General features: G+C 72.5%; 35 protein-coding genes and 4 tRNA genes (1 of these 39 running past the window's edge). 24 read left to right on the top strand and 15 right to left on the bottom strand.

Going from position 1 to position 57671, the window contains the following annotated elements; all coding sequences use genetic code 11:
* Nucleotides 1–30: 30 nt before the first annotated feature.
* Nucleotides 31–8835: a type I polyketide synthase gene (locus ACFYWM_RS36630; RefSeq protein WP_389923748.1), complete on the top strand. Its 8805-nt coding sequence runs from the start codon at nt 31–33 to the stop codon at nt 8833–8835.
* A 343-nt stretch (nt 8836–9178) separates the two neighbouring features.
* Nucleotides 9179–9898 carry a 4'-phosphopantetheinyl transferase gene (locus tag ACFYWM_RS36635; protein WP_389923751.1) on the top strand — a complete coding sequence of 240 codons (720 nt, stop codon included), beginning with the start codon at nt 9179–9181 and terminating at the stop codon, nt 9896–9898.
* A 285-nt stretch (nt 9899–10183) separates the two neighbouring features.
* Here ACFYWM_RS36635 and ACFYWM_RS36640 read toward each other — a convergent pair whose 3' ends face one another.
* Entirely contained in the window at nt 10184–11245 is a 1062-nt protein-coding gene (locus ACFYWM_RS36640; RefSeq protein WP_389923753.1) for a carboxymuconolactone decarboxylase family protein, read from the bottom strand.
* A gap of 585 nt (nt 11246–11830) precedes the next feature.
* Between ACFYWM_RS36640 and ACFYWM_RS36645 the strand changes: the two genes are divergently transcribed.
* Together ACFYWM_RS36645 and ACFYWM_RS36650 are read left to right on the top strand one after the other, a co-directional pair.
* Entirely contained in the window at nt 11831–12964 is a 1134-nt protein-coding gene (locus ACFYWM_RS36645; RefSeq protein WP_389923756.1) for a sensor histidine kinase, read from the top strand.
* A gap of 54 nt (nt 12965–13018) precedes the next feature.
* Nucleotides 13019–13723, top strand: a complete 705-nt coding sequence (locus tag ACFYWM_RS36650) for a response regulator (RefSeq protein WP_389923759.1) — start codon at nt 13019–13021, stop codon at nt 13721–13723.
* A 138-nt stretch (nt 13724–13861) separates the two neighbouring features.
* Here ACFYWM_RS36650 and ACFYWM_RS36655 read toward each other — a convergent pair whose 3' ends face one another.
* Both ACFYWM_RS36655 and ACFYWM_RS36660 read right to left on the bottom strand, forming a co-directional pair.
* The gene (locus tag ACFYWM_RS36655) at nt 13862–14776 is read right to left on the bottom strand and encodes an NAD(P)H-binding protein (protein WP_389923762.1); all 915 of its coding nucleotides are present in this window, start codon (nt 14774–14776) and stop codon (nt 13862–13864) included.
* A gap of 759 nt (nt 14777–15535) precedes the next feature.
* Nucleotides 15536–16084: a hypothetical protein gene (locus ACFYWM_RS36660; RefSeq protein ID WP_389923765.1), complete on the bottom strand. Its 549-nt coding sequence runs from the start codon at nt 16082–16084 to the stop codon at nt 15536–15538.
* Nucleotides 16085–16367: 283 nt separating this feature from the next.
* Between ACFYWM_RS36660 and ACFYWM_RS36665 the strand changes: the two genes are divergently transcribed.
* Genes ACFYWM_RS36665 through ACFYWM_RS36675 form a run of 3 tightly spaced genes read left to right on the top strand, consistent with a single transcriptional unit; the run spans nt 16368 to nt 20060 of the window.
* Nucleotides 16368–16889, top strand: coding sequence for a hypothetical protein (locus ACFYWM_RS36665; RefSeq protein WP_389923768.1), 522 nt, complete (start codon nt 16368–16370; stop codon nt 16887–16889).
* A 1-nt stretch (nt 16890) separates the two neighbouring features.
* On the top strand, nt 16891–17373 hold the full coding sequence (locus ACFYWM_RS36670; RefSeq protein WP_389923771.1) for a hypothetical protein: 483 nt from the start codon (nt 16891–16893) through the stop codon (nt 17371–17373).
* Nucleotides 17370–20060 (top strand): M48 family metalloprotease, encoded by a 2691-nt coding sequence (locus ACFYWM_RS36675; protein ID WP_389923774.1) that lies wholly within the window; start codon nt 17370–17372, stop codon nt 20058–20060. Before ACFYWM_RS36670 ends, ACFYWM_RS36675 begins: the two co-directional genes overlap by 4 nt.
* 185 nt (nt 20061–20245) lie before the next feature.
* Here ACFYWM_RS36675 and ACFYWM_RS36680 read toward each other — a convergent pair.
* The 3 genes from ACFYWM_RS36680 to ACFYWM_RS36690 all read right to left on the bottom strand — a co-directional run bounded on the left by ACFYWM_RS36680 (nt 20246) and on the right by ACFYWM_RS36690 (nt 20504).
* Nucleotides 20246–20320 (bottom strand) — tRNA-Val (locus tag ACFYWM_RS36680).
* Between the two features lie 14 nt (nt 20321–20334).
* A tRNA-Cys gene (locus ACFYWM_RS36685) sits at nt 20335–20405 on the bottom strand.
* Nucleotides 20406–20432: 27 nt separating this feature from the next.
* Nucleotides 20433–20504: transfer RNA gene (locus ACFYWM_RS36690), tRNA-Gly, on the bottom strand.
* A gap of 152 nt (nt 20505–20656) precedes the next feature.
* Between ACFYWM_RS36690 and hutH the strand changes: the two genes are divergently transcribed.
* Nucleotides 20657–22204: a histidine ammonia-lyase gene (gene hutH / locus ACFYWM_RS36695; RefSeq protein WP_389923777.1), complete on the top strand. Its 1548-nt coding sequence runs from the start codon at nt 20657–20659 to the stop codon at nt 22202–22204.
* On the opposite strand, the gene ACFYWM_RS36700 is transcribed toward hutH, so the two are convergent.
* Nucleotides 22199–23629, bottom strand: a complete 1431-nt coding sequence (locus ACFYWM_RS36700; RefSeq protein ID WP_389923779.1) for an NAD(P)-binding domain-containing protein — start codon at nt 23627–23629, stop codon at nt 22199–22201. The genes hutH and ACFYWM_RS36700 overlap by 6 nt on opposite strands.
* A 58-nt stretch (nt 23630–23687) precedes the next feature.
* Here ACFYWM_RS36700 and ACFYWM_RS36705 point away from each other — a divergent pair, with 58 nt between their 5' ends.
* The 3 genes from ACFYWM_RS36705 to ACFYWM_RS36715 are packed head-to-tail and all read left to right on the top strand — an operon-like array spanning nt 23688 to nt 26444.
* Complete coding sequence (locus ACFYWM_RS36705; RefSeq protein WP_389923782.1) at nt 23688–24593, top strand: LysR family transcriptional regulator; 906 nt, start codon at nt 23688–23690, stop codon at nt 24591–24593.
* 4 nt (nt 24594–24597) lie between these two features.
* Nucleotides 24598–25617, top strand: a complete 1020-nt coding sequence (locus tag ACFYWM_RS36710) for a chorismate-binding protein (RefSeq protein ID WP_389923785.1) — start codon at nt 24598–24600, stop codon at nt 25615–25617.
* A complete protein-coding gene (locus tag ACFYWM_RS36715) occupies nt 25614–26444 on the top strand; it encodes an aminotransferase class IV (RefSeq protein WP_389923788.1) in 831 nt (276 codons plus the stop codon). The genes ACFYWM_RS36710 and ACFYWM_RS36715 overlap by 4 nt, the downstream gene beginning before the upstream one ends.
* Before the next feature lie 67 nt (nt 26445–26511).
* Here the strand turns inward: ACFYWM_RS36715 and ACFYWM_RS36720 are convergent, their stop codons facing one another.
* Nucleotides 26512–27918 (bottom strand): LVIVD repeat-containing protein, encoded by a 1407-nt coding sequence (locus ACFYWM_RS36720; RefSeq protein ID WP_389923791.1) that lies wholly within the window; start codon nt 27916–27918, stop codon nt 26512–26514.
* 70 nt (nt 27919–27988) lie between these two features.
* On the opposite strand from ACFYWM_RS36720, the gene ACFYWM_RS36725 reads away from it, so the two are divergent.
* The gene (locus tag ACFYWM_RS36725; protein WP_389923794.1) at nt 27989–28621 is read left to right on the top strand and encodes a DUF305 domain-containing protein; all 633 of its coding nucleotides are present in this window, start codon (nt 27989–27991) and stop codon (nt 28619–28621) included.
* Nucleotides 28622–28757: 136 nt separating this feature from the next.
* Here the strand turns inward: ACFYWM_RS36725 and ACFYWM_RS36730 are convergent, their stop codons facing one another.
* Entirely contained in the window at nt 28758–29174 is a 417-nt protein-coding gene (locus ACFYWM_RS36730) for an SsgA family sporulation/cell division regulator (protein WP_184547867.1), read from the bottom strand.
* A 470-nt stretch (nt 29175–29644) separates the two neighbouring features.
* Here ACFYWM_RS36730 and ACFYWM_RS36735 point away from each other — a divergent pair.
* The 6 genes from ACFYWM_RS36735 (at nt 29645) to ACFYWM_RS36760 (ending at nt 41899) form a co-directional block, all read left to right on the top strand.
* Nucleotides 29645–29716 (top strand) — tRNA-Val (locus ACFYWM_RS36735).
* A gap of 460 nt (nt 29717–30176) precedes the next feature.
* Nucleotides 30177–33053, top strand: a complete 2877-nt coding sequence (locus tag ACFYWM_RS36740; RefSeq protein WP_389923797.1) for an AAA family ATPase — start codon at nt 30177–30179, stop codon at nt 33051–33053.
* Between the two features lie 1094 nt (nt 33054–34147).
* Complete coding sequence (locus ACFYWM_RS36745) at nt 34148–37750, top strand: discoidin domain-containing protein (protein WP_389923800.1); 3603 nt, start codon at nt 34148–34150, stop codon at nt 37748–37750.
* 330 nt (nt 37751–38080) lie between these two features.
* Nucleotides 38081–40006 (top strand): DNA helicase RecQ, encoded by a 1926-nt coding sequence (recQ, locus tag ACFYWM_RS36750; RefSeq protein ID WP_389923803.1) that lies wholly within the window; start codon nt 38081–38083, stop codon nt 40004–40006.
* 164 nt (nt 40007–40170) lie between these two features.
* A complete protein-coding gene (locus ACFYWM_RS36755; RefSeq protein ID WP_389923806.1) occupies nt 40171–40833 on the top strand; it encodes a potassium channel family protein in 663 nt (220 codons plus the stop codon).
* A 169-nt stretch (nt 40834–41002) separates the two neighbouring features.
* Nucleotides 41003–41899 (top strand): LLM class F420-dependent oxidoreductase, encoded by an 897-nt coding sequence (locus ACFYWM_RS36760; RefSeq protein WP_389923809.1) that lies wholly within the window; start codon nt 41003–41005, stop codon nt 41897–41899.
* Nucleotides 41900–41976: 77 nt separating this feature from the next.
* Here the strand turns inward: ACFYWM_RS36760 and ACFYWM_RS36765 are convergent, their stop codons facing one another.
* A complete protein-coding gene (locus ACFYWM_RS36765; protein WP_389923812.1) occupies nt 41977–42594 on the bottom strand; it encodes a hypothetical protein in 618 nt (205 codons plus the stop codon).
* Nucleotides 42595–42871: 277 nt separating this feature from the next.
* Complete coding sequence (gene dapD / locus ACFYWM_RS36770; protein WP_389923815.1) at nt 42872–43849, bottom strand: 2,3,4,5-tetrahydropyridine-2,6-dicarboxylate N-succinyltransferase; 978 nt, start codon at nt 43847–43849, stop codon at nt 42872–42874.
* 93 nt (nt 43850–43942) lie between these two features.
* On the opposite strand from dapD, the gene ACFYWM_RS36775 reads away from it, so the two are divergent.
* Entirely contained in the window at nt 43943–44548 is a 606-nt protein-coding gene (locus ACFYWM_RS36775; RefSeq protein ID WP_389923818.1) for a glycoside hydrolase family 25 protein, read from the top strand.
* Between the two features lie 68 nt (nt 44549–44616).
* On the top strand, nt 44617–46584 hold the full coding sequence (gene thrS, locus ACFYWM_RS36780) for a threonine--tRNA ligase (RefSeq protein ID WP_389923821.1): 1968 nt from the start codon (nt 44617–44619) through the stop codon (nt 46582–46584).
* Between the two features lie 295 nt (nt 46585–46879).
* On the opposite strand, the gene ACFYWM_RS36785 is transcribed toward thrS, so the two are convergent.
* Nucleotides 46880–47602: an Asp23/Gls24 family envelope stress response protein gene (locus tag ACFYWM_RS36785; protein WP_389923824.1), complete on the bottom strand. Its 723-nt coding sequence runs from the start codon at nt 47600–47602 to the stop codon at nt 46880–46882.
* 366 nt (nt 47603–47968) lie between these two features.
* Here ACFYWM_RS36785 and ACFYWM_RS36790 point away from each other — a divergent pair, with 366 nt between their 5' ends.
* Nucleotides 47969–48520: an HIT family protein gene (locus ACFYWM_RS36790; RefSeq protein WP_389923827.1), complete on the top strand. Its 552-nt coding sequence runs from the start codon at nt 47969–47971 to the stop codon at nt 48518–48520.
* On the opposite strand, the gene ACFYWM_RS36795 is transcribed toward ACFYWM_RS36790, so the two are convergent.
* From ACFYWM_RS36795 to ACFYWM_RS36805, 3 genes are all read right to left on the bottom strand, one after another.
* Nucleotides 48463–50691 (bottom strand): hypothetical protein, encoded by a 2229-nt coding sequence (locus ACFYWM_RS36795; protein ID WP_389923830.1) that lies wholly within the window; start codon nt 50689–50691, stop codon nt 48463–48465. The two genes, ACFYWM_RS36790 and ACFYWM_RS36795, sit on opposite strands and share 58 nt — an antisense overlap.
* Before the next feature lie 97 nt (nt 50692–50788).
* Entirely contained in the window at nt 50789–52384 is a 1596-nt protein-coding gene (locus ACFYWM_RS36800) for a glycoside hydrolase family 10 protein (RefSeq protein WP_389923833.1), read from the bottom strand.
* A gap of 158 nt (nt 52385–52542) precedes the next feature.
* Nucleotides 52543–54675 carry an elongation factor G-like protein EF-G2 gene (locus ACFYWM_RS36805; RefSeq protein ID WP_389923836.1) on the bottom strand — a complete coding sequence of 711 codons (2133 nt, stop codon included), beginning with the start codon at nt 54673–54675 and terminating at the stop codon, nt 52543–52545.
* 286 nt (nt 54676–54961) lie between these two features.
* Here ACFYWM_RS36805 and pgsA point away from each other — a divergent pair, with 286 nt between their 5' ends.
* The 3 genes in view from pgsA to ACFYWM_RS36820 are tightly spaced (at most 12 nt apart) and all read left to right on the top strand, a layout consistent with a single transcriptional unit that may run on beyond the window.
* The gene (pgsA, locus tag ACFYWM_RS36810; protein WP_389923838.1) at nt 54962–55579 is read left to right on the top strand and encodes a phosphatidylinositol phosphate synthase; all 618 of its coding nucleotides are present in this window, start codon (nt 54962–54964) and stop codon (nt 55577–55579) included.
* A 12-nt stretch (nt 55580–55591) separates the two neighbouring features.
* Nucleotides 55592–56524 carry a phosphatidylinositol mannoside acyltransferase gene (locus ACFYWM_RS36815; protein ID WP_389923841.1) on the top strand — a complete coding sequence of 311 codons (933 nt, stop codon included), beginning with the start codon at nt 55592–55594 and terminating at the stop codon, nt 56522–56524.
* Nucleotides 56521–57671 carry the 5' portion of a glycosyltransferase family 4 protein gene (locus ACFYWM_RS36820; RefSeq protein ID WP_389923844.1) on the top strand. 28 nt of this gene lie beyond the right edge of the window, so 1151 of the gene's 1179 nt are visible here — the first part of the coding sequence; the start codon lies at nt 56521–56523; its stop codon lies off the right edge, out of view. Before ACFYWM_RS36815 ends, ACFYWM_RS36820 begins: the two co-directional genes overlap by 4 nt.

A 57671-nucleotide genomic window follows, 5' to 3' on the forward strand; every position in this document is an offset into this window, starting at 1 on the left:
CTGGCCGCCCTGCACGTGCGCGGAGTACCGGTGGACTGGCGAGCGGCGTTCCCCGGCGCCCGCCGGGTGGAGCTGCCCACCTACGCCTTCCAGCGTCGGCGTTTCTGGCCGGGGCCTTCGCGCGCCCGCGTCGGCGATGTGACCGACGCCGGGCTCGGAGCGCCGGATCACCCCTTGCTGGGAGCCGCCGTCGAGCTGGCGGGTGGTGGCGAGGTGCTCTTCACCGGCCGGTTGTCGGTGCGCTCCCATCCGTGGCTGGCCGATCACGTGGTGTCGGGCCGGGTGGTGGTACCGGCGACGGCGTTCCTGGAACTGGCGATCCGGGCCGGTGACGAGGTCGGCTGCGCGCGCGTGGACGAGCTGACCCTGGCCGCGCCGCTGACGCTGCCCGAACAGGGCGGTGTCCAGGTGCAGGTACGGCTGGGCGAGCCCGACGAGAGGGGACACCGGCCGCTGGGCGTGTACGCGCGGCCGGAAGGCGAGGAGGAACGCACCTGGACACGGCACGCGAACGGGCTCCTGGCGGTCGACGAGCCCCTTACCGGCTCCGATGACACACCGCCGTTCGACACGACGGTGTGGCCACCGGCCGGTGCGGCGCCGGTCTCGCTGGACGGCTTCTACGAGGAGCGGGCGGCGGACGGCTTCGACTACGGACCGGCGTTCCGCGGCCTGACCGCGGCCTGGCGAGGCGACTCGGAGATGTACGCCGAAATCAGTCTGCCCGAGCAGGAAGCGGCCGAGGCGGAGGCGTTCGGTGTGCACCCGGCGCTGCTGGACGCGGTGCTGCACCTGTGCCTGCTCCTCGACCGGAGCGAGGACGCCCGGCGTAAGGTGCCCTTCGCGTGGGAGGGCGTGTCCCTGCACGCGGCGGGGGCGTCGGCGGTCCGGGTGCGGTTGTCGTGGGCCGGGCCCGACACGATGTCGATCGCGATCGCCGGCGTGGACGGGCCGGTGGCCTCGATCAGGTCGCTGACCCTGCGCCTCCTTTCTGACGGTCAGGCCGCCGGTCCGCGAGCGATCGGAAGGGATTCCCTGTTCCGGCTGGACTGGGTCCCGCTGGCATCCCCGGCATCCTCGGTCTCCTCGGTGTCTCCGAGCGCTCTGGCGATGGTCGGCCCGGACGAGTGGGGGCTCGCCGAGGCCCTCGCCGCCACGATGGGCGGTCCCATCAGGACCGGTACCGACCTGCGGTCGCTGGGAGAGGCGTACGACGGCGACGCTCCCGTACCGGGCACGGTGCTGGTCCCGGTGACCGGGCTCTCCGGTCACAAGATCCCGATGACCGGGTACGCGGGTGACGAGGTCCCACCGGCCGGGGAGCCGAGCGACGAGGTCTCGCTGTCAGGGCGCTTCGGCGGCCAGGTCCCGGCGGTCGCCCTCAGCCTGGCGTCGTCCGTACTGGACCTGGTGCGCTCCTGGCTCGCGGACGAGCGGTTCGCCGGTTCGCGGCTGGTTTTCCTCACCCGGGGCGCGGCGGACGGCGGCGACGTGGCGGCGGCGACGGTGTGGGGGCTGGTGCGTGCCGCCGAGGCGGAGCATCCCGGCCGGTTCGCGCTGATCGACCTCGACCTCCACGAAAGCGACGACCTCCACGGAACCAAGAAGCCCCGCGAGAACAAGAACCCCCACGAAAACGAGGGCTCTAAAGAAAGCGACACCCTCCGCGAAGGCGACGGCCGTGCCCTGAGAGAGGTGCCCGCGACGTCGATCGCCGCCCTGCCGTCGGCCCTGGCCGCGGCCGAGCCGCAGCTGGTGATCCGGGACGGCGCCGTGCTGGCCGGTCGGCTGGCCCGCGTCTTCCCGCCCGCCGTACCGGGGGACCTGGCCTGGGATCCCGAGGGTACGGTGCTGATCACCGGCGGAACCGGCGGCCTGGGCGGCATGCTGGCCCGCCACCTGGTGACCGAGCACGGTATCCGGCACCTGACGCTGGCGAGCCGTCGCGGCGACCGGGCGGAGGGCGTCGACGAGCTGGTGGCGGAGCTCACCGGACTCGGCGCCCGGACGTCCGTCGTGGCGTGCGACCTGGCGGACCGTGACGCCGTCGCCGGCCTGCTGGCCGGGATGGCGGCCGAGCACCCGCTGACCGCGGTGGTGCACGCGGCGGGCGTACTGGACGACGGTACGGTCGCCACGCTGACGTCGCAAAGCCTGGAGAAGGTGTTCCGCCCCAAGGTGGACGCTGCCTGGCATCTCCACGAGCTGACCCGGGACCAGAACCTGGCCGGATTCGTCCTGTTCTCCTCGGTGGCGGGGACGTTCGGGACGGCCGGGCAGGCCAACTACGCGGCGGCGAACGCCTTCCTGGACGCGCTCGCCGGGCACCGCCGGGACGAGGGGCTCCCGGCGGTATCGCTGGCCTGGGGCCCGTGGGACCAGGCGAGCGGCATGACCGGTGCCCTGAGCGAGGCCGGGATGGGCAGGATCGCCAGGCGCGGGATGCTCCCGCTGTCCCCGGATCACGGCCTGGCGCTGTTCGACGTAACGGTCACGGGCGACGCGACGGTCACGAGCGACGTGGCGGTCACGGGCCGCACGCCGATCACGGGCGATCCGACGGCCACGGGCAACACGACGATCATGGGCCGCACATCGGTCACGGGCCACACGACGATCACCGGCCACAACCCGGCCCTGCTGCCCGCACGCCTGGACCTGGCGGCGTTCCGTACCGGCAAGGACGTCCCCTTCCTGCTCCGAGGGCTGATCCGGCCGTCGGCCCGCCGCCAGGCCACGACCGCGGCGGCGACCACGCTCGTCGATCGCCTCGCGCCGCTCGGGGCGGGCGAGCGGATGGCCGTCCTGCTGGAACTGGTCAGGAACCAGGTGGCGCTGGCGCTGGGCCATGCGGACGGCGACGCGATCGAGCCGCTGAGCAGCTTCCAGAGCATGGGCTTCGACTCGCTGACGGCCGTCGAGGTGCGCAACCGGCTGGCCGCGGACACCGGGCTGCGACTGCCCGCGACGATGGTGTTCGACTACCCGAACGTCACGGCGCTGACGGAGTTCCTCCTGGCCGAGCTGCCGGGCGAACTCGGCGCCCCGGGAGGCGGCCCGGGAGGCGGCCCGGCAGGCGGCCCGGCCGGTGGGCGGGCGGTCGCGCGACCGGTCACGCCGGTCGGCGACGATCCCGTGGTGATCGTGTCGATGGCGTGCCGGTACCCGGGAGGGGTGACCTCCCCCGAGGAGCTGTGGCGGCTGGTCACGGAGGGCGGGGACGCGATCTCGGCGTTCCCGACCTCTCGCGGCTGGGACCTGGAGTCGCTGTACGACCCCGACCGCGAGCGCCGGGGGACCAGCTACGTCCGCGAGGGCGGCTTCCTGCACGACGCGGGGCGGTTCGACCCCGGCTTCTTCGGCATCTCGCCCCGTGAGGCGCTGGCGATGGACCCCCAGCAGCGGCTCCTTCTTGAGGTGTCCTGGGAGGCGGTCGAGCGGGCCGGGATCGACCCGCTCTCGCTGCGCGGCAGCCACACGGGAGTGTTCGCCGGGGTGATGTACCACGACTACGCGACGAGCGCCGACTTCCCCCCGGACGTGGTGAGCTTCATGGGCACCGGCACGGCGGGCAGCGTGCTGTCCGGGCGGCTGTCCTACGTCCTCGGCCTGGAGGGGCCGGCGATGACGGTGGACACCGCGTGCTCCTCCTCGCTGGTGGCGTTGCACCTCGCGGCGCAGGCGCTGCGCGGCGGTGAGTGCTCGCTGGCGTTGGTCGGCGGGGTGACCGTGATGGCGACCCCGGGGGCGTTCATCGACTTCAGCGCCCAGGGCGGGCTGGCCGCCGACGGCCGGTGCAAATCCTTCTCCGAGGCCGCCGACGGGGTCGGCTGGTCCGAGGGCGTCGGGACGCTGGTGCTGGAACGCCTGTCCGACGCGCGCCGCAACGGCCACCAGGTGCTGGCCGTCGTACGCGGGTCCGCGGTGAACCAGGACGGTGCCTCCAACGGGCTCACCGCGCCGAACGGCCCCTCACAGCAGCGGGTGATCCGCCAGGCCCTGGCCGGGGCGGGGCTGTCGGCGTCGGACATCGACGCGGTGGAGGGCCACGGGACCGGGACGAGCCTGGGCGACCCGATCGAGGCGCAGGCCCTGCTGGCGACGTACGGCCAGGATCGCCCGCAGGACCGGCCGCTGCTGCTCGGGTCGATCAAGTCGAACATCGGGCACACCCAGGCGGCGGCGGGCGTCGCCGGTGTGATCAAGATGGTCATGGCGATGCGGCACGGAGTGCTGCCGGGCACGCTGCACGTGGACGCGCCCTCGTCGCACGTGGACTGGGAGCAGGGCGCGGTGGAACTGCTGACCGCGCACCGCCCCTGGCCGGGGCTCGGATGGCCGAGGCGGGCCGGGGTGTCGTCGTTCGGCATCAGCGGTACCAACGCGCACGTGATCCTGGAGCAGGCACCACCGGCCGCGGCCGCGCCGGCCGGGTCGCGGGACAGCTCGCCGGAAGGAAGGACCGGCCCGGAACCAGGCGCCGCCCCGGTCCCGGTCCCGATCCTCGTGTCGGGAAAGACGGGGGACGCGCTGCGGGCGCAGGCGGCACGCCTGCTGTCGCGGGTCCAGGACGATCCGGACGTCTCCCTCGCGGACGTCGGCTTCTCACTGGCGACGGGCCGTTCGGCGTTCGAGCACCGGGCGGTGGTCCTGGCGGGCGACCGTGACGGGGCGCTGGCGGGCCTGGCGGCGGTGGCGGACGGGCGTCCGGGGCCGGGAGTGGTCCGGGGACGTGGCGCGCGGCCGGGCAGGCTCGCGCTGCTGTTCACCGGGCAGGGTGCCCAGCGGGCCGGGATGGGGAAGGGGCTGTACGAGCGGTTCCCGGTCTTCGCCGACGCCTTCGACGCCGTGCTGGCCCACCTGGATCCCGAGCTGGACCGCCCGCTGCGCGAGGTGACGTTCGGCGACACCGGCCTGCTGGACCGGACCGGATACACCCAGCCGGCGCTGTTCGCGCTGGAGGTGGCGCTGTTCCGGCTGGTGGAGTCCTGGGGCGTCAGGCCGGACTTCCTGGCGGGGCACTCGATCGGAGAGATCACGGCCGCGCACGTGGCGGGCGTGCTGTCGCTCCAGGACGCGTGCCGGCTGGTGGCGGCGCGCGCCCGGCTGATGCAGGCGCTGCCGGAGGGCGGCGCGATGGTCGCCGTACAGGCCCCCGAGCGGGAGGTGCTGCCGCTCCTCGCCGGGTGCGAGGACGAGGTGTCCGTCGCCGCGGTGAACGGCCCCGCCTCGGTGGTGATCGCCGGTGCGGAGGAGGCGGTCGTCCGGATCTCCGCCCGGCTGGAGGCGGAAGGGCGCAGGACGAAGCGGCTGAGGGTGAGCCACGCGTTCCACTCGCCGCTGATGGAACCGATGCTGGCGGAGTTCCGGAAGGTGGCCGAGGGCCTGGAGTTCGCGGCACCGCGGATCCCGGTGGTCTCGACCGTGACCGGCGAGCCCGCGTCGGCCGAGGAACTGTGCTCGCCGGACTACTGGGTGGAGCAGGTACGGCGCGGTGTCAGGTTCGCCGACGGCGTGGGGACGCTGCGCCGGTGCGGGGTCACCGCGTACCTCGAACTGGGCCCCGACGGGGTGCTGACCGCGATGGCCGGGGAGACCCTCTCGGAAGAGGGCACGGTGCTGGTCCCGGCGCTGCGCGGCGACCGCGACGAGCCGGACACGGTCATGACCGCGGTGGCGACGTTGCACGCGCACGGTGTCGCGGCGGACTGGACGGCCGTGTTCGCGACCGCGTTCGGCGGCGCCCGCCGGGTGGACCTGCCGACGTACGCCTTCCGGCACCAGTGGTTCTGGCCGAGCGGGCGGCGGGCCGGGGACGTCCGGGACCTCGGGCTCGCGGCGGCGGCGCATCCGCTGCTGGGGGCCACGGTACGGCTGGCCGGGTCGGACGGGGTGGTGCTCACCGGCCGCCTCTCGCCGAGGTCGCACCCCTGGCTCGCCGACCACGCCGTCGGCGGGATGGTGGTCTTCCCCGGCTCGGGACTGCTGGAACTCGCCATCCGGGCCGGAGACCAGGTCGGCTGCGACCGGGTGGAGGAGCTCACCATGGCCGTCCCGCTCGCGTTCGGCGAGCAGGACGCGATGGACGTGCAGGTGTCGGCGGGCGCGCCCGACGCGTCGGGGCATCGCGAGTTCGGCGTCCACGCGCGGCCGGCCGGAGCCGCCGACGACGAACCCTGGACCCAGCACGCGGCCGGGGTGCTCCGCGGCGGGGGCCGCGAGGCCGCGGACCGGGCCGAGGACTTCGACACCGAGGTGTGGCCGCCCGCGGGAGTCTCCGCCGTCGAGCTGGACGGCCTCTACGACCGGTTCGCCGAGGGCGGGTTCGTGTACGGTCCCCTCTTCCGGGGGCTGCGCGCGGCCTGGCGGCGGGGCGACGAGGTGTTCGCGGAGGTCGTCCTGCCGGAGGGGGCCGGTGACGCCGGCGCGTACGGCGTGCACCCGGCGCTGCTGGACGCCGCCGCGCACGCGGTGCCGTTCCTGGAGTCGGCCGAACCCGAGGCGGGACGCCTGCCGTTCGCGTGGGGCGGGGTGCACCTGCACGCCGTTGGTGCGACGACGCTGCGCGTGCGCGTGACCAGGACCGGCGAGGACACGGTGTCGGTGACCGCGGTGGACGCGGCGGGGGCGCCCGTGCTCACCGCCGAGTCGCTGGTGTCGCGCCCGGCGGCGCCCGGCGGCCCGGTCGTCGGCTCGGTCCTCGGCCCGGTCGTCGGCGGGCGCCGGGCGGCGGGGGACGGGCTGTTCCAGCTGGAGTGGACGCCCCTGCCCGAGGCGCCGCCCGCCGCCGAGGAACCGGACGTGGTGATGCTGGACGCGACACCGCCGACCGGGGATCTCACCCTCCCGGACGCGACACCTCGGGCCGGGGATCTCGCTCTCCCGGACGCGACACCTCGGGCCGGGGATCTCGCTCTCCCGGACGTGACGCCACCGGCCGAGGGCCTTCCCCTCCCGGTGACGGTGCCGGCCGGGAATCTCACCACCCTGGACGCGCTGCGGGACGGCGGGTCACGGGACGGCGCGCCGCGTGCCGCGGCCGCAGGCCCGTTCCTCGCCGACGACTCCCTGGACGTCATCGCCGCGACGCGCGCGTCCACCGCCCGCGTTCTGGACCTCCTGCAGCGCTGGCTCGCGGAGGAACGGTTCGGCGACACCACCCTCGTCGTGATGACGTGTGGCGCGGTCATGGCTCAGGACGGCGACCGGGTGACCGACCTGCCGGGCGCCGCCGTGTGGGGGCTGGTCCGTGCCGCGCAGGCGGAGAACCCCGGCCGGTTCGTGCTCGTCGATCTCGACGAGCCGCTCGATCCTTCCGGGGCGCTGCTGTCGGCCGTTCTGGCCAGCGGCGAGCCGCAGGTGGCGGTGCGCGACGGGGCACTGAGAGCGGCACGCCTGGCACCGGCGCCCGCACCGACACCGACACCGACCCCCGCACCGACCCCCGCACCGACGGCGACACCGGTACCGACACCGGTACCGGTGACAGGCGAGGACGGCGTACGGCGCTGGGACCCCGAGGGCACGGTGCTGATCACCGGCGGCACGGGCGGCCTCGGTGCCGAGGTGGCGCGGCACCTGGTGGGCGAGCACGGGGTGCGGCGGCTGTTGCTGGCCGGCCGCCGGGGGTTGGAGGCGCCCGGCGCCCCCGAGCTGCGGGCCGAGCTGACCGCCCGCGGTGCCGAGGTCACCGTCGCCGCGTGCGACGTGTCCGACCGGGACGCGCTCGCGGACCTGCTGGCCACCGTACCCGCCGGGCATCCGCTGACCGCGGTCGTCCACGCGGCGGGGGTGCTGGACGACGCGACGATTCCCTCCCTGAGCCCTGAGCGGCTGGACACCGTGCTGTGGCCCAAGGCGGGGGCCGCCTGGCACCTGCACGAGCTCACCCGGGGCGCGGATCTCGCCGCGTTCGTGCTCTTCTCGTCGGTGGCCGGTGTGGCGGGCGGCGCGGGACAGGGCAACTACGCCGCGGCCAACGCCTTCCTCGACGGCCTGGCCCACCACCGGCGGGCCGCCGGGCTGGCCGCGATGTCGCTGGCCTGGGGGCCCTGGGCGCAGGACGGCGTGACGACCGGTGGCATGACCGGCGGGCTCGCCGACACCGACCGGCGGCGGATGGCGCGCGTGGGCATCCGCCCGCTGTCGGTGGAGCAGGGGCTGGGGCTGTTCGACGCGGCGGGCGCCGTCGACAGCCCGGTGCTGGTGCCGGTCAGGTTCGACCTGCCGGCCCTGCGGGAGCGCGAGGAGGTCCCGCCGCTGCTGAGGGGGCTGGCGCCCGGCAGGCGCCGGACGGCCGCGAGCGGGCGCGAGGAGCCGGACACCCTGCTGCGCCGCCTGACCGCTCTCGGCGCCGACGAGCGCGCCGACACACTCCTGGATCTCGTACGCGGCCAGGTGGCGGCCGTGCTCGGGCACGCCCGGACCGACTCCGTCGAACCGGACCGGGCCTTCAGGGAGCTGGGCTTCGACTCGCTCACCGCCGTCGAGCTGCGCAACCGGCTGGCCGACGCCACCGGGCTGCGCCTGCCGGTCAGCCTGGTGTTCGACCATCCCACACCGCTCGCCCTGGCCGGCCACCTGCTCGACCGGCTCGGCCTGGCCGGGCGGACGGGGTCCGCGACGCTCCTGAACGAGCTCGCGAAGCTGGAGAAGGTCTTCACCGAGATGACCGTCGATCCCGACGCGCACAGGCAGGTCGCCGCGCGCCTGGACATCCTGCGGGCCAAATGGGCGGCACTCCTGGGCGATTCCGGCGACACCGAGTTCGACATCGATTCGGCCACGGACAGCGAGATGTTCGAAATGCTCGACAACGAACTCGGCCTGTCGTGATGTCATCATCGTTCGGAACCGTTCAGAACCGTGCGGGAGCCGGCCACGTCATGAGGACACGAGATCCGCTCGAGGTGAGCGACCCGCATGTCGTCCGCGCCGGGAGCCGAAGGTCCGTCGAGGGTCTCCGGCCCGGATCCGGCGAGGACCGGCTGACCGCCGACCGGCACCTGAGGCGGCGGCCGGCCACGGTCGTGCACGGCCACCCGCACACACCACGCACGACCCGGTACGACGGGGTTCGCCTCGAGGAGGTTTCGTTGGGACACCCACGGGAGTGGCGCCGGCGGGGCGGGACACCCCGTCCGGCCAGGTCGATCCTGCCGACCCCCGAACGCGTCTCATGATCGAGGGTCTGCTGCCCGGGGAGGCCAGGTCGTCGGAGGTGTTCGACGACTCGCGGCCGTGTGCCCTGTTCCTCGAGGAGGAGGCGGTGATCAGCAGGTCGACGGAGAAGCGCCGTCGCGAGTTCACCACGGGGCGCTGGTGCGCCCGCGACGCCCTGAGCCGTCTGGGGTACCCACCGGTGCCCGTGCTGCCGGGCATGAAGGGCGCGCCGGTCTGGCCCCCGGGTGTCGTCGGCAGCATCACCCACTGCCCCGGATACCGTGCCGCCGCCGTCGCCCGGTCCGGTGACGTCACGACCCTGGGCATCGACGCCGAGCCGAACAAGCCGCTGCCCTCCGGCGTCCTGGAGGTCATCACGGTCGACGAGGAGCTGGGCCGGGTGACGGACCTGCTGCGGCGCGACCCGTCGGTGAGATGGGACCGGCTGCTGTTCAGCGCCAAGGAGTCCGTCTACAAGGCGTGGTTCCCGCTGGACCCGCTGCGGGAACCACGCCTCGACTTCAAGGAGGCGTCGATCAGCTTCGATCCGGCCCGGTGCGGGTTCCGCGCCCGGCTGCTGGCCGAGGGGCCGAGGCTGGGTGACGGTGTCGAGCTGGAGGAGTTCTCCGGCCGCTGGCTGGTGGGCCGGGGTCTCGTGATCACGGCCGTCGCGGTCGTGGCGGTTCCCTCCCTCTCCGGCGCCACCCGAGAAGCCCAGAATGTTCTAGACATCTGATGCGCCCGAGAAGCCCGGAATATCTGTGACGCTCCGGATGCCCGGGACGTCGTAACCGCCCCGGAGGAGCCGGTCGCCTTCACCTCCGACGGCGCGGCCCGCACCTCGCCCATGACCACCGGAGGCCATCACCTTCCCGATCTCTCCCGCCCGGCCTTCCACCGGCTACGTCCCCCTCCGTCAGGACGGCCGGACCGCCGAGAGGGCGCCGCAGGCTGAACCCGAACCGTTCGCCCCACCCTCGCGCCGATCCGGGCCCCGCGGCCGCCCTCCTCGGGACCTCCGTCAGGGCGCCGACGGCTCTCCTCGCCGTGATCCTTCTCCGGCAGGCGCGGGCAGATCGCGGCGGATCGACGCCTCGACGCCCTCGACGGCGATGATCGCGCCGTACGCGACCAGCCGTACCAGGTCCGCGTCGTCCGGATGACCGGCACGCCAGGCCGCGACGTCGGCGTCGGTGACGCGGTACGGCGCCAGCGCGGCGAGCAGGGCGAGCCGCGCCCCCGGCCGGTCGGCGCCGGGCAGATCCGCCGACGGCCCGTCCAGCCACCCGCCGCCCATCGCGGGATGCTCGCCGTCCCACTCGCCGACGGTCTCCACCACGGTCGCGCGGGCCCGCTCGCCCAGCAGCGCCCGGCCCGCGCCCGCCGCCTCCCGCAGCGCGGCGAAGGCGGTGCCCACGGGCGTGCCCCCCGCCCAGGCGGGCTCCGGTGTCGCGGCGGGCTCCGCCAGCAGGGGGAGGCTCTCACCGGCCGCCCGCCGCACGCGTACGGTGCGGGCCAGTACCCTGCCGCCCAGGCTGCGGACCAGCCGGGAGTCCTGCAGCCTGCCGGGCAGCATGCTGTCGGTCAGCAGGGCCGAGGCGACGCGGTTGACGAAGTGGAAGGCCAGGGCGGTGCCGACGTACTCGGCGGTGTGCTCCACCGGGAACGGCGGCACCGGCGCACGCGCCGCCCCCGGCGCGCGGGAGGCGGTGGCCGGTGTGCGGGTGGCCGTGGCCCAGCCGAGCAGCGCGGCGTGCCCGGGGTCGGCGGGCGTGCCGCCGCGCGCGATCTCCTCGGCCAGCCGGTGGTCTCCCGTGGCGTGCAGCAGGGTGGTGTGCGCGGCCACGCAGTACGGGCACCGGTTGGCCAGGGACACGCCGAGCGCGACCACCTCCCTGCCCGTCCTGGAGGCGGGTCCGGCCACGAGCGACTCGCGCAGCAGCGCCCAGGTCGCGGCGAGCAGGTCGGGCACGGGGGAGAGCGTCATGAGGACCGGCATCCTCGCGAGGCCGAAGTCGGTGGCCGCCTGGCCGTAGACATCGGCGATCAGGCCGGTCGCGGCCTCGGGCGTGACAGGGGTCACGTATCGGAAGGTGTTCGCCATCTGCCGTCGTTCCCATCGTGGTGAGTGGTCGGAACGTCGCCGCCCCCGGTCCCGGCGGCGCCCGGATCGAGGTGATCCCCGCGCGACCGTCCAGGCCGCCGACACCGGCCGATCCGCTGAGCCGATGGTCGCCGACCCGCCCGTTCCCGGGCGTCGCACCGGCGGATGCTCCCGGGCCCGGCACCGGAGGCGTAGCGACCCCGGGGCTACTCCACCGGGAGTAGCCCCGGTCCCTCTCCGCGGAGGAGGCGGGGGCGGCGGCGCCCGGTCTACTGTTCGAGCATGAGTCGCATGCGCGAACGGCGCGATCCCGTGCGCGGACGGCGGGGGCCCGCGCACGGGTGGCACGACCGGGCGCGCGGGTGGCGGGGGCTCGCGTACGGGTGGCGCGACCGGTTACACGCCCGGGGCGGTGGGGCGCTTGCGTGGGGCGATGGGTTGCGTGCGCGGGGCGGTGGGGCGCCCGCCCGGGACGGTGAGACGCGTGCCCGGGGTAGTGGGTTGCGCGCGTGGGGCGATGGGACGCCTGCCCGGGACGGTGAGACGCGTGCCCGGGGCGGTGGGTTGCGCGCGTGGGGCGGTCGCGGGCAGGTGCCGGACGCGGCGCTCGCCGGGGGGATCGCCCTGCTGCTGGTGCTCGGCACGCTCGCCGGGCCCGCGCAGGGCGCTCCGCACGGGCCGGTCGAGTACGCCCTGCTGCTCGCCGGCACCCTGCCGCTCGCGGCCCGGCGCCGCTTCCCGGCCGTGGTCGCGCTGGTCACCGCGGGATTCATGCTGGCCTACTCCGCGCGGGCCGGTACCGGCCCCCCGGCGGCCTTCCCGGTGCTGGTGGCCGTCTACACCGCGGTCCTGGCGGGCCGACGCGCCGCCGCGGTGGCCGCGGCCGCCGTGGTCCTGGGCGGCGACCTGGTGATCGGCTTGTCGCCGGGAGCCGGGGGGTTCTCGCGGGACTCCACCGGGCTGCTGGTCGGCTGGTTCGTCGCCGCGGGCGTCATGGGCGTGGTCTCCCGCCACCGCCGGGACGACGTGAGACGGGCCGAGGAGCGCGCCGCCGAGGCGGAACGCACCCGCGAGGAGACGGCCCGCCGCCGCGCGGACGAGGAACGGCTGCGGATCGCCAGGGAACTGCACGACTCGCTCACCCACAGCATCTCCGTGATCAAGGTGCAGGCCGGGGTCGCGGTCCACCTCGCCCGCAAACGGGGTGAGGAGGTGCCCGGACCGCTGCTCGCCATCCAGGAGGCCAGCGGGGAGGCCATGCGGGAACTGCGCGCCACCCTGGAGGTGCTGCGCGACGACGAGCCGCCCGGCAGCGGGCTCGACCGCATCGCCGAGCTGGTCGAACGGTCGCGGGCGACGGGCCTGCCCGCGACCGTGGTCGTGGACGGCGAGCGGCGGGCCCTCTCGGCGGACGTCGACCGCACCGCGTACCGCATCGTCCAGGAGGCGCTCACCAACGCCGCCAGGCACGCCGGTCCCGCGGTGGCGTCGGTGCGCATCACCTACGGCGCGGAGGAGCTGACCGTGCAGGTCGACGACGACGGCAGGGCGGTGCCCGGTGCCGACCCGGTGCCCGGGGTCGGGCTGAGCGGCATGCGCGAGCGGGTCACCGCGCTCGGCGGGCGGCTGCGCGCCGGCCCCCGCTCCGAGGGCGGTTTCCGGGTCCGCGCCGAGCTCCCCGTGGACGGTCCCGCGTGACGCGCGCCGGGCTCCTGCCGGAGGGCGCCCCGTGATCCTGCCGGAGGGCGCACTGTGATCCGCATGCTGCTCGTCGACGACCAGGCGCTCATCCGCGCGGGGTTCCGCGCCCTGCTCGACGCCGAGGACGACATCGAGGTGGTGGCCGAGGCGGCCGACGGGCTGCGGGGCGTCGCGCTGGCCGCCCGGCACGTCCCCGACGTCGTGCTCCTCGACATCCAGATGCCCGTGCTCGACGGCATCGAGGCGACCCGGCGGATCGCCGCCGACCCGGCCCTGGCCGGGGTGCGCGTCGTGATCCTGACCAACTACGGGCTCGACGAGTACGTCTTCGACGCCCTGCGCGCGGGCGCGGCCGGGTTCCTGGTCAAGGACACCGAGCCCGAGGACCTGCTGCACGGCGTCCGGGTGGCCGCGCGGGGGGACGCCCTGCTCTCGCCCGCGATCACCCGTAAGCTGATCGACCAGTACGTCTCCAGGCCCCCCGGGGTGAACACCGACGACGCGCTGAAGGTCCTCACCAGGCGCGAACGGGAGGTCGTGGCCCTGGTCGCCCGGGGGCTCAGCAACGACGAGATCGCCGCGCACATGGTGATCAGCCCGTTCACCGCCAAGACCCACGTCAGCCGCGCCATGATCAAGACCGGCGCCCGCGACCGCGCCCAGCTCGTCGTCCTCGCCTACGAGTCGGGCCTGATCACACCCCGTTCCGGGGACGCCGGACAGTCCGGTGGAGCCGTCGGCCGGTCGCCCACCTGACAGCCTCGAACGGCGAGAACGTTCACCGGACGGAGCCGTCAGTCGGTCGCCCACCTGACAGCCCTAAACGGTGAGAACGTTCACCGGACGGAGCCGTCGGCCGGCCGTCCACCTGACAGTCCCGAACGGCGAGAACGTTCACCGGGTGAAGTCGGCGGCCCGTTCCGCGACGAACTCCTCCACCGTCGTCGCGGGCCGTCCCGTGACCGCCTCGACGTCCCCGGTCGCCCGGTCGTAACGGTTCAGGCGGTGCAGGCGCGCCATGGTGACGATGTGCTCCTCGGTGTGAGCCGGGAGCTCCGCGGGCCGGAGAACCTCCTCGACCCAGACGTCGAGCGGCACGTCCACGTAGGTGATCTTCCTTCCCAGCGCCCGGGAGTACTCCTCGGCGACGCCGGTCATCTCCTGGGACCGGGGCCCGGTCAGCTCGTACACGCGCCCGATGTGCGGTCGCGGGTCCTCCAGGATCGTGGCGACGACGGCCGCGACGTCGCCGGCCGCGACCGGTGACGTGCGGCCGGTGCCGAAGGGGAGCCGGATGGTCCCGCTGTCGGCGATGGAACGCTCGGCCAGCGTCGTGAACATCGGGTTCTCCAGGAAGGAGGTGGGCCGGACGTGCACGACCGGAAGCCCCGACCAGTCGAGCACCTGCTCCGAGAGCCAGTGCAGCCGCTGCTGGTGGGACTCCTCGGTGCTCAGCGCGTTCATCTGGGACACGGTCATCTGCGAGATGCCGACCAGCGCCTCCAGGGCGCCCACCGCGCGGGCCACCGTCGCGACGGTCGCGGCGGCCTCCAGGTACGACGGTGACACGCTCATGCTGAAGAACATCCTGGAACAGCCGCCGAGGGCGCCCGCCACGTCGCCGGGCCGGGTGAGGTCGCCGATCACCACCTGGGCCCCGAGGGCGCGCAGCGCGTCCGCGCGCTCGTCGTCGCGGTGCGCCATCGCCCGTACGGGCAGGCCGCGCCCGCGCAGCAGCCCGACCACGCCGCGGCCGACACCCCCGATGGCCCCACCGGCACCGGTGACGAGAATGGGACCGTCGTCCATCGCTGTGCCCCCTGATCCAGCCCTCCGTGCCACCGAGTGCCGGAGCCCCGGCCGGCCCCGAGTCATGACCTCATGTGTCTGGAACGTCACTCTAGGCCACGCTGCCGCCCGGCTGCCGGACCGCCGCCCGAGCGCCGAGGCCGCGAGCCCGCACGCGCGCCCCCTGACCGGCCCGGAGCGTCACTCCGGACGGCACCCCGAAGGCTTCGTTGCGAGCCGCGGCCGGCGCGTGGAAATGACCTTCGAAAGGATTTCCGACGGAACCCCGGACGCTTCTCCGCCGGTCAATACGGGGTGGACAATGCGGAGTGGAATTCGCCGCCTCTTCCGTGTCAAACAAACAGCCGGGCCGCTCCGATCCGTCGGCGAGCCTCCCGTCTGACCTGAAGGCTCGGAGAGCAGAAAGGCCTCGGCCCCGGAACCGTTCCCGTGGCTCCCCTCGGGCGGGAAAGAGGCCGCGTTCCCAATAAGATCAATTCTTCCGGCGGTGTCACGATCGAAGGACGTTTCCCGCGGGCTCGAACTCCCGGACGGCACTCGTTCTCCGGCGTCGCTCCCCAGGGCCGAAGGCGGAGTGCGACACCGACGAGCGGCCGGTGTCGTTCGGGTCGGCATGGCCGATGCGGCACGAACACGTCCTGGACATGCCGGCTCCCGAGATGCGGGCACCTCACACCCGACAAGGAGACGCGTACGCCGTCAGAGGTTCCGCATGGCCCGCGCACCGGAACCCGTGCTCACCCGCGGGCGGGCGCGGATTCATCGCGCGCGTATCGACTCGATCATCGTCTCCGTCGCCCGAGGGTCGAGGTTGTCGAAAGTGCCGAACACCGCGACGGGCATCCTCGCCTCGCCGGTGTCGACCGCGACCACCGTCACCCTCAGGGACGTGAAGTGGTAGCCCCGCTTCCGGGCGTCCCGGTAGGAGCCCGTGGCGTCCATCCGATAGGCGGGCAGCCCGCCCAGTCGCAGCTCCCGGCCGGTGCCGCGCCCCCACGCCGGGTCGCCGCCGAGGAAGATGTTCGCCTGGGCGTCCGCGAGCACCTGGGCCGCGACGGTTTCCGGGCCGCCGGGCCGTGACCGCTTGAGGACGCCGGTCAGCGCCAGCTCGTACGCGTCCTGTGCCCTGGCGAAGGCGTCCGGCTGCGCGCGCAGGAAGGCGCCGGCCTGCCAGGTGACGATGCCCGCCCGAGTGTAAGGGGCCAGCTGGTCCGGCGAGATGGCGGCGTATCCGGCGGGCCTGACGACTGTGAGACGGCTGGGTGAAACTCCGGCGGGCGGGATGGCGTCCGAAGCCTTTTCGTACACGAATCTGGCCGCTCCGATGAAGACCATAGTCGCAACGGCCGAAAACCCGATCAGGGTGAGTGCTTTTCGCGCTTTCCCGGCCGTGGATATTGTGCGCACATCTCCACCTCTTGCTGGATTTCTTGTACGTTGATGGCAACTATAAGAGGGGGGAAGGCGAATGGCCTTACCTTCGCTACGGGCGGTTGTCGCCGCGGTAACCGTCGCGGTCGCGGTGGGGGTGCCGGCACCCGCCGCCGCGGCGGATGACATCAACCAGGACATCCGTAGCGCCGTATTCGTTGTGAATTCTTACTGGAAGTCCCATTGGTCGGAGTTCTTTCCCGGCCGCTATTTCCCGCCGCGGATTCTCGGCGGCTACGACTTCGGCCGTCCTGGAGCTCCAACATGTCAGGGGTGGCGCATCCCCGACGACGACGCCGTCTACTGCCCGTTCCCCGCCGACTTCATCACCTGGGACGTCGATCTCATGCGGGCCGGGTACCGACAGGGCGACGCGTGGGTCTACCTGATCATCGCCCACGAATGGGGCCACGCCGTGCAGGCCCGTATGCCCGGCCGTCACGTCGCGGTCGCCGCCGAGCTGCAGGCCGACTGCCTGGCGGGAGCGGCGCTCCAGGGCGCCGTCGAGGACGGGCTCCTCGACGTGGAGGAGGGCGACGCGGACGAGATCAGGGCCGGGCTGCACGCCGTAGGTGGAACGGTCCCGTGGACCAGGCCAGGTGACCACGGCAGCAAACAGGAGCGGATGTCGGCCTTCCACCGCGGGGCGAACCGCGGGGTTCCCGGGTGCCTGAGGAGATGAGATGAGCGACGTGACGAACGCCCGGCAGGGATCCCGGCGCTTCGACGACATCGCACGCGCGATGGTCGAGGAGGTCTCGCCCGACGAGGCCAGGGTGTATCCGGCCGTCGCGGCGGCCGTACGGCGTGACCCGCGCCGCGTGCTCGGTCCCGGGCGCGACGACGCCCTCGGGTTCGGGCTGGCCGAGGCGGCGACCCTGATCGCGCCCATTGTGATCACGATTCTCAGCGACGTGGTCACCAACTCCCTGACCAACGCCACCGAGCGGCAGGCGAGCAGGTGGTGGCAACGCTGGCGCGGGCGTGGCGGGAAGAAGCGCGAGCAGGTGGCGGCGGGGGAGGCCGAAGTGCCCGTACTGCGGCCGGAAGCGGCCGAGGCGGTCGGCAAGGAACTGGAACGTCTCGCTCTCGACCTCAAGGTGGACCCCGACGTGGCGCTGCGACTGCGGCAGAGCATGTACGGCTACCTGTCAGGCCAGCGGTGAGCCCTCCGCTCGCCTCCCCCGCCGACGACCGCGATCGCACCAACAATCTCGACGACAACCGCACCGACGACCGCGCCGACGACCGCACCGACGACCGCGCCGACGACGGCACCGACGACCGTGCCGGTGCCCCAGCCGATGGTCGTACCGACAACCCCACCGACGACCCCACCGACGACCCCACCGACGACCCCACCGACGACCCCACCGACGACCGCGCCGACGACCGCGCCCTGGTCCTCGCCCTTCCCTCCGCCGTCACCTCGCGCTTCGCCGTGCTCGTCCTGACCACGCTGGCCGGCTCCTACCACCTGAGCCTGCTCCTGTACGGCTTCTGGCTCCAGATCGTCGGCGCGGCCTCGGAGCACGTACGGCAGGACTCCTGCCTCCGGGAGGCGCGCGCGGGGGCCGCGACCACGGACCCCTTCCTGCTGACCGATCGCTACCGCTCCTGCGTCCTGGGCGTCACCACCCGCGAGACCCTGACCGTCCTCGCGATGACCACGGTGCCGTTGCTGGTCGCCCTGCTGCTCTATCTCCTGCACCCCCGGTGGCGTGAGTGGGGACGGCGCCCGAGGCCGCTGGAAGAGCTCGACCATGACGCCGGCGCGCCCCTGGCCGCCCTCGTGGCGGAAAGGGGCCGCCGGGTGCGGGTGTTCGTCGACGAGAACGACCTCGGCACGGGCGCGTCGATCTACGGCTTCCCGGGCCGTTACCGCCTGATGGTCGGCTTGGAGCTCGTGGTGACCGCCACCACCAGGCCGGACCGGGCCCGGGTGGTCCTCCGCCACGAGTTCGCCCATCTCGACAATCGGGACGTGGGCCTGACGTATCTCGCCGTGTCGCTGTGGTGGGCGTTCGTCGGCACGATGGTCGTCCCGGTCCTGGTCGTCACCGCCCTGCCCGACCCGCGGAGCCTGCTGCTCGTGACGCTTCAGGTCGCGGCGCTGGTCGCCGTACAGTGGCTCGCCCGCAGGGCGGTGTTGCGCGGCCGCGAGCACTACGCCGACGTGCGTTCGGCCGCCACCGCCGAGGACACCGAGTCGGCTGTCGCGGTGTTGCGGACACTGAGGACGAAGTCTCCCTGGCTGTCGAACCACCCCCTCCAGCGGGAGCGCGTCAAGGTGGTGCGCGCCCCCCGCCTGCTGCTGCGCCTGGCCCTCGGGGAGCTCTTCGCCGCGGGGCTGCTCGTGGGGATCGCGTTCAGCCCTCTTCTGCAGGCCGTCAACCAGCTCGGCTCCCAGGTCACGCCCGAGATGCGCTCCAACGCCATCGGCCTGGTGTTCGGTGTGGTGCTGGGGGCCATCGTGGCCGCCGTGATCTGCCGGGCCGTCGCGGGGGGAGCGGCACGAGCGCCGTGGCGGGCGGCGGGATGCGTGACCGGGGGCATGCTGGCGGGACAGGTGCTGACCGTGACGGCACCCGGGGCCTCTCCCTGGACCGTCCTGCTGCCCGATCCGTGGCTCGCCCTGGCCCTGGCGCTGATCCTGCTGGTGACGACGCGGGTCCACATCGGCTGGGTCACGGCTTGCGCCGCCGCGGCCCGCCCGGCCTCCCCCCGGCGCCGGGCCCTGATCACGATGGCGCTCTCGGCCCTGGTCGTGGGGCCCTGGCTGGGCCACTGGTTCATGTCCCTGTGGGTCATCAACCTGAGCGAGCTGAGCTGGACGTACACGTCGTTCATGGTCTGGACCGGGACGAGCTCGGCGCCGATGTTGCTCGGCGTCGTGCTGGCCGCGGCCTACCTCTTCTGGGCGGAGCCGCGGCACGTGCCGGCCGGGGCCTTCCCGCCCCCCTGGTTCGTGACGGTCCTGGCCTGCGCCGCCTTCCTCGCCGGCGGGCTCTGGTTGCACCCGGTGCTGGCCGGGGCCCGCGAGACCTCCCTGGCCCACGAGACCCTCTCCGGGTACGTGCTGCTGGGGGCGGCGGTGTCGTTCCTCGTCCTGGCGGCGTCGGTCATCGGAGCCGTCACGGGCGGCCGTGGCCGGACGGCGCGGGCGGTGGCCCACGCGGTCATCGCGTTGCTGGCCGCCTGCGCGCCGATGGTCCTGATCGCCCTCCTCCATTCCTCCGTGGCCACCTGCGGATGGAGTGCCCCCCTCGGATGCGCCGTTCAGGAGGGTTCCTTCCCGGTGGCCTTCCGCGGCTACGCGGTCGCGCTGCTGGGGCCGGCTCTCCTGCTGGCCATGCCGGCGGCGGCCGCGGGGAGCGGGATCCGGCGCCTGGTCTCCGGCCGTCGTACGGTGGCCGTCGAGTCCGGGCCCCGGTCCAGAACGGTCGTGGGCCCGGGAGCCGTGGGCGCTCTCGTCGTCACGCTGGCCGTGATCTGGAACTGGTCGCCGAGGCTGACGGACGGCGACTGGCGGATCCGGCCCCCGTCGGATCCCGGCCTGCTGACCCCGGTGGAGGCGGGGAGCGTCGAGACGGTCGCGGCGTGCCGGGAGATCGGCAAGGCCTATCTGGCCCCCGCCGTCACGCTGGCCGTCGACGTGACCGCGTCGCCGAACCTCCACATGCGCCTCTTCCGCACCGCGGCCGCGGCCGACGATCCGGTGCTGTACGCGATGGCCTGGGCCGGCGTCGGTTCGTTCGACCGGGCGTCCGGGCGCGGAGTGGTGGAGGCGGGCAAGCAGATCCAGCACTACTGCGCCCTGCGCCTGCTGGAGGAGGAGGCCGCGGGCGGCTAGCCCGCCGTCCGGGAGATCGGCGAGGCCGGGTCCGGCTCCGGCGCGACCCGGAGATCACACGAGGCGCGAGAGCGACGAACGCGACCCCACGGGAAAGGCCCGCCCGAGGGGGCTCCCGCGACCCTCCAAGATCGGAAAAGGGCCCCGGAGAGAACTCCGAGACCCTGCTCTGACCCGCGAAAATCTGGTGGACGATACAGGGATTGAACCTGTGACCTCTTCCGTGTCAGGGAAGCGCTCTCCCGCTGAGCTAATCGTCCTCGCTGAAAACCAGAGGTGGAGACGGGATTTGAACCCGTGTAGACGGCTTTGCAGGCCGTTGCCTCGCCTCTCGGCCACTCCACCGAGTGGGGGGCTGACGCCCCTTTTCCGAGCGGAAGACGGGATTCGAACCCGCGACCCTCACCTTGGCAAGGTGATGCTCTACCACTGAGCCACTTCCGCGTGTCTCCGGGACCGGCCCGGACTCACGATGAGAACTCTAGCGAATACCCGGCGACTCCCCAAACCGAATACGACCGGTATCTTGAGATGTAAGGAGCCAGCAATGGTTTCACCAGTTACCACGACTCACCCTACGCGAGAGAGTTGACAGCATGCGCGACAACGAGGTCGTGAACATCGGGCCGGAGCCGCTGAGCTTCGAGGAGGTCGTCAGGGTCGCCAGGCACGGCGCCCCCGTGCGCCTCGGCGACGACGCCGTGGCCGCCATGGCGGCCGCCCGCACCCGCGTGGACGAGCTGGCCGAGAGCCCCACCCCCGCCTACGGCGTCTCCACCGGGTTCGGCGCCCTGGCCACCCGCCACATCGACCCCTCGCTCCGCGCCCAGCTGCAACGATCCCTCGTACGCTCCCACGCGGCCGGGTCCGGCCCCGAGGTCGAGATCGAGGTCACCCGGGCGATGATGCTGCTGCGCCTGCACACCCTGGCCACCGGCCACACCGGCGTCCGCCCGAAGACGGCCAAGGTGCTGGAGAGCCTGCTCAACGCGCGGATCACCCCCGTCGTGCACGAGTACGGAAGCCTCGGCTGCTCCGGCGACCTCGCGCCGCTCTCCCACGTGGCCCTCACGATCATGGGCGAGGGCGTCGTCCGCGACGCCGCGGGGGAGCGGGCCGACGCCGCGGAGGCGCTCAAGCAGGCCGGCATCGAGCCCGTGGAACTGGTGGCCAAGGAGGGGCTCGCGCTCATCAACGGCACCGACGGCATGCTCGGCATGCTCATCCTGGCCATGGACGACCTCGCCCGCCTGTTCAGGACCGCCGACGTGAGCGCGGCCATGAGCGTGGAGGCGCTCCTCGGCACCGACCGCGTCTTCGCCGCCGACCTGCAGGCCCTGCGCCCGCACCCCGGGCAGGCGGCCAGCGCCGCCAACCTCAGGGCCCTGCTCGGCGGCTCGCAGATCATGGAGTCCCACCGGGACGGCACCTGCACCCGCGTCCAGGACGCGTACTCCCTCAGGTGCGCCCCGCAGGTCGCCGGGGCCGCCCGCGACACCCTGGCGCACGCCGCCCTGGTCGCCGGGCGGGAACTGGCCTCCGCGATCGACAACCCGGTGGTCCTGGCCGACGGCCGGGTGGAGTCCAACGGCAACTTCCACGGGGCCCCCGTCGGCTACGTGCTCGACTTCCTGGCCATCGCGGTCGCCGACATGGCGAGCATCTCCGAGCGCCGCACCGACCGCATGCTGGACGTGGCCCGCAGCCACGGCCTGCCCGCCTTCCTCGCGGACGACCCCGGCGTCGACTCCGGCCACATGATCGCCCAGTACACCCAGGCGGCGGTGGTGTCCGAGCTCAAGCGCCTGGCCGCGCCCGCGAGCGTCGACTCCATCCCGAGCTCCGCCATGCAGGAGGACCACGTCTCCATGGGCTGGTCGGCCGCGCGCAAGCTGCGCCGCTCGGTGGACGGCCTCACCCGGGTGCTCGCGGTGGAGGTCCTCACCGCCGCGCGGGCCCTGGACCTGCGCGCCCCGCTGCGCCCCGCCCCGGCGACCGGGGCCGTGGTGGCCGCCCTGCGCGAGTCGGTCCCCGGTCCCGGCCCCGACCGCTTCCTCGCGCCGGAGATCGAGACGGTGGTCCAGCTCGTCGCGGCCAACGCGGTCGTCGCCGCCGCCGAGACGGTCACCGGCCCCCTGTCATAGGGCCCGGCCCTCGGGGAGGGCGGCGATCACCTCCACCTCGATGAGCAGCCCCGGCCGGAACAGCCGCGAGACCTCCACGGTCGTGCTGGCCGGGGGTTCACCGGTGATGAAGCGCTCGCGCACGGCCCCGTACTCGCGCAGCCGCGACATGTCGGTGAGGTGGCTCCGGATGTGGGTCACGTCGTCGAACGTGCAGCCCTGGTCGGCGAGGACGCGTGACAGCAGGTCCATCACGTATTCGGACTGGCGTGTCATGTCCCCCTCGCCGACCACCCTCCCCTCCCCGTCCAGCGCCACCTGCCCCGAGACGAACAGCAGGCCCCCGGCCCTGGTGGCGTGGGAGTAGAGCCCGTTGGTGGCGGGAACCGTGGCCGGGTTCAGCCTCTCCACCCCGCCATGGCCTTTCACCCCGCCAAGACCCCCCACTGGCCCCGAAGAGCCCGCCCGGCCCACCTCGCTCGCCGGATCCACCGCGCTCACCCGACTCGCTTCGCCCACCTCGCCCGTCCGGCCCGCCCCGCTCGTCCGGTTCGCCCCGCTCGTCCGGTCCGCCCCGCTCGTCCGGTCCGCCCCGCTCGCCCGGCCCGCCTCGCCCGTCCGGTCCGCCCCTGCGGGACCGGTCGTGGCGACGTGCGCGAAGATCGCCGTGAGGTCCGCCCCGCCGAGCCCGGCCGCCACCGCGTCCGCCAGCCTGGCCCCGGCCGCGGCGGCGAGCGTCCGGGTCCCGTGCGCGGCCAGATCCATGTCCTTGGCCGCGAGGCCGAGGGCGTAGCGCGTCTCGTACGGGCGGCCCTCGACGGCCGGGCGGACCCGTTCGACGAGAGCCCCCAGGGGCGTGCCGCCGAGCACGTCCAGCAGGACCGCGGTGTCCACCCCGGTCGCCCCCGCGTGCGCGACGGTCTCGGCGAGCAGCACCTGGGCGGGAACCAGCGCGCTCATGACGGCGAGCTTCATCGCCGCGCCCGCGCCGGGGCCGCCGACCTCGATCACCCGGCCGAACACCTCCAGCACCCTCCGGCAGCGGGCCAGGTCTCCGGGCAGGCCCCCGGCCAGCACCGTCAGGGTGCCGTCCCCGGCCGGTTCCACGCTGCCCAGCACCGGCGCGTCGACCAGCCCCACCCCCGGGGGAAGCAGGTCGCGCAGCCCGGCCACCGCCTCGGGCCCGATCGTCGACATCTCCGCGACGACCGCCCCGGGCCGCAGCCCCGGGGCCGCGTCCGCGAGCACCCGCCGCACCGCCGCGGGGTCGGCGAGCATCGTGACGACCAGTTCCGCGCCCGCCACGGCCTCGGCGGGCGAGGCCGCCGAGGCGGCCCCCTCGATCGCGCGAGGGGTACGGTTCCACGTCGTCACCGCGTACCCGGCCGCCACGAGCCGCCGGGCCATCGGGGCGCCCATGCGCCCCAGACCGAGAAAGGAGATCATGCGCTCCACGTTACGAACCGGCGAGGCATTCCACTAGCGACTAGATTGCATGTAAGCCATGCGAGGGAGGAATGTGTTCGACGTCGAGGCGCTGCGCCTGCTGGACACCGTGGCCCGCACCGGGTCGTTCACCGCGGCCGCCGCGCGGCTCAACTACACCCAGTCGGCCGTGTCCCGCCGCATCGCCGCGCTCGAACACCGGGCGGGCGGGCCGCTGTTCGAGCGGCTGCCGCGCGGGGTGCGGCTCACGCCCGCCGGTGAGGCGCTGCACCACCACGCCCGGGTCGTCCTGAACCGGCTGACCAGGGCGGAGGAGGAGCTGGCCGGGATCCACGGTGGCTACCGGGGGCGGCTGCGGGTGGGGGCGTTCGCCACCGCCAACGTCGCGCTCGTGCCGGGCGCCCTGCGCGCGTTCCGCGCGGACTTCCCCGAGGTCGAGCTCGTCCCGATCGAGGGGCCCAGCGGGAGCCTGCTGCGCCGCATGCGCGAGGGCGGCCTGGACGTCGCGGTGGTCAGCGACTACCCCTCCGAGCTGCCCCGAGAGGCGGAGGAGGTGGAGATGGTCGAGCTGGCCGACGACGAGCTGTTCGTCGCGCTGCCCCGCGACCACCGGCTGGCGGCGGAGGAGATCGTCGACCTGCGCGAGCTGCGGGAGGAGACCTGGATCGAGGCGCCCCCGCCGGGGCGGGCCACCGCGCTCGCCTCGGCCTGCGCCCGCGCCGGGTTCGCGCCCCGAGCCACGGTGAGGATCGGCGAGTGGACGGGCAAGTTCGGGTTCGTCGCGGCCGGGCTCGGCGTCACGCTCGTGCCCGCCATCGCCGCCTACGCCGTACCGGCCGATCTGGTGCTCCGCTCCCTCGGCGACCTCGCCCCCCGCAGGACCGTCTACGCGGCCCTGCCACCCGCCCCGCTGCCCGCCGCCCGCACCCTGGTACGGCTGCTGGCCGGGCGAGCGGGACAATAGGGCGGTGCATGACTCTTTTGCGCATGTCACCGGATATCTGGCCACCGGCCTCCGGGACCTCACCACCGACCTCGCCGCGCTGGACGGCGAGGGATGGTGGGCCGTCGTGGTCGACTACGAGGGCAAGGTGACGTGCGCCAGGTTCGGCGACGTCCGCCGGGCCCCGCTGCCCGCGCCGCGCGGCCCCTGGCGCGGGCCACACCCGTCGTCGTGGCACAGCTCCCTCGACCGGGCGGCGTACGAGGAGGGCGTGCGGCGCGTCCGCGCCCACATCGAGCGGGGCGAGGTCTACCAGGCCAACCTGTGCCGGGTGCTGAGCGCTCCGCTCCCCGCCGGCCGGGCGCCGGACCCCCTGGCCCTGGCCGCGCGGCTGGCGGAGGGAAACCCGGCCCCCTACGCCGCCACGGTGAGCCTGCCCGGCCTGAGCGTGGTGTCGGCCTCCCCGGAGCTCTACCTGTCCAGGGACGGCGACGTGATCGAGTCCAGGCCGATCAAGGGGACCGGGGTCACCGCGGCGGACCTGCTGGAGAAGGACTACGCGGAGAACGTGATGATCGTCGACCTCGTCCGCAACGACCTGGGCAGGGTCGCCGCGGTCGGCTCGGTGAGCGTGCCCGCCCTGTGCGAGGTGGAGGAGCACCCCGGTCTCGTGCACCTGGTCTCCACGGTCCGGGCGCGGCTGGCGCCGGAGTACGGCTGGCCGGAGCTGTTCTCCGCGACCTTCCCGCCCGGCTCGGTCACCGGGGCCCCGAAGTCCTCGGCCCTGCGAATCATCGATGAGCTCGAACCCGAGCCGCGCGGGCCCTACTGTGGGACCGTGGGCTGGGTCGACGCCGACCGGGGGCGGGCGTCGCTGGCCGTGGGGATCCGCACGTTCTGGCTCATCTCCGGCGAGATCCGCTTCGGCACGGGCGCGGGCATAACCTGGGGTAGCGATCCGCGACGCGAGTGGGACGAGACCGAGCTGAAGGCCTCCCGGCTCATCGCGCTGGCATCAACATCAGGTTCAGAAGGAGTCGCATGAACGTACCTATATGGCTCAACGGTGCACTGATCTCTCCGGATCAGGCCGTCGTCTCGGTCTTCGATCACGGCCTGATGGTCGGTGACGGGGTGTTCGAGACCATCAAGTGCGTGAACGGCGCCACGTTCGCGCTCACCCGCCATCTCGACCGGCTCACGCTCTCGGCGCGGCGGATGGACCTGCCCGACCCCGACGTGGAGGCGATCGCCGACGGGATCCGCGCCTGCCTGGCCGAGGCCCCGCCGTGGAGGCTCGGCCGCGTCCGCGTCACCTACACCAGCGGCCCTGGGCCGCTCGGCTCCGACCGGGGCGACCAGGGCTGCACGACCGTGGTGATCGTCGACGAGCAGAAGGCGTTCCCGGCCACCGCCGACGTCGCCGTGGTGCCCTGGCCGCGCAACGAGCGCGGCGCGCTCGCCGGGGTGAAGAGCACCTCCTACGGCGACAACGCCAAGGCCCTCTTCCACGCCAAGGCCAGGGGCGGCGGTGAGGCGATCTTCGAGAACCTCGCGGGGAACCTCTGCGAGGGCACCGGCAGCAACATCTTCGTCGTACGCGAGGGGCGGCTGCTCACCCCCACGCTCGCCTCGGGCTGCCTGGCCGGGGTCACCCGCGCGCTCGCCCTGGAGTGGTGCGGGGGGATCGAGGAGGACGTCCCGCTCTCGGCCCTGTACGAGGCCGAGGAGGCGTTCCTGACCTCCACCACCCGTGACATCCAGCCGATCCGCGCGGTCGATCAGACCGTGCTGCCCGCCGCGCCCGGCCCGATCACCGCCAAGGCCATGCAGATCTTCGCCGAGCGCTCCGCCGCCGACATCGATCCCTGAGCCCGGCTCCGCGTTCCCGGTTCCGGTGGGGGAGTCCCCCACCGGAACCGGGAACCGGACGGGCGATCTAGTAGGACACCTGGGTCTGCGCGTTCAGCTCCTCGATCCTGACCTTCGCCGCCGGATCGGTCAGCGGGTCGTCGATGCGGAGCACGTCCAGGCCCTTGGTGATGTCACTCGAGTAGATGTGGCCGTTGTAGTAGTACGCCGACCAGGAGCCGCCGACGCCCTGCACCGGGCCACGCTCGAAGAAGCCGATCTCCCGGGGCTTGGTCGCGTCGGTGAAGTCCCAGACGGACACCCCGCCCTGGTACCACGACTGGACCATGATGTCCTTGCCCGGCACCGGCAGCAGCGATCCGTTGTGCGCGACGCAGTTCTCGTCGGACGCCTGCTCCCTCGGGATCTTGAAGTAGCCGCGCAGCGTGAGCCTGCGGTCCTTGCTCAGGTCGTACACGGCGTTGGCGCCCTTGGTCTTCGGGGTGTTGGCGTCGCAGGTCGCGCTCACGCCGCCGCCCAGCTCGTCCCCGAAAACGATCTTGGTGGCGTCGTTGTTGAACGTCGCCGAGTGCCAGATGGCGAAGTTCTCCTTGTCGCTCACGTGCTGGAGGACCTTGGGGTTGACCCGGTCGGAGATGTCCATCAGGATCCCGTCGCCGAAGCAGGCGGCGGCGGCGAGGTCCTTCTCCGGATAGACCGTGAGGTCGTGGCAGCCGCCGATGGCGCCCTCGACGGCCTTCTCCGAGAGCGCCGGCGTGGAGACCACCTTGGCGGTCTTCGGCGCCTTGACGGGCACCTCGACCACGGAGATCTTGTTGTGCGGGGGCGGGCAGGTCGCCGTGCCGGGCTCGGGGCCGGGGGAGGAGATGTAGAGGTAGACCTTGTCCGGGCTCTTGCCGGGGACGAGGGTGTGGGTGTGCGAGCCGCAGTCGGTCTCGACCGCCGAGACGAAGACGGGATGGGTCTTGTCCGTGATGTCGAAGATCCGGATGCCCTCCCAGGCGTCCGACTCCGGCTCGCCGCGCTGGGCGTCGCACTCCGGGCCGACCCGGGCGGAGTCGATCGACAGGAACAGCAGGTTCCCGCTCACCGAGATGTCGTTCTGCTCGCCGGGGCACAGGACCTGGGCGGCGATCCCGGGGTTCGCCGGGTCGGAGATGTCGAAGACGCTGAAACCGTCGAAGTTGCCGACGAACGCGTAGTCACCCTGGAAGGCCAGGTCGGTGCCCCACGACTGGGGCCCGTCGAGCGGGGCCCTGGGGGGCACGTTGGCCAGGTGCGTGATGTTGTCGCTGTGCGTCCCGTCCCCCGTGATCCCGGGAGCGGGGGTCTGCGCCGCCTGCTCCGAGGCGCTCGGGCTCTCCGCCGGGGTGGCCGGGGTGGGCGCGGCCGCCGAGGACGGTGGCGCGGCCGAGGGGGCCGGATCCGCCCCGCACCCTGCCACGAGAAGTAACGCGGCCAGGACGAATGCCACGGTCGGTCGCACGGTGCCCCCATTACGTCGGTCCACTTGCCCCATTATTGAAGCTATGCGGAGGATGCGTGTGCCGAGTCAGGGTATCGCGGTGATCATGATGGCAGCGGTCCTCGCCGGATGCGCGGGGGCCGGATCGGAGCGGTCCACCCCGCTCGTCGCCGAGTCGGGCGCGCCCGTGATCATCCCCGGCGGCCCGGGGGAGACCGGCCGTACGGCGAGGCCCGGCGAGAACCTCGGGGAGTCGGAGGCGCGCGTCACCGCGGCCGACGTGAGGTTCGCCGAGGGCATGATCCCGCACCACCGGCAGGCGCTGGAGATGGCGGCCCTGGTGCCGGACCGGTCGTCCTCGCCGGTCCTGCGCAGGCTCGCCGAGCGGATCACCGCGGCGCAGCGGCCGGAGATCGCGGCCATGACCTCGTGGTTGAAGGCGGCCGGACGCCCGGCGGGCGAGCACGGCGGTCATGACGACCACGCCCTGCCGCTGGAGGACATGAACCGGCTCAGGGCGGCCAGGGGGACGGCCTTCGACACCCTCTTCCTGAACCTCATGATCACCCATCACGAGGCGGCGGTGACGATGGCCGGGCTCCAGCTGCGCGAGGGCGGCGACCGGATCATGCTGGCCACCGCCAAGGACGTCGTCTCCGGGCAGGGGATCGAGATCGCCCGGATGCGGGACCTGCTCAAACCGGGGGCGTAGCCCGCCGGCCCGGCCGGGAGAGCGTCGGCGGACCCCGGCGGGGCGGCAGGGAAGCCGTCACCACGGACCCCGGCGACCCGGCAGGGAGACCGTCACGCGGCCCCCGGCGGCCCGGGGCCCGGTTGGGCGGGGTCTGTCAGGAGCTCCAGAGCATGTTGCTGAGCTCGGCGTCCAGATCCATGAAGTCGGTCTCGCGACCGGCGGGGACGAGCTCGTACGTCCGGTGCAGGAACTCCGTGAGCGGGGCCAGGGGCACCTCGAAGAGGGCCTGCCCGAACGGCGACGTGAGGCTTATGTGCAACGTGCGCTCGCCGTCGGCGCGCGCCGGCCACACCTGCACGTCCCCGTCGCCGACCCGCCGCACGATGCCGACCGTGAGCAGCTCGCGAGCGAAGATCCACTCGACCGGCTCGTCGTTCCCCACGTGGAAGGCCATCCTGATCGCGTACGGATCACCCGCCGTGTAGCTGAGCCCGGCGAGCAGGGGGACGGTGGTACGGTCGGGGACCACAAGCCGAAGGCCTAGCTCGGCAGAGACGGTGGCGCTGTTCATCGTCAGCCAAACCTTTTTCGTCGTCGGTCCCCTCTGCGGGGCTTTCACTGCTCACTGCTCCGAAACGGCTTCGTTCCTCGCGGGCTACCACGCGGAACAAAGAAACCTGTAGGAAAGATTCCGCCTCCACGCCCTTCTGTAACACACATCACAGCGCGACATTTGGGCATCTACCTGGCTAAACATCACCAACAGGGCCGTATTTGCAAGGGTTTTGCGTCTCGTTTTGGTCACCGTCGACTCCCCGGCGGGGCGTCTCGGGTGATTCGGGTCGAGCGCGGGTCGTTCGGTGCTTCTACGGATCAGGACGATGCTATGACACCGTAGCCCCCCGCCGGATGCATCCTCGGACCTTTGCCTCCCGACTGTGTCGTCTTCCAAGATCATTTCATTGGTGGATACCGCTTCGCGAGCACTCCCGGATTGCTGTATGGTTTTCCACGTCGGCACCGTGAGGGGCCGCACAGGGCGGGCGATTAGCTCAGCGGGAGAGCGCTTCGTTCACACCGAAGAGGTCACTGGTTCGATCCCAGTATCGCCCACACTAGCAAGTCGCAGGTCAGAGCCTCCTGGTTGACGCCAACCAGGGGGCTTTTTCCGTGATCGGGCACCTTGCGCGGCCGACGCCGCCGGGGGAGGAAAGATACGGCCGGGAAGACACCGCCGGGAAGACACGGCCGAGATGGCGCGGCCGGAAAGTCATGGCCGGGGCGCCGTGCCGCCCGCAGGGTGCGGACCGAGGCCCCGCCCTTTTCTCTCTCCGCGAAAACCCGTCCGGGCCGCCGCGGCGCCCTCGGGGCCGGCCCCGGACGCCCGATGATCCTCATATCCCCGGTCGAGGAGCGGCGGGCCCTCCCCGGAAGATCACGAAAAGCCCTCGGGCCCCTGGGCGGCCGCTCGGCAGGGAGGCCGGGCCGCGAAGGGGGAGAGCAAGGGGGAAAAGCCGGGAAGGCCCGTGGAAAGGGACGCCCGGCTGTCGGGGGCCGGTGGCATCCTGGGGGCGTGAGAGCCCACACGGTAAGCCCCCTGTTCGTCGGCCGCACCGACGAGCTCGCCATCCTGGAAGGCGCGCTCGCCAGGGCCCGTTCGGGGGCGGCCTCGACCGTGTTCGTGGGAGGCGAGGCCGGGGTCGGCAAGACCCGCCTCGTCCGCGAGTTCACCGAGCGCACCGGCGACGCCCTCGTCCTGGTCGGCGGGTGCCTGGAGCTGGGCACCGACGGCCTCCCCTTCGCCCCCTTCACCGCGGTCCTGCGCAGGCTCGCCCGCGACCTGGGCCACGACGGCGTCGCCGCGCTGCTGCCCGGCGGGGCGACGCGGGGGCTCGCCCGGCTGCTGCCGGAGTTCGGTGAGCCGGAGAGGGAGGGGGCCGAGGCGAGGTCCCGGCTCTTCGAGCAGGTCCTGAGCCTGCTGGAGCGGCTCGCCGAGACCCGGCCGACGATCCTGGTGATCGAGGACGCCCACTGGGCCGACCGCTCCACCCGCGACCTGCTGTCGTTCCTCGTCCGCTACCAGCGCTCCGACGTGCCCCTGCTGACCCTGGTCACCTACCGGGCCGACGAGCTGCACCGCACCCACCCCCTGCGCCCGCTGCTGGCCGAGCTGAGCCGGGTCGACTGGGTCACCCGGTTCGACCTGCGCAGGCTGAGCCGCCGGGAGGTGAGCCGGCAGGCCGCGAGCATCCTCGACGGCGAGCCGGTCGCCGACATCGACCTGGTCTACGCGCGCAGCGAGGGGAACCCGCTGTTCGTCGAGGCGCTGCTCAGTGGGGGCGAGGGCGAGACGCTGCCCGACTCGCTGCGCGACCTGCTGCTGGCCAGCGTCGAGCGCCTGCCGGAGGAGACCCAGGAGCTGATGAGGCTCGCCGCCGCGGGCGGGGCGAGGATCGAGCACGCGATGCTCTCGGCCGTCGCCGGGGCCGACGACGGCGAGCTCTCCCGCCTGCTGCGCCCGGCGGTGGCGGGCAACGTGCTCGTGGTCGACGGCGACACGTACGCCTTCAGGCACGCCCTGATCCGTGAGGCCGTCCACGACGACCTGCTGCCCGGCGAGCGCACCCGCCTGCACACCCGCTTCGCCGAGGCCCTGGAGGGCAACCCCGGCATCCTGCCCGAGCCCAGGGGGGCCATCGAGCTCGCCCACCACTGGCACGCCGCGCACAACCCCCTCTGGGCGCTGATCAGCGCGTGGCACGCGGCCGCGGCGGCGAGGAAGACCGCGGCCTACGACGAGCAGCTGCGCATGCTGACCCGGGTCCTCGAACTGTGGGAGGCGGTCCCCGACGCCGCCGAGCGGATCGAGACCGACCACGTCGGCGTGCTCCGGCAGGCCATCACCGTGGCGCACCTGGCGGGGGAGTTCGAGCGGGGCATCTCCCTGGCCAAGGCGGCCCTGCGGGAGATCGACACCACCACCGACCCGATCCGCGCGGCCCGCCTGCTGAGGCAGCGCGGGCTCGTCAGGTACGACCTCGGCAGGGCCGGATTCATCGAGGATCTCCGCACCGCCGTCGAGCTCGTCCCCGCCGAACCGCCTACCCCCCTGCGAGCCCGGGTCCTGGAGAACCTGGCGCGCATGCTCAGCCACCCCGGCGACTGGCCGGAGAAGGAGGCGCTGGCCGAGGAGGCGATGCGCATCGCCCACGAGGTCGGCGACGTCGACACCGAGGCCCACGCGCTCGTCACGCTCGTCTGGGCCAGGTGCCGATACTCCCGGATGGAGGAGCAGGTCGTCGCGTTCGCCGGGGCGCGGGAGCTCGCGGGCCGGGCCAGCACCTACAACGCGCTGATGCGGGCCGTCATCTCCGAGTCCGACGCCCTGGAGGGGGGCGGATGGCACGAGCGGGCCGCCGAGGTCGCCCGCGGCGGCATCGCCGACGCCGAGGCGTACGGCCTGGCCCGCACCTCCGGAGCCTTCCTGTCGATCAACCTGGTCGAGCCCCTGGTCTCACTCGGGCGGTGGGACGAGGCGTCCGAGGTGGTCGAGCGCACCCTGGAGGTCACCCCGCCCGCCCCCTACCGCGCGAGCCTGCAGGCCCTGGCCACCGACATCGCGCTCGCCCGCGGAGACCTCGACCGGGCCGACTCGCTCTTCCGGGCCTCGCGGGCCGTGTTCACCGGGGGCATCTACCGGGACCAGACGATCATGCCCCAGCTGCGCAGGGAGATCGAGCTGCTGGTGGCGCGCGGCAGGGGCGAGGAGGCGTCCGAGCTCGTCGAGCGCACCCTGGACGAGCAGGACCTGGAGGCCACCCCCCGCTACGTCTGGCCGCTCCTGCGCGCCTGCCTGCGAGCGGCCGTGCCTCCCCTCGCCCGGCTGCGGGCCGTCGCGGAGAAGATCGGGGTGGAGGGGGAGCTCCAGAGGGCGCACAGCCTCACCTTCGCGGCCGAGGCCGCCCAGGCGGAGGGGACGCTCGACCGGGCGGCGTGGGAGGCGGCCGCGACCGCCTGGGCCGGGCTCCGCCAGCCCTACGCCGAGGCCTGCGCCCTGCTCGGCGCGGCACGGGCCGCCGTCGAGGCGGGGGAGCGTGAGGAGGCCGCGCCGAGCCTGTCCCGGGCCGCGGAGCTCGCGGCGCGTGTCGGGGCGTCGCCGCTGACCGCCGAGATCGCCTCCCTGGCCAGGCGGGCTCGCGTCCCGCTCTCCGGTGAGCCCGTCCCCGCGGAGCCGGTCTCCGAGCGGGAGGGGCTCGGGCTCACCGCGCGCGAGCACGAGGTGCTGAGACTGGTGGCGGCGGGCCGCAGCAACCGCGAGATAGCGGGGGAGCTGTTCATCTCGGCGAAGACCGTCAGCGTGCACGTCTCCAACATCCTCGCCAAGTTGGGCGCCGCCTCGCGCGGCGAGGCCGCGGCGACGGCCCACCGGTTGCGCCTGTTCGAAGCCTGAAAAGCCACTCTGAAACCTGAAAAGCCACTCTGAGGGCTGAGACGTCACTTCGAGGGCTGAGCCGTCGCTCTGAGGGCTGAGGACGTCGCTCTAGGGGCGGCTGAGCGTCACTCTAAGGGCGGCTGAGCCGTCGCTCTGAGGGGCTGAGAGAGGTCACTCCGGGGGCTGCGACGTCACCGTGTCCCGTCCTGCTGTCCCCCGGGCCACATATTTCCAGCTGAACGGCGAGGAACAGCCCCCTGTCGCCGGCCTTCCGGGTTTCACGCCGATCCGCGCGCGTCCCCGGCCCTTCGACGTGCCGCCTTCCGAGCCGAACCCCTGCCGGACGGAGCGGCGAACCCCTTCCGCGTCCCGGCCCGCGGGGGGCTGGAAGGCCGACGGGGCAGGCGGATCGGCCCGATCGCACCCGGAGTCGCGCGGCGAAGTAAACCACCCTTCTCGACCCGTTGACGCGGCTGTAGCACGTATGTAACATTTGGCCAGCGCAATGCAAAAATATTGCAAAGTCCTGTCAAATTCTCTCTGTTCTCCGCAACTTACGGCAGTGATGTGCTGCGCCGGCACGTCCCTCCCACCCCTCCGGAGAGGCCCCAGGTGATGTCGTTCTCGGCATTGCGCGGTCGGTCGCCACCCTGGCGGTCCCGGTTGCGACACTCATCGCCCCCGCGCCGACGCTGACCGGTACGACCGTCACGGTCGTCATGACCCGTGCCCGGCAGAGCGTCCCGCGCCGCCGCGGCCGGTCGAGGGGCCGTGGTTCCGGACATCTCCCGTCCGGGCCCGTAGACGGACATCACCAGATCCGAACCAGATCCGACGTTCACCCATCGCTCGTCCCGCCGGTCACCTCCACAAGAAGGGCACCGGCGCACACGGCGACCAGCACCCCCCAGCGACGAACGAGGCACGGCTCGCGGATCGGCCCGCACAGATCACCCGGCCGGCCCGTACGCCGGATTCCCAGGTCCCGGAGATCGGGACCGGGGACCCGCACCTCGTGGGCGAGGCACCCCCGGGTGCCGAGCGCGTCGCGCGGCGGAGGCCCCGGCCTCCCTCCCGACCCTGTCGTTCCAGACGAGAGATAGAGGAACGCAATGAGAAAGCAGTACCTGGCGTTACGGCTGATGGCGGCGATGGCCGCCACCAGCCTGCTCGCTCTGGCCGGGGCGGTCGTCGCACCGGCCTCGGCGGCGGCCGGCCCCAACCTCGCGGCGGGCAAGTCGACCTCCTCCAGCAGCGTCAACGCCCCCTATGGGGCGGGCAACGTCACCGACGGCAACGCCACCACCTACTGGGAGAGCAACAACAACGCCTTCCCGCAGTGGGTCCAGGTGGACCTGGGGGCCGCGGCCAGCGTCAACCAGGTGATCCTGAAGCTGCCGCCCGCGACGGCCTGGGAGACCAGGACGCAGACCCTCTCGGTGCTGGCGGGCACGAGCGCCACGCCCACCACGACGGTCGTGGGCTCGGCCGGCTACACCTTCAACCCGGCGACCGGCAACACGGTGACGATCAACTTCGCCGCGACCAGCGCCCGCTACCTGCGGCTGAACCTCACCGCCAACACGGGCTGGCCGGCCGGTCAGATCTCCGAGTTCGAGGTGTACGGCCCCGTCAGCGGCGGTGACACGACGCCGCCGAGCACGCCGTCGAACCTGGCCTACACCGAGCCGGGCTCGGGCCAGATCAGGCTGACCTGGAACGCCTCGACCGACAACGTCGGCGTGACCGGGTACGACATCTACGCCAACAACGCCCTGCGCGGCAGCGTGGCGGGCAACGTCCTGACCTACACCGACACCCAGCCGGCCACCGCGACGGTTTCCTACCACGTCAAGGCCAAGGACGCCGCGGGCAACGAGTCGGGCAACAGCAACACCGTCACCCGCCAGGGCAGCACCCCGACCGGGACGAACCTGGCCGTCGGCAAGGCGATCACCGCCTCCTCCTCGGTCTTCACGTTCGTGGCCACCAACGCCAACGACAACAACACGGCGACCTACTGGGAGGGCAACGGCGGCAGCTACCCCAACACGCTGACCGTCGCCCTCGGGTCGAACGCCACCCTCAGCTCGGTCGTGCTGAAGCTGAACCCCGACAGCGCCTGGGGAACGCGTACGCAGAACATCCAGGTCCTCGGCCGCGCGCAGAGCTCGTCCACCTTCACCAGCCTGGTGGGGGCGGCGAACTACACCTTCAACCCCGCCTCCGGCAACACGGTGACGATCCCGGTCAGCGGCGCCTACGCCGACGTCCAGCTCAGGATCACCTCCAACACCGGCGCCCCCGCCGGTCAGGTCGCCGAGTTCCAGGTCATCGGCACCCCGGCGCCGAACCCGGACCTGACGATCACCGCTCTGACCGCGTCCCCGGCCTCCCCCGTCGAGACCGCCTCCGTCACGCTCTCGGCCACGGTGCGCAACGCCGGTTCGGCGGCCTCCGGCGCGACGAACGTCAACTTCTACCTGGGCACCACCAAGGTCGGCACCGCCGCGGTCGGCGCGCTGGCCGCCGGGGCGTCCGCCACGGTGTCGGCCGTCGCGGGTCCGCGTGACGCGGGCAGCTACCCGCTGAGCGCCAAGGTCGACGAGGACAACGGCGTCATCGAGCAGAACGAGTCCAACAACACCTTCGCGGCCTCCTCCCCGCTCGTGATCACGCCGGTCAGCACCTCCGACCTGGTCGCCACGACCAGCTGGACCCCCAGCAACCCGTCCAGCGGCTCCGTCGTCACCTTCTCCGTGGCGATCAAGAACCAGGGCACCCTGGCCTCCGCGAGCGGCGCCCACGGCATCACGCTGAACGTCCTCAACGAGGCGGGCACCGTCGTCCGTACCCTGACCGGCTCCCACACCGGTGTGATCGCGGCGGGTGCCACCACCAGCCCGGTGAACCTGGGCACCTGGACGGCGGCCAACGGCAAGTTCACCGTCAGGACGGTCCTCGCCGACGACGCCAACGAGCTCCCGGTCAAGCGGGCCAACAACACCGCCACCCAGCCGTTCTTCGTCGGCCGCGGCGCCAACATGCCGTACGACTTCTACGAGGCCGAGGACGCCGTCGTCGGCGGCGGGGCGGCCGTGGTCGGCCCCAACCGCGAGATCGGCCACGTGGCCGGTGAGGCGTCCGGCCGCAGGGCCGTGACGCTGAACAGCACGGGCAGCTACGTCGAGTTCACCACCAAGGCCAGCACCAACACCCTGGTCACCCGCTTCTCCATCCCCGACGCCCCGGGCGGCGGCGGCATCAACTCGACGCTGAACGTCTACGTCAACGGCACCTTCCTCAAGCCGATCAACCTGACGTCCAAGTACGCCTGGCTGTACGGCCCCGAGGCCGGTCCCAACAACTCGCCCGGCTCCGGCGGGCCGCGTCACATCTACGACGAGGCCAACGTCATGCTCGGGACCACCGTCCCGGCCGGCAGCAAGATCAGGCTGCAGAAGGACCCCGCCAACACCACGACGTACGCGATCGACTTCATCAACACCGAGCAGGTCTCGCCGGTCGCGAACCCCGACCCCGCCCGGTACACCACCCCCACCGGCTTCACCCACCAGGACGTGCAGAACGCCCTCGACCGGGTCCGGATGGACAACACCGGCAACCTGATCGGCGTCTACCTGCCGGCGGGCACCTACCAGACGGCCAGCAAGTTCCAGGTCTACGGCAAGGCCGTCAAGGTGGTCGGCGCCGGCCCCTGGTTCACCCAGTTCCGGGCGCCCGACACCCAGGACAACACCGACGTCGGCTTCCGCGCCGAGGCCAGCGCCAACGGCTCGTCCTTCGCGAACTTCGCCTACTTCGGCAACTACACCTCGCGCATCGACGGCCCGGGCAAGGTGTTCGACTTCTCCAACGTCGCCGACGTGGTGATCGACAACATCTGGAACGAGCACATGGTCTGCCTCTACTGGGGCGCCAACACCGACCGGGTGACGATCAAGAACTCCCGCATCCGCAACATGTTCGCCGACGGCATCAACATGACCAACGGCAGCACGGACAACCTCGTCAGCAACAACGAGGCCCGCGCCACCGGTGACGACAGCTTCGCGCTGTTCTCGGCCATCGACGCCGGCGGCGCCGACATGAAGGGCAACGTCTACGAGAACCTGACGTCCATCCTGACCTGGCGGGCCGCGGGCGTCGCGGTCTACGGCGGGTACGACAACGTCTTCAGGAACATCTACATCGCCGACACGCTGGTCTACTCCGGCATCACGATCAGCTCGCTGGACTTCGGCTACCCGATGAACGGCTTCGGCGCCAGCCCGCCCACCAGGTTCGAGAACATCTCGATCGTCCGCGCCGGCGGTCACTTCTGGAACGGGCAGGTCTTCCCGGCGATCTGGGTCTTCTCCGCCTCCAAGGTCTTCCAGGGCATCCGCGTCAACAACGTGGACATCGTGGACCCGACCTACGGCGGAATCATGTTCCAGACCAACTACGTCGGCAACCAGCCGCAGAACCCGGTCACCGACACGATCTTCACGAACGTCTCGATCACCGGTGCCAGGAAGAGCGGCGACGCCTACGACGCCAAGTCCGGCTGGGCCATCTGGGCCAACGAGATGCCCGAGCCCGGTCAGGGCCCGGCGGTCGGCTCGGCCACGTTCAACAATCTCCAGCTGAGCAACAACTTCCAGAACATCAGGAACACGACGTCGACCTTCACGATCAACGTCAACCCGTGATCCGGTGATCCCGGGATCTTCTAGGAAGATCCCGGGAGAACCGCGGTAACCGGTGCCGCCGGGAGGTCCGACCCTCCCGGCGGCACTTTCCCGTCCGGCCCTCTGCCGGTGTCCTCCGCCAGGGACCGGCTGCCCGGCCGGGGCCGGTGTCCGGACCTCGTCCGGGCGCGCGGGCCGGGACCCGGCCCGCGCGCCCGGCACCGGGGTCCAGGCCCCGGGCGGCCCCCGAACCGTTCCGGGGAGTCCGGGGAGTCTGCGGGAGTCTGCGGGAGTCCGTGCTTCCGGCCCGTTCGCCGCCGACCAGCGGGAAGATCCTCGTACAATGTCCCGATGGCTTCCCCCGAGAACGGCCCCGAGGTGAGCGACGCGTCGCGGGTCCTGCAGCGCGTCTTCGGCTACGACTCGTTCCGGGCGGGCCAGCAGGAGATCATCGAGCACGTCGTGTCCGGTGGCGACGCCCTCGTGCTCATGCCGACCGGCGGCGGCAAGTCGCTGTGCTACCAGATCCCCGCCCTCGTGCGGAAGGGCACCGGAGTGGTGGTCTCGCCGCTCATCGCGCTGATGCAGGACCAGGTCGACGCCCTGACCGCGCTCGGCGTACGGGCCGGGTTCCTCAACTCCACCCAGGACTTCGAGGAGCGCCGCGCGGTCGAGTCGGCCTTCCTCTCCGGCGAGCTGGACCTGCTCTACCTGGCGCCCGAGCGCCTGCGGGTCGACTCCACGCTGCGGCTGCTCGACAGCGGGGTGATCTCGCTGTTCGCCATCGACGAGGCGCACTGCGTCGCCCAGTGGGGGCACGACTTCCGGCCCGACTACCTCGCCCTGTCCGCGCTGCACGAGCGCTGGCCGGACGTGCCGCGCATCGCGCTGACCGCGACGGCCACCAGGGCCACCCACGCCGAGATCGCCTCCAGACTCAACCTGGAGGACGCCCGCCACTTCGTGGCGAGCTTCGACCGCCCCAACATCCAGTACCGCATCGCCCCCAAGAACGAGCCCAAGCGGCAGCTGCTGGAGCTGCTGCGCACCGAGCACGCCGGGGACGCGGGCATCGTCTACTGCCTGTCGCGCAACTCGGTCGAGAAGATCGCCGAGTTCCTGGTGCAGAACGGCGTCGAGGCGCTGCCCTACCACGCGGGGCTCGACGCCCGCGTCCGCGCCGCCAACCAGGCGCGCTTCCTGCGCGAGGACGGCCTCGTCATGGTCGCCACCATCGCGTTCGGCATGGGGATCGACAAGCCCGACGTGCGCTTCGTCGCCCACCTCGACCTGCCCAAGTCCGTCGAGGGCTACTACCAGGAGACCGGCAGGGCCGGGCGCGACGGCCTGCCCTCCACGGCCTGGCTCGCCTACGGCCTCCAGGACGTCGTGCAGCAGCGCAAGATGATCGACACCTCCGAGGGCGACGACGCCCACCGCCGCCGCCTGGCCACCCACCTGGAGGCCATGCTCGCCCTGTGCGAGGCGGTCGAGTGCCGCCGTACGCGACTGCTCGCCTACTTCGGCCAGGAGGGCACCGCCTGCGGCAACTGCGACACCTGCCTGTCGCCGCCGGAGTCGTGGGACGGCACGGTCGCCGCCCAGAAGGTCCTGTCGACCGTGTTCCGGCTCATGCGCGAGCGCCGCCAGAAGTTCGGCGCCGGGCAGATCATCGACATCCTCCTCGGGAAGAAGACGGCCAAGGTCATCCAGCACGACCACGACGGCCTGACGGTGTTCGGCATCGGCACGGAGCTGGGCGAGGCCGAGTGGCGCGGCGTGGTGCGCCAGCTGCTGGCGCAGGGGCTGCTCGCCGTCGAGGGCGACTACGGCACGCTGGTGCTGACCGAGGCGAGCGCGGAGGTCCTGGGCCGCAGGCGCCAGGTCCCGCTGCGGCGCGAGCCGGAGAAGGCGCCCAAGGCCGCCAAGGCCTCCGGTGCCTCCAAGAGCTCCACCTCGCGCCGGGCCGAGCCCGTCGAGATGCCGGAGGAGGCGGCGCCGGTGTTCGAGCTGCTGCGCGCCTGGCGCGGGGCCACCGCGAGGGAGCAGGGCGTGCCCGCGTACGTGATCTTCCATGACGCGACCCTGCGCGAGATCGCGACCAGGCTCCCCTCGTCCCTGGCCGAGCTGGGCACGATCAGCGGGATCGGCGAGAACAAGCTCGCCAAGTACGGCCAGCAGGTCCTCGACACCCTCGCGGGCCACGACCACGATCCCGGAGCGGACCCCGGGGAGGCTTCCGGCGAGAGCCGGGACGCCCTCCTGGAGTTCCCCTGAGGTTAGGGTCGCTCGGGGTTCCCTGCGGTAGGATCGGGCGAATCCGGGCTTTAAGGGCCCGCGTAGTGAGACGCATAGAGGAGCCTGGAGGCTGTCGTCCGCCTCCGGGCTTCTCGCGTTGGCGGATCCCCCCGCGGCTGCGCACTCCCGAAAGAGGACGATCGGTGGCTGACAGAAGGAACGATCCGGTGGTGGTCGTCGGGCTCGGCCGCTTCGGCAGCTCCCTGGCGGTCGAGCTGTCCCGCAGGGGCACCGAGGTGCTGGCCATCGACCACCGCCCCAAAGTGGTGCAGAGCCTGGCGGGAAAGCTCACCCACGTCGTCGTCGCCGACTCCACCGACATCGAGGCGCTGCGGCAGATGGGGGTGCCCGACTTCTACCGGGCGGTGGTCGCCATCGGCACCGACCTGGAGTCCAGCATCCTCACCACCTCCCTGCTCGTCGAGCTGGAGATCGACGACGTCTGGGCCAAGGCGATCAGCCGCGAGCACGGCCGCATCCTGGAGCGGGTCGGCGCCCACCACGTGATCCTCCCCGAGCACGACATGGGGGAGCGGCTGGCCCACCTGCTCAACGGGCGGATGCTCGACTACATGGAGGTCGACGGCGACTACGCGGTGGTCAAGACCCGCCCGCCCCGCGAGTACGTCGGCGTCCCCCTGGGCGAGTCCAACCTCCGGCGCAAGTACGGCGTGACCGTGGTCTGCGTGAAGGGCCAGTACGACGAGTTCACCTACGCCGACGCCGGGACCGTGCTGGGGTACGGGGACGTGATCGTCATCGCGGGCAAGATCGAGCAGGTGGAGCGGTTCACCGAGCTCCCCTGAGCCTCCCGGTCTTCTCCGTCGTGACTCCGGTCGTGGCCTCCGGCGGGTTCCTCCGTCGTGCTCTCGTCGTGTTCTCGCGCGTGCCCGCGATTCGCCGCGCCCGTACCGCTGTGTGATCGCCGCGATCGATCTAGACTGGGCGGACCTTCTAGAATGGAGTTCGGTAACGATGCGATTCGGACTGTTCATCAACGGCTCCAACAAGCCGGACGTATTCGGCCACCTGCGGGAGCGCATCGCCCGCGGGGCCGATGACGGCTTCTCCTCCGTGTGGATGTCCCAGACGTTCGACCTCGACGCGCTCACCGCGCTCGCCGTGATCGGGAGCCAGGTGCCCGGGATCGAGCTCGGCACCGCCGTCGTCCCGACCTACCCGCGCCACCCGGCGGTCCTCGCCCAGCAGGCGCTCACCGTCAACGCCGCCCTCGACGGGCGCCTCGCCCTCGGCGTCGGGCTCTCGCACCAGATCGTGATCGAGGGCATGTACGGCCTGAACTTCGAGCGGCCCGCCCGCCACATGCGCGAGTACCTGTCGGTCCTGCTGCCGCTCGTGCGCGGGGAGAACGCGGCCTTCGAGGGGGAGACCCTCACGGCGCGGCTGGGCCTGAACGTGCCGGGGCCGAAGGACATGCCCGTGCTCGTCGCCGCCCTGGCCCCGAGGATGCTCAAGCTGGCCGGGGAGGTGGCCGACGGCACCGTGCTGTGGATGACCGGTGCCAGGACGGTGACCGAGCACGTGGCGCCCGCCGTCACCGAGGCCGCGCGGGCCGCCGGACGCCCCGCGCCCAGGATCGTGTGCGCGCTGCCCGTCTGCGTCACCGACGACGCCGAGGCGGCCAGGGCGCTCGCCGCCGAGCGGTTCGAGATCTACGGGCAGCTGCCGTCGTACCGCGCGGTGCTCGACAAGGAGGGCGCCGAGGGCCCGGCGGACGTTGCGATCATCGGCGACGAGGACGAGGTGTCGGCGCGGATCGAGGAGCTCGCCAAGGCCGGGGTCACCGACTTCGTCGCCTCCGAGTTCTCCCGGGGCACCCGGACGAGGGAGTTCCTCAAGAGCCTTCTCTGAGGGTTCTCCCCGCCCGCCGGGGGAGCCGTCAGGGCAGCCGTCAGGGCCGCTCGGACGCCGAAGGCGCCCAGAGCCGCTCAGACGCCGAAGGCGCTCAGGGCCGCCCAGGCCGTCCCCGCGCCGGTGACGGTCCCGGCGGCGACCTGGGCGGGCGTGTGGTGGGTGAGCCTGACCCGCGCCCAGCACACCGTCGCCACGACCAGCGCGCCCACGACCAGCGTGGGCACGGCGGGCAGTACGTGGGCCAGCACCACCACGGTGCCCGCCGACACGGCCGCGTGGAAGGAGATCTTCCACCGGAGGGTGATCGGGACCGTGACCGCGAGCGCGGCCAGCATCGCGGTCACGGTGGCCACCAGAAGCCGGGGAGCGCCCAGCAGGATCAGCAGCGTCAGCGCGACGACCACCGAGGCGACCGCCACCATCAGCGGGACCGTACGGCTCGCCCGGTCGACCAGGTGGTGGGAGTCGAGGCGCCCGGAACGGACCCCGTTCAGGATCACCAGGGCCGGGATCCCGCCGCACAGCGCCGAGGCGACCAGGCCCCAGACCGCGCCGGGCCAGCCGTCGGCCATCAGCCCGACGAGCGGGGGCAGCCCGATGACCAGCACCTGCGGTGCGAACAGCCCGGTCACCCACCGGGCCGCCGCCTCCGCGGTGGTCTCGCCGCCGCCCGCCATCTCCTGATCGGTCATCTGAGTCCTTCCAGTGAGTCCTTCCAGCGCGGAGAGCCCGCCCGCGTCGACGTGAGGGCCGTGGGGCCCATGGGGCCCATGGGGCCCGTGTGGCCACCCTGCCAGCTGAGGGGCCCGGGGACGAACATCCGCGGGCACCTACGGCCTCGGGGTCGCGCGGGGCGGCCGGGGACCCGGGGACCCGGGGACAGGGCCTCGTACGGCGGCCCCGCGCCCCGGACGGTGACTCCCACGGGACCCGGCGGGGTGACTCGGCGATCCGGGTGAGCGGCGGTGGTCAGTCGTTGGCGTGCAGGATGCTGTTGAGCTCCACGCTCGTCCCCTGACGGGGTACGGCCTCGACCGCGCCCGAGGTGGAGTTGCGGCGGAACAGCAGGCCGGAGGCGCCGGAGAGCTCGGCGGCCTTCACCACCCGTCCCTCGGGCAGGGCGACCTTGGTCCCGGCGGTGACGTACAGGCCCGCCTCCACGACGCAGTCGTCGCCCAGGGAGATGCCGACGCCGCTGTTGGCGCCCAGCAGGCAGCGCCGCCCGATGGAGATGACCTGCTTGCCGCCGCCGGACAGGGTGCCCATGATCGAGGCGCCGCCGCCGACGTCCGAGCCGTCGCCCACGACGACGCCCGCCGAGACGCGGCCCTCGACCATGGAGGTGCCGAGCGTCCCGGCGTTGAAGTTGACGAAGCCCTCGTGCATCACGGTCGTGCCGCTCGCCAGGTGCGCGCCCAGGCGGACCCGGTCGGCCTCGGCGATCCGGACACCGGTGGGCACCACGTAGTCGACCATCCGGGGGAACTTGTCGACGCCGTAGACGGTCACCTGCCCCCGGGCGCGCAGGCGGAGCCGCACCTCCTCGAAGCCCTCGACGGCGCACGGGCCGTGGTTGGTCCACACCACGTTGCTGAGCAGGCCGAACAGCCCGTCCAGGTTCTGGCCGTGCGGCTGGACGAGGCGCGCCGACAGCAGGTGCAGGCGCAGGTAGGCGTCGTGGGCGTCGGCCGGGGCCTCCGACAGCTTGGCGATGCCGGTGCGTACCGCGACCACCTCCACGCCGCGGTCCTCGTCGGGGCCGAGCAGCGCGGCGACCCCGGAACCGAGTTCCTCGACCGCCTCCTGTTCGGTCAGCCGCCTGGTGCCCGGTGAGGAGGGCTCGCCCAGCTGTGGGGAGGGGAACCACGTGTCGAGCACGGTTCCGCCGGAGGTGATGGTCGCGATGCCGGCCGCGTACGCGCCGGAGATCTGGGCTGCTGCGTTCACGCCGACCAAGCCTAGTCAAAGTGGCCGCAATGGCAGTACGCCGAGGGAGCGTCGGGCGTGTGTCCGCGGGGCCCGGTGGTTAGCGTGGCCGCCATGCTGCACGGGATCGACGTGTCGAACTGGCAGGGCGCCGTCAACTGGGGGGCGCACGCGAAGGGCGGGGTCTCCTTCGCCTTCGCCAAGGCGAGCGAGGGGAGCACCTTCACCGACAAGTGGTTCGGCGCCAACTGGAACGGCATGCGCGAGAGCTGGATCGTCTGCGGCGCCTACCACTTCGCCCGCCCCGCGGGAGATCCCGAGGCGCAGGCGGTGCACTTCCTGAAGATCGTGCAGCGGGCCGGCGGGCTGCGCCGGGGGGACCTGCTCGCGCTCGACCTGGAGACCAACGATCATCTCCCGGCGCACAGGGTGGCCCGGTTCGCCCGCAGCTGGTGCCAGGCGATCATCGCGCTGGCCGGGGTGAGGCCGGTGGTCTACACGTTCCTGTCGTTCGCGCGCAACGGCAACTGCGCCGGGCTGGAGCCCTACCCGCTGTGGATCGCCGCGCCCGACCACCCCCGGGGCAGGCCGGAGGTGCCGAGGCCGTGGGACAGGTGGACGATCCACCAGCACTCGAACAAACCCGTCGACCGCAACGTCTTCCGCGGCACCCGGGCGGAGCTGACCTCCCTGGGCTACCGCCGCAGCCGCAAGGCCTGAGAAATCGCGTTGCCGACACCGGTAGCATCGAATCCAGACCAATCACCGACGTCTCCCAGGGAGCAACAGTGTCCGCCGTGCCAGAACTTCGTATCACCCTCGCCGGAGCCGAGCGTGTGGTGGCGGGAGGCACGACGTACGGGGAGGCGCTGGAGGCGGACGGCCGCTCGGTGGTCGCCGCCCGCGCCAACGGCGAGCTGAAGGACCTCGCGGCCCGGGTGGCCGACGGCGACGTGATCGAGCCGGTCGAGGCGGGCAGCCCCGACGGGCGCGCCATCGTCCGCCACTCCACCGCGCACGTCATGGCCCAGGCCGTCCAGGAGATCTTCCCCGAGGCCAGGCTGGGCATCGGCCCGCCGGTCGAGAACGGCTTCTACTACGACTTCGACGTCAAGGACCCGTTCACCCCCGACGACCTCAAGCGCATCGAGAAGCGCATGCGCGAGATCGTCAAGCAGGGGCAGCTCTTCTCCCGCAGGCCCGTCTCCGACGAGCAGGCCGCCGAGGAGCTCGCCGCCGAGCCGTACAAGCTGGAGCTGATCGGCCTCAAGGGCGGCGCGGCCGACGAGGAGAGCGTCGAGGTGGGCGGTGGCGAGCTGACCATCTACGACAACCTCGACGCCAAGAGCGGCGAGCTGCGCTGGAAGGACCTGTGCCGCGGCCCCCACGTGCCGACCACCCGGTCCATCCCGGCGTTCAAGCTGATGCGCTCCGGTGGCGCCTACTGGCGGGGCAGCGAGAAGAACCCGCAGCTCCAGCGGATCTACGGCACCGCGTGGGAGTCGCGCGAGAAGCAGGACGAATACCTCCACCTGCTGGAGGAGGCCGAGAAGCGCGACCACCGCAGGCTGGGCGCCGAGCTCGACCTGTTCTCCTTCCCCGACGAGCTGGGCTCGGGCCTGCCGGTCTTCCATCCCAAGGGCGGTGTGATCCGCCGCGCGATGGAGGACTACTCGCGCAGGCGCCACGAGGAGGCCGGTTACTCCTTCGTCAACACCCCGCACATCACCAAGGAGGGGCTCTACAAGACCTCCGGCCACCTCGACTGGTACGCCGACGGCATGTTCCCCCCCATGGAGCTTGAGGGGGCCAAGTACTACCTCAAGCCGATGAACTGCCCGATGCACAACCTGATCTTCCGGGCGCGCGGGCGTTCCTACCGGGAGCTGCCGCTGCGGCTGTTCGAATTCGGGACGGTCTACCGCTACGAGAAGTCCGGCGTGGTGCACGGCCTGACCCGGGTGCGCGGCCTCACCCAGGACGACGCGCACATCTACTGCACCCGCGAGCAGATGCGCGACGAGCTGACCTCGCTGCTGCGCTTCGTGCTCGACCTGCTGCGCGACTACGGCCTCGACGACTTCTACCTGGAGCTGTCGACCAAGGACCCGGTCAAGTTCGTCGGCAGCGACGAGGACTGGGAGGAGGCGACCCAGACCCTGCGCGAGGTCGCCGAGGCCGAGAAGCTGGAGCTGGTCCTCGACCCGGGCGGCGCGGCGTTCTACGGGCCGAAGATCTCCGTCCAGGCCCGTGACGCGATCGGCAGGACCTGGCAGATGTCGACGATCCAGCTCGACTTCAACCTGCCGGACCTCTTCGAGCTGGAGTACCAGTCGACCGACGGCTCCCGGCAGCAGCCCGTCATGATCCACCGGGCGCTGTTCGGCTCGATCGAGCGCTTCTTCGGCGTCCTGGTCGAGCACTACGCGGGCGCCTTCCCCCCCTGGCTCGCGCCGGTCCAGGTGGTCGGCATCCCGATCGCCGAGGCCCACGCGCCCTACCTCCAGGACATCGCGAAGAAGGCCCGGGAGCGGGGGATCAGGATCGAGGTCGACGCCTCCGACGACCGGATGCAGAAGAAGATCCGCAACGCGCAGAAGTCGAAGGTGCCCTTCATGCTCCTGGCGGGCGACGACGACATCGCGGGCGGCGCGGTCTCCTTCCGCTTCCGCAACGGCGAGCAGAAGAACGGGGTGCCGGTCGACGAGGCGATCGACGAGATCGTCGACGCGATCGAGCGCCGGGTTCAGGTCTAGGACCTTCCCGTGGGCGGTCTCGGCCACCCACGGGTGTACGGGGGGCTTCGGCCCCTCGTACGTCGTTTCCGGCCCTTGCCGGGGCCGTCGGTGACGTCTTACGGCCCCGGCCGGGTGCACTCGGCATTCCGGGTGCCTATGGTCTCGGCGGGCTTTCGGTGTTCTGACGGCTCTTCCGGTGTTCTGACGGCTTACGGTCTTCGCCGAAGCCCTCGGAAGCCCGATGCCCCGCAGCCCGGCCGGGGTTCCTCGGCGTGTCGACGCCTGCGACCTCGGCCGGGTGCCCTCGGGGTCCTTACGCGTCGTCTCCGGGCCGGGCGGGAGCCTCGGAGCCGGTCTCGCCCGGCATGCGGACGTCCTCCACGTCGACGTTGACCTCCACGACCCGCATGCCCAGCATCCGGCTGATGGTCCGGGCCACGTTGGTCTTGACCTCGTTGGCCACGTCCATCACCACGTGCCCGTACTCCGCGACGATCGTCACGTCCACGGCCGCCGTACGGTCCTGCACGTGGGCGTTGACGCCCCGGGGGCCGCGCCTGGCGATGCCCGCGCGCTCACGCATCGGTTCCACCGCGTGGGCGGCGTCGCCTCCCAGCTCGGCGACGCCCGCGACCTCCAGCGTGGCGAGGGCCGCGACCTTCTCCACCACCTCGTCGGCCACCTTGATCCGGCCCTTCACCACGGCCGAGGAGACCGCGGAGACGGGAGGCACCGGGGATACCGGGGACACCGGGGACACCGGGGACACCGGGGACACCGGGGATGCCGCCACGGCCGGCACCGCCCTGGCGAGGGAGGGGGGAGGCGCGTCGTCCGGCACCTCGGACGCGGGGGACGGCTCGGGGAGCGCCTCGACCACGGCCAGGTAGGGCTCGCCCGTGGAGGAGACCGGCTCGCCGGAAGACGGAACCGACGGGAGCGGCGCCGGCGGCGCCGGCGGCGCCGGCGGCTCCGTGTCGGCGGACAGGGACAGGCTGAGGGAGAACGGGCGGCTGGGCCTCCCGCCCGTTTCCACGGAGGACCCGGAGGACCCGGATGACCCGGAGGGCCTGGAGGACGCGGAAGAAGTAAAGGACGTGGAAGACGCGGAAGGCGCCGGAGACGCTGGGGACCCGGGGGACGCGGTCTCCTCGGTCGGCTCCTCGACGGAGACGTCGGTCATGGGGTGCTCCTCGGCAGTCGGTGGTCGTGCTTGGGGGATTCTGCCGGAAATCCGGCGCATTCGTCCGGCAATACCGTGTGACATACGCCGCCACTCCCGTCACAGCACTGCATTCCGGTCAATTCGACCACTTCAAGCACTCCGGGCGGCCGGGGGCGGGCGCGAGGGCGAGGGGAGGCGCAAGAACGCGGGGATCGGCGTGGCAATATGCTGGCGACCATGAGCAACGAGCCGGAGGCGCAGTACGGAGCGGGGATCCCGGACGCGTTCCAGAGACTCTGGACCCCCCACCGGATGGCCTACATCAAGGGAGGCGGCAAACCCACCGGTTCCGGCCCCGAGGACGGCTGCCCGTTCTGCGAGATCCCGAAGATGAGCGACGAGGACGGCCTGATCGTCGCCCGGGGTGAGACGGTCTTCGCGCTGCTCAACCTCTATCCGTACAACTCCGGCCACCTGATGGTCTGCCCCTACCGGCACGTGCCTGACTACACGGACCTGGACGAGGCCGAGACCTTCGAGCTCGCCGACTTCACCAGGCGGGCGCTGGTCGCCCTGCGCAAGGCCAGCGGCGCGCAGGGCTTCAACGTGGGCATGAACCTGGGCGGCGTGGCGGGCGCCGGGATCGCCGCCCACCTGCACCAGCACGTGGTGCCCAGGTGGGGCGGCGACACCAACTTCATGCCCGTCGTCGGCCAGACCAAGGTGCTCCCTCAGCTGCTGCGCGACACCAGGGAACTGCTCGCCGGGTCCTGGCCCGGGTCCTCGTAGCGCGACGGGGCACCGCCCCCTAGGGCGCTGATGCCCGCCGACAGCGTCAGCGGCACGGCGAGCGCCAGCGCCATGGACAGCACCGCGGCGCCCGAGTCGTTGACCAGCATGCCGACCACCCCGCTGACCAGGGTGCCGATCAGACCGGCCCTCAGCGCGGGGGAGTGCGCGAACGCGGCGGGCAGCACCCCCGCGGTCGCCTGCTCGGGGCGCAGCAGCGCGTAGACGAGGAACGCCACCGCGGCGATCACGACCGGCATCAGGTTGGGGCTGAGCAGGGTGCCCAGCATCGCGCTGAGCTTGCGGCCGATCACCTCCAGGGCCTCGCCGGTGAACACCTGGCCGACGAAGCGGCCCAGGTGGGTCTGTGAGCCCGGCGGGCGCAGATAGTCGAGGTAGGCGATGGACATCACGATGACGCCGCCCGCCACGCAGAACGCGCCCAGCTTGACGATCGAGACCCGCCTGCCCGCGATCAGCAGCGCGGTCACCGCGATGCCCGGCACGAACGCGATCACGCCGCCGAAGTCGCTGCCCACGCCCGGCCAGCCGCCCAGGATCATCGCGAAGCCGCCCAGCACCGCCACGACGGCCGCCGCCGCCATGCTCGCCCGGCTCCCGCCCACCGGCCGGTCCGTCGCCGCCATGCTCGCCCGGCTCCCGCCCGCCGGCCGGTCCGTCGCCGAGCCGGGAGCGACGGCGTCGGTGACGTCCAGGCGGTCGCCGCGCGTCAGCCGGTGCGCGATCGTGGCGGCCAGCAGCAGCACCGAGGTGGCGAAGAGCGCGAACGGGATGTTGCCCAGGCCGTAGTAGCGGGCCCCGACCACGGCGCTGTAGCCCATCACGCTGTTGAGCTGCAGGGTCGTCCCGGTCAGCAGGTCGCCCGCCAGCACCGCCGCCGTCACCCCGGCCACCACCGCCAGCGGCCCGAGCGGCGCCCGGCGCCAGGGCCCCGCCAGCGCCACCGCGGCCAGCAGCAGCGCGCATCCGGCGATCCCGCCGACCAGCGCGAGCACCGGCGCCCCCGCGTGGTGCCAGGGGGTGAGGTTCACCAGGTACGTCGACACCGGCACCGAGGCCAGCGTGATCGCGGCCACCCGGATGCCGGTCAGCCCCCGCCTTCGGCGCAGCAGCAGGAACGCGGTCAGGTAGAAGGCGACCTGCAGCACCGCGACCGCGGTGAAGAAGATCCCGCCCACGTTCCTGATCGTCTCCCCGGCCACGTCGGCCCGGTCCAGCTCCAGGCGCGCCGCCTCGGTGCCGCCGGTGCGCCTCTCGCTCGCCTGCCAGGGCACCCCGATCACGCTCGCCGGCGTGGCGATCCCGGTCAGCGAGAGCATCGTCGCGGTGATGTCCGGCAGGATCGTGGTGTCGTCGCGGTGGGTGGAGGCCGCCCCCAGGAAGCGGCCGGAGATGTCCCCGTCGCGCATCATGGCCACCCGCAGGTGCGGGTTGCCGCCGTGGTCGGACAGGCCCGCCAGCAGCACGCCGACGTCCTCGGGCAGCACGGTCAGCACCGCCCCCGCCTTGGCGTCGGCCAGTCGCAGCGCCGCGGCCCGTTCCTGCGCGGTGAGCCGGTCCTCCTCCTGCGGCAGCCGCTCGCCGGTCACGTACGGACGGATCAGGTCGTCGACGTCGACGGCCATCACCCGGCACTTGGTGAGCACGTCGGCGCGGACCTGCGCGGGGGAGGGGGCGTACACGTCGACCTTGCCCGAGCGGTCGGCCAGTGCCAGCGCGGCCCCGGGGCCGATCGCCAGCGTGCACTCGCCGGCGGCGTTCACGGCCTCGCCGAGGGTGCCCGCGTTGCGCTGGCCGGCGACCTGGTGCAGGTACCCGTAGTCGGGGATGACCGCGCCCGCCTGGTCGGACTCGGGCAGCGGGGGCAGCCCGCAGCCGTAGCCGACCGCGGACCTCACCCCGGCCGACACCGTCAGCCACCCGTCGTAGGGGCAGGTCACCCTGCCCACCGCGCGGACCGACAGGGATCCGACCGCGCTCCGCCCGGCCAGCTGCCACAGGTTCGGGGTGCCGGTGGGGCTGAGGTCACTCCATCGCAGGCCGGGGACGCCGATCAGCATCACCCGTCCGTCGGCCTGCGTGGCGGCGTGCGCGGCCCCCGGCCACAGCAGGCCCAGCACCATCGCAAGCGCGACAAGCGTCCGCTTCACGAACGACCTCCCCTTCAGCTCCTGCCAAGTGCTGGCACCGTAGGGGAAGATCGTGCCACGGGTCCAGCCGGTCAGGGGACCGGCCGGGACCGGGTCCTCACGTCCCGGCTATGACCTCGGCGGGGGCGCTCTCGTTCTGCAGGCGGTCGAGGGCGGTGATCAGGAAGGTGCCGCCGACCGTGGTGGTGAAGACCTGGCGGCCGCCGGCCGCCGCGGGCACGACGGCGATCAGATTGCGGGCGTCGGCGGTGGCGCATTCCCCGGCCCTGCCCGAGGTGATCTGGTAGACCGCGTACGAGCGGGCGTCCGGGGAGCTCTTCCAGCTGAGCGAGGCGCCCTGCAGCCGCGCGTCGGCGGGCCTGGCCGGGGCCTGGCCGCCGCGGTCCTTCATCAGCGGCAGCAGCGCCGGGCGGCTGTAGTGGTCCTTGGCCACGCGGTCGAGCGCGCCCAGCGGGTTGGTGGAGAGCTGTTTGGCGCTGAAGTAGACGTCGCCGGAGACCTGCCCGTACTTGCGGTTGCGGGTCAGGTGGGAGGACATCTCGCCGGGTTTGGTCCAGGCGGCGGTGTCGGTGGCGCCGACCCGGTAGAGGCCCTGACCGATGTAGAGCTGCACCCCGGTGCCCTTGACCTCGTTGGCCCACCAGGGCGTCAGCACGTCGTAGTCGGCGATCTTGAACCCGCGTGGCCAGTACAGCTGGGGGATGACGTAGTCGACCGTGCCCTTCTTGATCCAGTGGCGGGCGTCGGCGTAGATGGCGTCGTACGCGGACATGCCGCCGGTGGCAGAGCCGCTGGGGTCGTCGGACTTGTTGCGCCAGATCCCGAACGGGCTGACGCCGAACTTCACGCTGTTCCTGACCTCGTGCACGGTCTTGTCGACCTGGGCGATCAGCTTGTTGACGTTGGCGCGGCGCCAGTCGGCGAGGTTGGCGCCCTTGCCGTACTTGGCGAAGGCGGCGCCGTCGGCGAACTTCGCGCCCGGCACGGGGTAGGGGTAGAAGTAGTCGTCGAAGTGGACCCCGTCGACGTCGTAGCGGGTCACCACGTCCTTGACGACCTTGGTGACGTAGTCGCGGACCGCGGGCAGGCCGGGGTTGTAGTAGGCCAGGTCCCCGTATTTCACGATCCACTCGGGGTGCAGCCGGGCCGGGTGCCTCGCGGGCAGCTTGGACAGGTCGGCGTCGGCGGAGGCGCGGTAGGGGTTGAACCAGGCGTGGAACTCCAGGCCGCGCCGGTGGGCCTCGGCGACGAGGAAGGGCAGCGGGTCCCAGCCGGGGTCCTTGCCCGCGGTGCCGGTCAGATACTGCGACCAGGGCTCCAGGTCCGACTTGTAGAGCGCGTCGGAGGCGGGGCGGACCTGGACGAACACCGCGTTGAACCGCCGCTTGACCGCGTTGTCGAGGATCTTGACGTACTCGGCCTGCTGGCGGGCCGGGGACAGGCCGGTCCGCGAGGGCCAGTCGATGTTCTTGACCGTGGCGATCCACACCCCGCGCAGCTGCCGCTTGGGGTACTTCGCGTCGACGTCGCACCGCGCCGCCGGGGCCGTCGCGCCGACCGTCTCGGCGGAGACCGCCGAGCTCTTGCCGGCCTTCGGCCGGGCGGGCGCGGCGTCGGGGCCGAAGGTGTAGGCGGCCCCCGTGGTCAGTACGGCGAGGGCGGCAGCGGCCAGAAGAGGGCGTCCGTGTCGCATGGTTCCCCAGTGTGGCACCAGCGCCGGTGTGCTTTGAACGGAAAAACGAAATCCTTTCGTGATGACTCTGTTACATGTGTGCATGCTGGGGGACGTGCGCCGGACGGTGCGCGCTCCCCGGGGGTGGGGCTCCGTCCGGCGCGCGTCTCACCGCCCTGTCAGCCGGTGACTTTGTCCATCAGGTGCGAGGGCAAAGGCTCGTAGCGAAGGAAGACCCGCCGGAACGTCCCCGTCCCGTGTGACATGGATCTCAGATCGATCGAGTATCGCGTGATCTCCAGCTCGGGCACCTCGGCCCTGACGAGGGTACGTCCCACCCCCACCGGCTCGGTGCCGAGCACCCGGCCCCTGCGCGAGGACAGGTCGGACATCACCGCGCCGACGTGGTCGTCGGCCACCAGGATGGACACCTCGTCGACCGGTTCGAGCAGCAGCGTGGGCACCTTGGCCGCGGCCTCCTTCAGCGCGAGCGCCCCGGCGATCTGGAACGCCATGTCGGAGGAGTCGACCGAGTGGGCCTTGCCGTCGTACAGGGTCACCCGCACGTCGACCATGGGGTAGCCGGCGAGCACCCCGCGCTGCATCTGGGTGCGCACGCCCTTCTCCACCGAGGGGATGAACTGGCGCGGCACCACGCCGCCGACGATCTTGTCCACGAACTCGAAGCCGCCGCCGGAGGGCAGGGGCTCGACCTCCAGGTGGCAGACGGCGAACTGGCCGTGGCCGCCGGTCTGCTTGACATTGCGCCCCAGGGCCTGGCAGCTGCCGCCGAAGGTCTCCCTCAGCGGCACCCGCAGCTCGGTCTTCTCCACCTCCACGCCGTGCCGCCTGCTCAGCCGGTCGAGCAGCACGTCGGTGTGGGCCTCGCCCATGCACCACAGCACGAGCTGGCGGGTCTCGGGGTTGTTCTCCAGCCGGAGCGTCGGGTCCTCGGCGACCAGCCGCTGCAGCGCCTGGCCCAGCTTGTCGTCGTCGGCCTTGGAGCGGGGCTGGATCGCCACGGGCAGCAGCGGCTCGGGCATGGACCAGGCCGTCATCAGCAGCGGGTTCTCCCGGTCCGACAGGGTGTCGCCGGTCTCGGCGCGCGCGAGCTTGGCCACCGCCGCGATGTCCCCGGCCACGCACTTGGCGGTCGTCCGCTGGTGCTTGCCCAGCGGCGAGGAGAGCGCGCCGATGCGCTCGTCCACGTCATGGTCCTCGTGCCCGCGGTCGGACAGGCCGTGCCCCGAGACGTGCACCGTCATGTCCGGGCGCAGCGTGCCGGAGAAGACCCGCACCAGGCTGATCCTGCCCACGTACGGGTCGCTGGTGGTCTTGACGACCTCCGCGACCAGGGGCCCGTCGGGGTCGCAGGTGATGCCGGAGACGGGCCTGCCGTCGATCGACATGATCTCCGGAAGGGGGTGCTCGGGCGGGGAGGGGAAGCCCTGGGTGATGAGCTCCAGGACCTCCAGCGCGCCCACGCCGGTCCCGGTGGCCAGCACCGGGTAGAAGCCGCCGCGCGCGACGGCCTTCTCCAGGTCCTCGATGAGGGCCTTGGTGTCGATCTCCTCGCCGGAGAGGTAACGGTCCATCAGGGACTCGTCCTCGCTCTCCTGGATGACGCCCTCGATCAGGGCGCCCCGGTAGACCTCGATCTGGTCGGCGTAGGCGGGGCCGGGGGAGTTCTCCGTCCGGGTGCCGGTCGCGTAGTTGTAGAACTTCTGGCTCAGCAGGCCGATCAGGCCGTTCACCTTGCCGTTGGTCACCACCGGCAGGTAGAGCGGCGAGACGCCGTCGCCGAAGGCGTCCTGGCAGGCGGCGAGGGCGTTCTCGAAGTCCGCCCGCTGGTGGTCGATCTTGGTGATCACGACCGCGCGGGGCATGTCGACCGCCGCGCACTCGTCCCACAGCATCCTGGTCAGGCCGTCCACGCCGTCGACGGCCGAGACGACGAACAGCGCCGCGTCGGCCGCGCGCAGCCCGGCGCGCAGGTCGCCGACGAAGTCGGCGTAGCCGGGGGTGTCCAGCAGGTTGATCTTGATGTCGTTGTGGACCACGGGGGCCACGGTCAGGTTCACCGAGCGTTGCTGGCGCACCTCGACCTCGTCGAAGTCGCTCACGGTCGTGCCGTCCTCGACCCTGCCGGACCGCTGGACGGTCCGCGTCGCGGCCAGCAACGCCTCCACAAGTGTTGTCTTGCCGGCACCGGAATGGCCGACCAGCACGACGTTTCTGATCATGCCGGGCCGGTCGGCCGCGGGTGCCCTCCCCGCGGCTCCCGCTGGTCCGCCGGTCGCTCTCTCCGCCACATCGCCTCCCGCGTCGTTGCCGAAGGGGCGCGGCCTGGTGGGGCCGTACCCCCGGGGTCCGCTGCCGGGCCCGCTCATCGTGCGGACTCGGTCTGTTCACCAAATACCCATGTGGCGAATATCACAAGAGGGATGTGACCATCCTCTTGCGATGGGCAGCCCTGATCGCTAAGCGCCCGGACCGTTCCGGGGTCCCGCGCCGCCCCCGCGGGCGCCGTTCCCCGCGGCTCGCCGCTCCCGTCGCCGATGCGCGCTCGCAGGCCCGGTGGCCTACGATCGGAGCGCCATGCTGAAACTTCTGCGTCCCGCCGTCACCAGGCTCCTGACCCCGCTGGGCAGGGCACTGACCCGCCGCGGGATCAGCCCCAACGCGGTCACCGCCGCCGGCACGCTCGGCACCGTCGCCGCGGCCCTGTTCTTCTACCCGCGAGGCCAGCTGTTCGTCGGCACGGTGGTGATCACCTTCTTCGTGCTGGCCGACCTCCTCGACGGGGTCATGGCCAGGATGACGGGCCCCGGCAGCACCTGGGGCGCCTTCCTCGACTCCACCCTCGACCGGGTCGGCGACGCGGGCATCTTCTCCGGGCTGGTGTTCTGGTTCGTCGTGAGCGGGCAGCGGGTGCTGGCGGGGGTCGCGCTGTTCTGCCTCGTCGCGGGGGCGGTGGTCTCGTACGTCAAGGCCAGGGCCGAGGCGCTGGGCATGACGTGCGACGTCGGCCTCGCCGAGCGGCCCGAGCGCCTGGTCGTCGGCCTGGTCTCCGCCGGTCTCGGCGGCCTGGGCGTCCCGTACATCCTGGCCGCGGGGCTCTGGCTGCTCGCCGCCGCCAGCGCGGTCACGGTCGGCCAGCGCCTGCTGCACGTGCGCCGGCAGGCCGTCTCCCACCCGCCACGGACCCTCCGCTGATCGGAAAGATCGATGACCGACAAGCCCTCCCCCCAGGACCGTCTCGTCGCCGCGGCCTTCGGCGCCGGTTGGACGGTCGTGCCCCGCCTGCCCGAGAGGCTCACCGCCTGGGCGTTCAGGGCCGCCGCCGACCGGTTGTGGAAGCGCCGGGGCAAGTCGGTGCTCAGGCTGGAGTCCAACCTCGCCAGGGTGAAGGGCACCTCGCCCGGCGACCCGGCGATCCGGGCGCTCAGCCGTGACGGCATGCGCTCCTACTTCCGCTACTTCCACGAGGTGTTCCGGCTGCCCTCGATCCCCGTCGAGGAGCTCGTCTCCCGCATGCGGGTGACCGGGGCCGAGCCCGTCTACGACAACCTCGCCAAGGGGCGGGGCGTGGTCCTCGCCCTGCCGCACATGGGCAACTGGGACCAGGCGGGCGCCTGGTTCGCCGGTACGGGCCACCCCTTCACCACGGTCGCCGAGCGGCTCAAGCCCGAGTCGCTCTTCCACCGCTACACCGCCTTCCGCGAGGGGCTCGGCATGGAGGTGCTGCCGCTCACCGGCGGTGAGGGCAACACCTTCGGCACCCTGGCCCAGCGCCTGCGCGCGGGCCTGCCGGTCGCCCTGCCGGCCGAGCGCGACCTGACCGCGAACGGGGTCGAGGTGCAGTTCTTCGGCGCGGCCACCCGGATGCCCGCCGGTCCCGGCCTGCTGGCCGTGCACACCGGGGCCGCCCTCATCCCGGCCATCCCCTACTTCGAGGAGGACGGCTGGGGGCTGCAGTTCCACGAGGAGATCGCGGTCCCGGCCGAGGGCGCCAGGAAGGAGAAGGTGGCCGTCGTCATGCAGAGCCTCGCCACCGTCTTCGAGAAGGGCATCGCCGAGCACCCCGAGGACTGGCACATGCTCCAGCGCCTCTGGCTCGAAGATCTGGAGCCCAGGGAGCCCGGGGAGCCCCGGTCATGAGGATCGGCATCGTCTGCCCCTACACGTGGGACGTGCCGGGCGGTGTCCAGGTGCACATCCAGGACCTGGCCGAGGCGCTCATGGCCGACGGCCACCACGTCTCGGTGATCTCCCCGGCCGCGGAGAACGCCGAGCTGCCCCCGTACGTGACCTCGGCGGGCCGGGCCGTCCCGGTGCCGTTCAACGGGTCGGTGGCCAGGATGTCGTTCGGGTTCCTGTCGGCGAACCGGGTGCGCCGCTGGGTGCGCGAGGGCCGCTTCGACGTGCTGCACGTGCACGAGCCGGCCATCCCCTCGCTCGGCCTGCTCGCCTGCTGGGTGGCCAGGGGGCCGATCGTGGCCACCTTCCACGCCTCGTACGGCAACTCCCGCTCCTTCTCGGTCGGGGTGCCGGTCATCATGAGCGCGCTGGAGAAGATCGGCGGCAGGATCGCGGTCTCCGACGCCGCCAGGAAGACCCTGGTGGAGTTCATGGGCGGCGACGCCGTGCTCATCCCCAACGGGGTGACGGTGAGCCGCTACGCCGAGGGCGAGCCGCTGCCCGGCTGGGACGAGGGCGAGGTGATCGGCTTCCTCGGCCGGATGGACGAGCCGCGCAAGGGCCTGCCGGTGCTGCTGGAGGCGTTCGCCCTGCTGGCCGCCGAGCGGCCGGCGCTGCGCCTGCTGCTGGCGGGGCCCGGTGACGCCGACGAGGTGCTGGGACGGGTCCCGGCCGCCTTCCACGACCGGATCGGCCTGCTCGGCATGGTCAGCGAGGAGGACAAGGTGCGGGCCTACCACACGGTCGACGTCTTCTGCGCGCCCAACCTTGGCGGCGAGAGCTTCGGCATCGTGCTGACCGAGGCGATGTCGGCCGGCGCGGCGGTCCTGGCCAGCGACATCCCGGCCTTCCGCAAGGTGCTCGACGAGGGCCGGGCGGGGGCGCTGTTCGAGACGGGCGACGCCGCGTCGCTCGCCCGCGAGGCCGCCGCGCTGCTCGACGACCCCGGGCGCCGGGCCAGGCTGTCGGAGGAGGCCCGCCTGGCCGTGCGCAAGTACGACTGGTCGACGGTCGCCCGCGACGTCCTGCGGGTGTACGAGACCGTGGCGAGCACGGCCGGGGTCGAGGAGGACGCGGTGCCGGGCGCGGCGGGCGCCGCCGTGGGAGC

Origin of the sequence: Streptosporangium sp. NPDC002721 (genome assembly GCF_042888905.1) — a bacterium.
Classification (GTDB): domain Bacteria; phylum Actinomycetota; class Actinomycetes; order Streptosporangiales; family Streptosporangiaceae; genus Streptosporangium.

What these genes read in the sequence shown, in the direction of transcription:
- ACFYWM_RS36670 (WP_389923771.1), top strand. Translation starts at nt 16,891, where the DNA reads ATGAGCGACGTGACGAACGCCCGGCAGGGATCCCGGCGCTTCGACGAC.
- hutH (WP_389923777.1), top strand. Translation starts at nt 20,657, where the DNA reads ATGCGCGACAACGAGGTCGTGAACATCGGGCCGGAGCCGCTGAGCTTC.
- ACFYWM_RS36730 (WP_184547867.1), bottom strand. Translation starts at nt 29,174, where the DNA reads ATGAACAGCGCCACCGTCTCTGCCGAGCTAGGCCTTCGGCTTGTGGTC.
- ACFYWM_RS36800 (WP_389923833.1), bottom strand. Translation starts at nt 52,384, where the DNA reads ATGCGACACGGACGCCCTCTTCTGGCCGCTGCCGCCCTCGCCGTACTG.
- pgsA (WP_389923838.1), top strand. Translation starts at nt 54,962, where the DNA reads ATGCTGAAACTTCTGCGTCCCGCCGTCACCAGGCTCCTGACCCCGCTG.
- ACFYWM_RS36790 (WP_389923827.1), top strand. Translation starts at nt 47,969, where the DNA reads ATGAGCAACGAGCCGGAGGCGCAGTACGGAGCGGGGATCCCGGACGCG.
- ACFYWM_RS36765 (WP_389923812.1), bottom strand. Translation starts at nt 42,594, where the DNA reads ATGACCGATCAGGAGATGGCGGGCGGCGGCGAGACCACCGCGGAGGCG.
- recQ (WP_389923803.1), top strand. Translation starts at nt 38,081, where the DNA reads ATGGCTTCCCCCGAGAACGGCCCCGAGGTGAGCGACGCGTCGCGGGTC.
- ACFYWM_RS36700 (WP_389923779.1), bottom strand. Translation starts at nt 23,629, where the DNA reads ATGATCTCCTTTCTCGGTCTGGGGCGCATGGGCGCCCCGATGGCCCGG.
- ACFYWM_RS36745 (WP_389923800.1), top strand. Translation starts at nt 34,148, where the DNA reads ATGAGAAAGCAGTACCTGGCGTTACGGCTGATGGCGGCGATGGCCGCC.
- ACFYWM_RS36815 (WP_389923841.1), top strand. Translation starts at nt 55,592, where the DNA reads ATGACCGACAAGCCCTCCCCCCAGGACCGTCTCGTCGCCGCGGCCTTC.
- ACFYWM_RS36715 (WP_389923788.1), top strand. Translation starts at nt 25,614, where the DNA reads ATGAACGTACCTATATGGCTCAACGGTGCACTGATCTCTCCGGATCAG.
- ACFYWM_RS36655 (WP_389923762.1), bottom strand. Translation starts at nt 14,776, where the DNA reads ATGGACGACGGTCCCATTCTCGTCACCGGTGCCGGTGGGGCCATCGGG.
- ACFYWM_RS36705 (WP_389923782.1), top strand. Translation starts at nt 23,688, where the DNA reads ATGCGAGGGAGGAATGTGTTCGACGTCGAGGCGCTGCGCCTGCTGGAC.
- ACFYWM_RS36775 (WP_389923818.1), top strand. Translation starts at nt 43,943, where the DNA reads ATGCTGCACGGGATCGACGTGTCGAACTGGCAGGGCGCCGTCAACTGG.
- ACFYWM_RS36760 (WP_389923809.1), top strand. Translation starts at nt 41,003, where the DNA reads ATGCGATTCGGACTGTTCATCAACGGCTCCAACAAGCCGGACGTATTC.
- ACFYWM_RS36635 (WP_389923751.1), top strand. Translation starts at nt 9,179, where the DNA reads ATGATCGAGGGTCTGCTGCCCGGGGAGGCCAGGTCGTCGGAGGTGTTC.